The organism is Pontibacterium granulatum (genome assembly GCF_029961155.1).
GTDB classification, from domain to species: Bacteria; Pseudomonadota; Gammaproteobacteria; order Pseudomonadales; family Balneatricaceae; genus Pontibacterium; species Pontibacterium granulatum.
In genome coordinates, this window is sequence record NZ_JASBRH010000016.1 from 1 (window position 1) to 55,810 (window position 55,810).

General features: G+C 53.0%; 58 protein-coding genes and 1 other RNA gene (1 of these 59 cut by a window edge). 27 read left to right on the forward strand and 32 right to left on the reverse strand.

Going from position 1 to position 55,810, the window contains the following annotated elements:
• Nucleotides 1-89: 89 nt before the first annotated feature.
• The 5 genes from QKW35_RS14540 to QKW35_RS14560 all read right to left on the reverse strand — a co-directional run bounded on the left by QKW35_RS14540 (nt 90) and on the right by QKW35_RS14560 (nt 3,313).
• Entirely contained in the window at nt 90-494 is a 405-nt protein-coding gene (locus QKW35_RS14540) for a hypothetical protein (RefSeq protein WP_282354179.1), read from the reverse strand.
• A 114-nt stretch (nt 495-608) separates the two neighbouring features.
• Nucleotides 609-1,706: a helix-turn-helix domain-containing protein gene (locus tag QKW35_RS14545; protein ID WP_282354180.1), complete on the reverse strand. Its 1,098-nt coding sequence runs from the start codon at nt 1,704-1,706 to the stop codon at nt 609-611.
• Entirely contained in the window at nt 1,699-2,370 is a 672-nt protein-coding gene (locus tag QKW35_RS14550; protein ID WP_282354181.1) for a hypothetical protein, read from the reverse strand. Before QKW35_RS14550 ends, QKW35_RS14545 begins: the two co-directional genes overlap by 8 nt.
• A gap of 80 nt (nt 2,371-2,450) precedes the next feature.
• A complete protein-coding gene (locus QKW35_RS14555; protein WP_282354183.1) occupies nt 2,451-2,873 on the reverse strand; it encodes a Mor transcription activator family protein in 423 nt (140 codons plus the stop codon).
• A 2-nt stretch (nt 2,874-2,875) separates the two neighbouring features.
• Nucleotides 2,876-3,313, reverse strand: coding sequence for a gp16 family protein (locus tag QKW35_RS14560; protein ID WP_282354185.1), 438 nt, complete (start codon nt 3,311-3,313; stop codon nt 2,876-2,878).
• Between the two features lie 154 nt (nt 3,314-3,467).
• Here QKW35_RS14560 and QKW35_RS14565 point away from each other — a divergent pair, with 154 nt between their 5' ends.
• Nucleotides 3,468-3,710 carry a hypothetical protein gene (locus QKW35_RS14565; protein WP_282354187.1) on the forward strand — a complete coding sequence of 81 codons (243 nt, stop codon included), beginning with the start codon at nt 3,468-3,470 and terminating at the stop codon, nt 3,708-3,710.
• A 91-nt stretch (nt 3,711-3,801) separates the two neighbouring features.
• Here QKW35_RS14565 and QKW35_RS14570 read toward each other — a convergent pair.
• The 10 genes from QKW35_RS14570 to QKW35_RS14615 form a co-directional block, all read right to left on the reverse strand.
• Nucleotides 3,802-3,864: hammerhead ribozyme type II (locus QKW35_RS14570), an RNA gene on the reverse strand.
• Nucleotides 3,864-4,490, reverse strand: coding sequence for a DUF3164 family protein (locus QKW35_RS14575; RefSeq protein ID WP_282354189.1), 627 nt, complete (start codon nt 4,488-4,490; stop codon nt 3,864-3,866). Before QKW35_RS14575 ends, QKW35_RS14570 begins: the two co-directional genes overlap by 1 nt.
• Nucleotides 4,487-4,747 carry a hypothetical protein gene (locus QKW35_RS14580; protein ID WP_282354190.1) on the reverse strand — a complete coding sequence of 87 codons (261 nt, stop codon included), beginning with the start codon at nt 4,745-4,747 and terminating at the stop codon, nt 4,487-4,489. The genes QKW35_RS14575 and QKW35_RS14580 overlap by 4 nt, the downstream gene beginning before the upstream one ends.
• Nucleotides 4,744-5,007: a hypothetical protein gene (locus QKW35_RS14585; RefSeq protein WP_282354193.1), complete on the reverse strand. Its 264-nt coding sequence runs from the start codon at nt 5,005-5,007 to the stop codon at nt 4,744-4,746. Before QKW35_RS14585 ends, QKW35_RS14580 begins: the two co-directional genes overlap by 4 nt.
• Nucleotides 5,000-5,359, reverse strand: coding sequence for a hypothetical protein (locus QKW35_RS14590; protein ID WP_282354196.1), 360 nt, complete (start codon nt 5,357-5,359; stop codon nt 5,000-5,002). Before QKW35_RS14590 ends, QKW35_RS14585 begins: the two co-directional genes overlap by 8 nt.
• Nucleotides 5,356-5,976 (reverse strand): hypothetical protein, encoded by a 621-nt coding sequence (locus QKW35_RS14595; protein ID WP_282354197.1) that lies wholly within the window; start codon nt 5,974-5,976, stop codon nt 5,356-5,358. The genes QKW35_RS14590 and QKW35_RS14595 overlap by 4 nt, the downstream gene beginning before the upstream one ends.
• Before the next feature lie 10 nt (nt 5,977-5,986).
• Complete coding sequence (locus tag QKW35_RS14600) at nt 5,987-6,724, reverse strand: ATP-binding protein (RefSeq protein WP_282354198.1); 738 nt, start codon at nt 6,722-6,724, stop codon at nt 5,987-5,989.
• Between the two features lie 39 nt (nt 6,725-6,763).
• On the reverse strand, nt 6,764-8,854 hold the full coding sequence (locus QKW35_RS14605) for a Mu transposase C-terminal domain-containing protein (RefSeq protein WP_282354199.1): 2,091 nt from the start codon (nt 8,852-8,854) through the stop codon (nt 6,764-6,766).
• A 10-nt stretch (nt 8,855-8,864) separates the two neighbouring features.
• Entirely contained in the window at nt 8,865-9,329 is a 465-nt protein-coding gene (locus QKW35_RS14610) for a MerR family transcriptional regulator (protein ID WP_282354200.1), read from the reverse strand.
• 113 nt (nt 9,330-9,442) lie between these two features.
• Nucleotides 9,443-9,721 carry a helix-turn-helix domain-containing protein gene (locus QKW35_RS14615; protein WP_282354203.1) on the reverse strand — a complete coding sequence of 93 codons (279 nt, stop codon included), beginning with the start codon at nt 9,719-9,721 and terminating at the stop codon, nt 9,443-9,445.
• Nucleotides 9,722-9,905: 184 nt separating this feature from the next.
• Here QKW35_RS14615 and QKW35_RS14620 point away from each other — a divergent pair, with 184 nt between their 5' ends.
• Nucleotides 9,906-10,601, forward strand: a complete 696-nt coding sequence (locus tag QKW35_RS14620) for a S24 family peptidase (RefSeq protein ID WP_282354204.1) — start codon at nt 9,906-9,908, stop codon at nt 10,599-10,601.
• An 18-nt stretch (nt 10,602-10,619) separates the two neighbouring features.
• Nucleotides 10,620-11,015, forward strand: a complete 396-nt coding sequence (locus tag QKW35_RS14625) for a hypothetical protein (protein ID WP_282354205.1) — start codon at nt 10,620-10,622, stop codon at nt 11,013-11,015.
• A gap of 285 nt (nt 11,016-11,300) precedes the next feature.
• Here QKW35_RS14625 and QKW35_RS14630 read toward each other — a convergent pair whose 3' ends face one another.
• A complete protein-coding gene (locus tag QKW35_RS14630; protein WP_282354206.1) occupies nt 11,301-12,167 on the reverse strand; it encodes a fumarylacetoacetate hydrolase family protein in 867 nt (288 codons plus the stop codon).
• Nucleotides 12,168-12,325: 158 nt separating this feature from the next.
• Entirely contained in the window at nt 12,326-12,919 is a 594-nt protein-coding gene (locus QKW35_RS14635) for a TetR/AcrR family transcriptional regulator (protein WP_282354207.1), read from the reverse strand.
• 115 nt (nt 12,920-13,034) lie between these two features.
• On the opposite strand from QKW35_RS14635, the gene QKW35_RS14640 reads away from it, so the two are divergent.
• Nucleotides 13,035-13,967, forward strand: coding sequence for a hypothetical protein (locus QKW35_RS14640; protein WP_282354208.1), 933 nt, complete (start codon nt 13,035-13,037; stop codon nt 13,965-13,967).
• A 29-nt stretch (nt 13,968-13,996) separates the two neighbouring features.
• On the opposite strand, the gene QKW35_RS14645 is transcribed toward QKW35_RS14640, so the two are convergent.
• From QKW35_RS14645 to olsF, 3 genes are all read right to left on the reverse strand, one after another.
• Nucleotides 13,997-14,734, reverse strand: a complete 738-nt coding sequence (locus QKW35_RS14645) for a DnaJ domain-containing protein (protein ID WP_282354211.1) — start codon at nt 14,732-14,734, stop codon at nt 13,997-13,999.
• Between the two features lie 97 nt (nt 14,735-14,831).
• A complete protein-coding gene (locus QKW35_RS14650; RefSeq protein WP_282354213.1) occupies nt 14,832-15,545 on the reverse strand; it encodes a vWA domain-containing protein in 714 nt (237 codons plus the stop codon).
• A 150-nt stretch (nt 15,546-15,695) separates the two neighbouring features.
• Entirely contained in the window at nt 15,696-17,405 is a 1,710-nt protein-coding gene (gene olsF, locus QKW35_RS14655) for a bifunctional ornithine lipid synthase OlsF (RefSeq protein WP_282354215.1), read from the reverse strand.
• 154 nt (nt 17,406-17,559) lie between these two features.
• Here olsF and QKW35_RS14660 point away from each other — a divergent pair, with 154 nt between their 5' ends.
• A complete protein-coding gene (locus QKW35_RS14660; RefSeq protein WP_282354217.1) occupies nt 17,560-17,865 on the forward strand; it encodes an antibiotic biosynthesis monooxygenase family protein in 306 nt (101 codons plus the stop codon).
• Between the two features lie 42 nt (nt 17,866-17,907).
• Here QKW35_RS14660 and QKW35_RS14665 read toward each other — a convergent pair whose 3' ends face one another.
• Nucleotides 17,908-18,906, reverse strand: coding sequence for a hypothetical protein (locus tag QKW35_RS14665; protein WP_282354220.1), 999 nt, complete (start codon nt 18,904-18,906; stop codon nt 17,908-17,910).
• Between the two features lie 226 nt (nt 18,907-19,132).
• On the opposite strand from QKW35_RS14665, the gene dinB reads away from it, so the two are divergent.
• The 3 genes from dinB to QKW35_RS14680 all read left to right on the forward strand — a co-directional run bounded on the left by dinB (nt 19,133) and on the right by QKW35_RS14680 (nt 22,405).
• The gene (dinB, locus tag QKW35_RS14670; RefSeq protein ID WP_282354222.1) at nt 19,133-20,191 is read left to right on the forward strand and encodes a DNA polymerase IV; all 1,059 of its coding nucleotides are present in this window, start codon (nt 19,133-19,135) and stop codon (nt 20,189-20,191) included.
• 27 nt (nt 20,192-20,218) lie between these two features.
• Nucleotides 20,219-20,770: a nucleoside deaminase gene (locus QKW35_RS14675; protein ID WP_282354223.1), complete on the forward strand. Its 552-nt coding sequence runs from the start codon at nt 20,219-20,221 to the stop codon at nt 20,768-20,770.
• 78 nt (nt 20,771-20,848) lie between these two features.
• On the forward strand, nt 20,849-22,405 hold the full coding sequence (locus QKW35_RS14680) for a SulP family inorganic anion transporter (RefSeq protein WP_282354224.1): 1,557 nt from the start codon (nt 20,849-20,851) through the stop codon (nt 22,403-22,405).
• A 77-nt stretch (nt 22,406-22,482) separates the two neighbouring features.
• Here the strand turns inward: QKW35_RS14680 and QKW35_RS14685 are convergent, their stop codons facing one another.
• From QKW35_RS14685 to QKW35_RS14710, 6 genes are all read right to left on the reverse strand, one after another.
• Nucleotides 22,483-22,788 (reverse strand): DUF6482 family protein, encoded by a 306-nt coding sequence (locus QKW35_RS14685; RefSeq protein ID WP_282354226.1) that lies wholly within the window; start codon nt 22,786-22,788, stop codon nt 22,483-22,485.
• Nucleotides 22,789-22,800: 12 nt separating this feature from the next.
• Nucleotides 22,801-23,355: a DUF3833 domain-containing protein gene (locus QKW35_RS14690; RefSeq protein WP_282354229.1), complete on the reverse strand. Its 555-nt coding sequence runs from the start codon at nt 23,353-23,355 to the stop codon at nt 22,801-22,803.
• 164 nt (nt 23,356-23,519) lie between these two features.
• A complete protein-coding gene (locus QKW35_RS14695) occupies nt 23,520-23,852 on the reverse strand; it encodes a HopJ type III effector protein (RefSeq protein ID WP_282354231.1) in 333 nt (110 codons plus the stop codon).
• On the reverse strand, nt 23,849-24,790 hold the full coding sequence (locus tag QKW35_RS14700) for a ketopantoate reductase family protein (protein WP_282354234.1): 942 nt from the start codon (nt 24,788-24,790) through the stop codon (nt 23,849-23,851). Before QKW35_RS14700 ends, QKW35_RS14695 begins: the two co-directional genes overlap by 4 nt.
• A gap of 286 nt (nt 24,791-25,076) precedes the next feature.
• Nucleotides 25,077-26,060 carry an aldo/keto reductase gene (locus QKW35_RS14705; RefSeq protein WP_282354237.1) on the reverse strand — a complete coding sequence of 328 codons (984 nt, stop codon included), beginning with the start codon at nt 26,058-26,060 and terminating at the stop codon, nt 25,077-25,079.
• A gap of 21 nt (nt 26,061-26,081) precedes the next feature.
• Complete coding sequence (locus tag QKW35_RS14710) at nt 26,082-26,486, reverse strand: SMI1/KNR4 family protein (RefSeq protein ID WP_282354240.1); 405 nt, start codon at nt 26,484-26,486, stop codon at nt 26,082-26,084.
• A gap of 655 nt (nt 26,487-27,141) precedes the next feature.
• Between QKW35_RS14710 and atpD the strand changes: the two genes are divergently transcribed.
• The 10 genes from atpD (at nt 27,142) to QKW35_RS14760 (ending at nt 35,380) form a co-directional block, all read left to right on the forward strand.
• Complete coding sequence (gene atpD / locus QKW35_RS14715) at nt 27,142-28,551, forward strand: F0F1 ATP synthase subunit beta (RefSeq protein WP_282354241.1); 1,410 nt, start codon at nt 27,142-27,144, stop codon at nt 28,549-28,551.
• A complete protein-coding gene (locus QKW35_RS14720) occupies nt 28,548-28,958 on the forward strand; it encodes a F0F1 ATP synthase subunit delta/epsilon (protein ID WP_282354243.1) in 411 nt (136 codons plus the stop codon). The genes atpD and QKW35_RS14720 overlap by 4 nt, the downstream gene beginning before the upstream one ends.
• An 8-nt stretch (nt 28,959-28,966) precedes the next feature.
• The gene (locus QKW35_RS14725; RefSeq protein WP_282354245.1) at nt 28,967-29,251 is read left to right on the forward strand and encodes an AtpZ/AtpI family protein; all 285 of its coding nucleotides are present in this window, start codon (nt 28,967-28,969) and stop codon (nt 29,249-29,251) included.
• Entirely contained in the window at nt 29,244-29,945 is a 702-nt protein-coding gene (locus QKW35_RS14730; protein WP_282354248.1) for a F0F1 ATP synthase subunit A, read from the forward strand. The genes QKW35_RS14725 and QKW35_RS14730 overlap by 8 nt, the downstream gene beginning before the upstream one ends.
• The gene (locus tag QKW35_RS14735) at nt 29,938-30,204 is read left to right on the forward strand and encodes an ATP synthase subunit c family protein (RefSeq protein ID WP_282354250.1); all 267 of its coding nucleotides are present in this window, start codon (nt 29,938-29,940) and stop codon (nt 30,202-30,204) included. The genes QKW35_RS14730 and QKW35_RS14735 overlap by 8 nt, the downstream gene beginning before the upstream one ends.
• A 37-nt stretch (nt 30,205-30,241) precedes the next feature.
• On the forward strand, nt 30,242-30,991 hold the full coding sequence (locus QKW35_RS14740; RefSeq protein ID WP_282354252.1) for a F0F1 ATP synthase subunit delta: 750 nt from the start codon (nt 30,242-30,244) through the stop codon (nt 30,989-30,991).
• The gene (locus tag QKW35_RS14745) at nt 30,978-32,471 is read left to right on the forward strand and encodes a F0F1 ATP synthase subunit alpha (protein ID WP_282354253.1); all 1,494 of its coding nucleotides are present in this window, start codon (nt 30,978-30,980) and stop codon (nt 32,469-32,471) included. The genes QKW35_RS14740 and QKW35_RS14745 overlap by 14 nt, the downstream gene beginning before the upstream one ends.
• Before the next feature lies 1 nt (nt 32,472).
• Nucleotides 32,473-33,342, forward strand: coding sequence for a F0F1 ATP synthase subunit gamma (locus tag QKW35_RS14750; RefSeq protein WP_282354254.1), 870 nt, complete (start codon nt 32,473-32,475; stop codon nt 33,340-33,342).
• A gap of 416 nt (nt 33,343-33,758) precedes the next feature.
• Nucleotides 33,759-33,938, forward strand: a complete 180-nt coding sequence (locus QKW35_RS14755) for a hypothetical protein (RefSeq protein ID WP_282354256.1) — start codon at nt 33,759-33,761, stop codon at nt 33,936-33,938.
• A 137-nt stretch (nt 33,939-34,075) separates the two neighbouring features.
• A complete protein-coding gene (locus tag QKW35_RS14760; protein ID WP_282354257.1) occupies nt 34,076-35,380 on the forward strand; it encodes a DUF945 family protein in 1,305 nt (434 codons plus the stop codon).
• Between the two features lie 49 nt (nt 35,381-35,429).
• On the opposite strand, the gene QKW35_RS14765 is transcribed toward QKW35_RS14760, so the two are convergent.
• Nucleotides 35,430-36,371, reverse strand: coding sequence for a LysR family transcriptional regulator (locus QKW35_RS14765; protein WP_282354259.1), 942 nt, complete (start codon nt 36,369-36,371; stop codon nt 35,430-35,432).
• 111 nt (nt 36,372-36,482) lie between these two features.
• On the opposite strand from QKW35_RS14765, the gene QKW35_RS14770 reads away from it, so the two are divergent.
• From QKW35_RS14770 to QKW35_RS14785, 4 genes are all read left to right on the forward strand, one after another.
• Nucleotides 36,483-36,686, forward strand: coding sequence for a hypothetical protein (locus QKW35_RS14770; protein ID WP_282354261.1), 204 nt, complete (start codon nt 36,483-36,485; stop codon nt 36,684-36,686).
• Nucleotides 36,686-37,615 (forward strand): sodium-dependent bicarbonate transport family permease, encoded by a 930-nt coding sequence (locus QKW35_RS14775; protein ID WP_282354262.1) that lies wholly within the window; start codon nt 36,686-36,688, stop codon nt 37,613-37,615. Before QKW35_RS14770 ends, QKW35_RS14775 begins: the two co-directional genes overlap by 1 nt.
• Before the next feature lie 133 nt (nt 37,616-37,748).
• On the forward strand, nt 37,749-38,687 hold the full coding sequence (locus QKW35_RS14780; RefSeq protein ID WP_282354264.1) for an AEC family transporter: 939 nt from the start codon (nt 37,749-37,751) through the stop codon (nt 38,685-38,687).
• 38 nt (nt 38,688-38,725) lie between these two features.
• The gene (locus tag QKW35_RS14785; RefSeq protein WP_282354266.1) at nt 38,726-38,977 is read left to right on the forward strand and encodes a hypothetical protein; all 252 of its coding nucleotides are present in this window, start codon (nt 38,726-38,728) and stop codon (nt 38,975-38,977) included.
• 11 nt (nt 38,978-38,988) lie between these two features.
• Here QKW35_RS14785 and QKW35_RS14790 read toward each other — a convergent pair whose 3' ends face one another.
• Nucleotides 38,989-39,450, reverse strand: coding sequence for a DUF1499 domain-containing protein (locus QKW35_RS14790; protein ID WP_282354268.1), 462 nt, complete (start codon nt 39,448-39,450; stop codon nt 38,989-38,991).
• A 130-nt stretch (nt 39,451-39,580) separates the two neighbouring features.
• Complete coding sequence (gene metG, locus QKW35_RS14795; protein ID WP_282354269.1) at nt 39,581-41,650, reverse strand: methionine--tRNA ligase; 2,070 nt, start codon at nt 41,648-41,650, stop codon at nt 39,581-39,583.
• Nucleotides 41,651-41,994: 344 nt separating this feature from the next.
• Here metG and trmA point away from each other — a divergent pair, with 344 nt between their 5' ends.
• Nucleotides 41,995-43,083: a tRNA (uridine(54)-C5)-methyltransferase TrmA gene (trmA, locus tag QKW35_RS14800; protein ID WP_282354271.1), complete on the forward strand. Its 1,089-nt coding sequence runs from the start codon at nt 41,995-41,997 to the stop codon at nt 43,081-43,083.
• Here trmA and QKW35_RS14805 read toward each other — a convergent pair.
• Nucleotides 43,080-45,485: an EAL domain-containing protein gene (locus tag QKW35_RS14805; RefSeq protein ID WP_282354273.1), complete on the reverse strand. Its 2,406-nt coding sequence runs from the start codon at nt 45,483-45,485 to the stop codon at nt 43,080-43,082. The genes trmA and QKW35_RS14805 overlap by 4 nt on opposite strands.
• A gap of 14 nt (nt 45,486-45,499) precedes the next feature.
• Nucleotides 45,500-46,669: an ABC transporter substrate-binding protein gene (locus tag QKW35_RS14810; RefSeq protein WP_282354275.1), complete on the reverse strand. Its 1,170-nt coding sequence runs from the start codon at nt 46,667-46,669 to the stop codon at nt 45,500-45,502.
• 256 nt (nt 46,670-46,925) lie between these two features.
• Between QKW35_RS14810 and QKW35_RS14815 the strand changes: the two genes are divergently transcribed.
• The 4 genes from QKW35_RS14815 to QKW35_RS14830 form a co-directional block, all read left to right on the forward strand.
• Nucleotides 46,926-47,549, forward strand: a complete 624-nt coding sequence (locus tag QKW35_RS14815; RefSeq protein ID WP_282354277.1) for a TetR/AcrR family transcriptional regulator — start codon at nt 46,926-46,928, stop codon at nt 47,547-47,549.
• On the forward strand, nt 47,546-50,992 hold the full coding sequence (locus QKW35_RS14820; protein WP_282354278.1) for an acyl-[ACP]--phospholipid O-acyltransferase: 3,447 nt from the start codon (nt 47,546-47,548) through the stop codon (nt 50,990-50,992). The genes QKW35_RS14815 and QKW35_RS14820 overlap by 4 nt, the downstream gene beginning before the upstream one ends.
• Nucleotides 50,993-51,728: 736 nt before the next feature.
• On the forward strand, nt 51,729-55,205 hold the full coding sequence (locus QKW35_RS14825; protein WP_282354280.1) for an indolepyruvate ferredoxin oxidoreductase family protein: 3,477 nt from the start codon (nt 51,729-51,731) through the stop codon (nt 55,203-55,205).
• A gap of 44 nt (nt 55,206-55,249) precedes the next feature.
• Nucleotides 55,250-55,810, forward strand: the 5' portion of a protein-coding gene (locus QKW35_RS14830) for a Leu/Phe/Val dehydrogenase (RefSeq protein WP_282354325.1). 492 nt of this gene lie beyond the right edge of the window; the window shows 561 of its 1,053 coding nt (coding positions 1-561); it begins with the start codon at nt 55,250-55,252; its stop codon lies off the right edge, out of view.

Consider the following 55,810-nt stretch of genomic DNA (forward strand, 5'->3'; position numbering starts at 1 on the left):
ATCACCAAAGGCCTCATCAGCACAACAAGGGATTGGCTCCTGCGCGAGCCGAAGAACAGCTTAATTTACTGTCCGGAATTAGTTGACCACTACAGCTGTAATACGGATATTACTTCGCCATCCATACTCAGTTTCACCTTGGCCATCCCGGAAACACGTTTACGAAACATATTGTTGGCCGTGTAAATGGTTGTTACGACTAGGTGGTCACCGTTATCAACATAGGTGGTGATGTCGTGCTTGTAGCTGTCGGGTTCGTGAAGCTTTGACTGGATCAGCAGGTTGATGTGTGGGTTCGAACCATCTTTATCGCTAAACAGGTTATCAATCGCTTGTGCACGTGCAGTTGGCGTAAGTGGTGATTGATCCGTGGGAATGGCGGCAAAGATCAGTAATACAGCGGCGATACCGACTAACCAGCGGTTCCATGATGGCCATGACCTCCATTTGCGCAGGAGGAATGGTGCTTGAGGGTATTGGGTTTCGATAGGCATTTGTAACATTCCTTGTTGATCTGACGATCACAGTACGGCGCTATCTGTGTTGTGGGGATTATACCTCTATGTTGAGGAACGAAAAGCCCCTATCGTTTGATAGGGGCCTTGGCTTTATTTCACTAGCCTTAGCTTAGGTGGTGACCTTTCTGGCTTGGAATTTGGAGTACTGTTATTAGTCGCTAGGTGAGCGGTAAAGAGCAATACATCCAGCTCTTGCCTTGGTATGGACAGTTCTCTTGCTACGTCGCTTGTAGATGTGCCGCTTTTATTCATTGCTGATACTACTTTTGTCAGCAATAGAGATTGCTCACGGGTTACTGAATCAGGTTCAGTTTTGTAGTATCCACGTCGTCCAAGATCAACACTTAGACTTCGATAATGCCACTCAGAAATAATATCTAAATCGTATAGTCGTCGAGTGAGTGCAGCGACAGAAACGGTCCAATTTTTCTTGAGTTGAATCAGTTCTTCAATAGTTGGGAAGCTTCTACCATGTGAACGTACGCTGCCTTCCGGCATCAGAAAAGCGGAAGCAAATTGATCTGCTTCCTTCTCTGCTTCTCGCCCTGTCGGTGTTTCTCCGTGGTTGTGAAGCAGAAGGTGTCCAAGCTCATGTGCTGCATCAAAGCGACTACGTTCTGCCGATTTCATGGTATTAAGAAATACAAAGGGAACGTCATTCTTCCAAAAGGAAAATGCATCAACAGACATATTTTGTTCCGCTAGAGCAAATACACGTACACCGTTTGCTTCTAACAGGTGGATAACGTTTCGAATGGATAGCTCACCTAATCCCCAATGCTGTCTAATTGCTGATGCAGCAGCGCTTGGACTGAGATCCCGAAGATCTAAAAGATTTGCTTTAGGTAGGGTGAAGTTATTATCGAGCCAGCCGTTGAAAAGCATAGCGAGTCGCCCCGCACTAATTGCTGATGCTTTCTCGGCGGCTTTCATTTTAGAGAGGGATCTAAAGCTAACGATAGAGGCATCTAGATCTTCTATGTCGTCTTCGTAGAAAAATTGCTTTGGAAACGACAAGGCTAATGCAAGCTTTGAAATTGTATCTTCAGAAGGTTTCTTATGATGCCCGTTTTCGTAATTGGACAACATCCTTGTTGTAATCCCAGTTAACTCTGATAAGGCTTTCAGAGTTAGGGCTTTTCGCTCTCTAGCGAGTTTTAGTCTATTGGGATTGAGAGAATTATTCATTTTGTGCTCGGAATACTACGTCGATTTCCACTTCTTCTGAGTAGTTAGGTGACTTGTCTATGGCTTTGACGCTTGGCTCTGAATCAAGCGTCAGAGGAGAAAGCAGAATTCGCTTTGACCAATCAGAGATGCGATCTTTGTCATTCATACCGGTTGGCAATGATAGTTCGCATCGTACTTCTCGCATCTTTTTGTCGAAGTAGTAAAGAAGCCACCAAACTTCGTACTCGTTGGTACTGGTTTCCTCCTGTTGAGCCTGCATTTCAGGTTCAACAAAAGGAAGGTGGTGATTATATTCGACTCTACGTTTTGTTTCTGTACCTTTCTCGTTTCTGGAACTTGGGTTCTGAAGCGTACCGGTGTGCTTATCTCCACCTGATACCACAATTGCGGTTTTACCATCAGGTGAAATTGTTAACTCCAAGTTCTTTTCGTTCTTTGCTTTCCATTCTCTTGGTTTCAGACCATCCCTAACGGACCTGACTGCTTCAAGGTATGCGAACTGCCCACCTGCATTCGCAGGGTGGTGTGGGGTTGCTTCGTTCCGTTTGGCTTGTCCTCTCCAAACTGACTGTTCCAATACCTCACGGTCTAATCCTAAGGCTTCCAAAGCTTCGTCAGCAGCTTCTGGAGACTTACAAATAATGTTGTGTATAGGTAGCATCTTAAAGTTCTCTCCAAACCGGTATTTCCTATTATGCTCCCTCATTTGAGTTTTAAAATCAAGAAATGGGGCGTGCCGCTCTATAACAAACTTGGCTGTACTCTTTTCATATGAATGGTTCGCTGTTCTTTTATGATCCGATACACATGTTGTGTGCTGAGTTTGTATCGGGTCGCCAGTTCATCTGGCACGATCCCACGGTCGTGCCAGTCGTTGAATAGCTCTATATCCCTAACGGCCTGCTTAAAGCGATCACCTTTTGGAATGTACACGTGGCGGCCGCCGCAGTAGATGGCCTGTTCGGCCAGTAGGGTATGGGCGATCTTTTTGGCTTCTTTCTCTTCATAACCCATGCGCTGCATACTTGCCTGGTAGAGATCGATCAGGGCGGCGAGATCTTTGGGCCATTTCTTGCGCACGTCATCTGGGATTTCATCCAGGTGGTTGAGCAGCTCGTCGGTGAAGCTGCTATCGCCTAGCCAGTCTTTCTGCTCTTCTGCCATGTTTACGCTTTCCGTTTTGCGTTGTATTCAAGGGCGGCGATCAGCTTGCGCAGCTGATCCGGTTCCAGCCAATCCACTTTCTCTACCTGGAACATGCGCTTTGCCATCGCATGGGCGTAGTTCCAGTGCAGGTTGCCATCAGCTAGTAAAGCCTCAACTTTGCCCATCATCGCTGTGCGGTTGGTGGTTGGGTTAGGGCGCTTACCATAGCGGCGAGTTTTGGTTTTAAAGCCTTTGCTTTTGAGGTGATCCAGCACCTGCTGTAACTGGGGCAGGGCAAGCTTACTGCAACTATTTTGGCCGGTGATGCTTGTAAGCATCTGACGATAGGTTGTCTCGTCCAGTGCCAGTTGTGACTTGGCAATATGGATGAGTTGGATGGCGGTTTTGCGCTTAGATTGTTGCTGTTCAACTGGACCTTGCTGCGTATATTTATTCATGAACAGTTGTTCCTTTCCTTTCAAAAATGTAAAACCGTAATTGCTGAACTGTCCATGAGGGCTGGAGTCATCCTCCCAAAGGCAATACTCGGTAATGGTGTTGCCTTTGGGAGATGGCTCCGGCCACGTTTAAACCCTTATGGAGAAAACACTCATGAAAATTAACGGTCCAGCTTATAAGTCCACAACATGGTTTGCCGACGGAAAAGTGATTCAGCGAGAATTCCTAATGGGCTCACTGGAAACATCTTTTGCAACGGCCATAGCAACCTGGTTGTCGAACTTTGTGCCTTCGCTTGTAAATATTCCCGGCAACGATCTTTCGACGCTGGGTGAGCCGGTGATAATCGCAAAGAACGAGCTACCGCCAGCGCCGTGGCACAGTACGAAATGCTAGCTTTCGAACTGAATACGCAGGTGGAGTTATCTGCTTGGTTGTTAACCATGGAGTCGGGGAGGGTGACCTCCCCAGCTTTTAAACTCCTTTTCTTCGGCTGCTCTTCAGTACCTGACCACCACATCAGATAGACGCCCTCGCGGGCGTTTCGCATTAAATCGCCGCCAGATCTAACGGGATCGGCTCCCATCGCTCGCTTTGTCCCACTCTTTCGTAGAACCGCACATAGGTCTTTGAGCCTGTGACCTGAATGCTGTCTGCAATAGCATCCATCGCTTTGCGCCAGTCTTCGTCGTCGATCTTGTGACGGCGCAGACTGAGTACGCGACCGGTGTTGATCTGACCCTCTTTGTCGACCTGGAAGGCGTCATCAACCAACACTTTGAGTTCCAGAGCGCTGCCTTCCGACCAGCGGTGGATGCAGTTGTCGATCAGGGCTTTGGCGGCCTGTAGGCGTTCATCGAAGGTGATGTGTTCCTGGATGGCACGCTGGATTTTGAGGCGACCGTCGAAGCTGATGAGGGTGACGTTGCCTTTCTTGCCACCCAGGGCGATTTCGTAACGTTCGGCGGCGAGGTCGACAAACGCACCGATGTCTCCCAAGACGGCCAGCTTGAAGTCGCGCATCTGCTGCTGGAGCTGCTTCGCTTTGCCGGTGAGTTCGCTGACCAGATCGTTGCGGGTGAGGTCGATCTCGTCGATGGTGTCGATAGGCACCAGACGGCCTTTGGCGTCTTTCATGTAGCCTTCGGGAATGTGTTGTTGTACTGCGCGGTTCATGCCGCTTCTCCTTTGACGTAGGGCGTCATATCAGTCAGTTGTTGCCAGTCACCCTGGATTGCCTGCACCTTGTCGGTGAGGATGGCGCGGGTGGTCGCGCCGTTGTCGTAGCGCTCTAGGGCTGCGTTGAGGTGGTCTTCGTTGACGATCAGGGCGCGGGCAGGGTGGGTGGTGTTGGCTTCGGAGCCGATACCCCAGAACACCAGCTGCTTGCGCCGTTTGCTCTCTGGCAGGTTGATGATGTGGTAGTGGATCATGGGCGTTCCTCCCAGCTGACTTTGCATTCTGCGATCAGGGCTTCGTGCTGGACGGTGCGAATACCGTCATTAGTGACGAAGCGTGTGATGCCGGGTTTGAGTTGCAGGCAGCCGCGCCCGTCGTTCACGCTGATGTGGGGGCGGCTGTCGTCGATGTTGATGGCGGTGACGGTGAGGCCCAGGGCGTGCAGGGCGTTCACGGCCAGGTTCGCTTTGGCGAGGTTTTCTTTGATGCTCATGTTCTGCACGGAGTCAGTCATTGTGGGTCTCCCGGTGTGGGTTGTTGGGGCAACCTGGGCAGGTGCGACAGAGCCGCACGCGGGTTGGGTTGCTGCCGATGAATCCTTTCTTGCGTTCTGTTTGGCACTGGGCGTTAGAGATCTCACCCAGCACGGGGCAGCTAACGCCGCCGAACGTGGCTTCTACCTTGGCCTGCATCTTCTGGGTGCTGGGGCTGGGGTATTTATTGGCGAGCAGCAGGCTGACGCTGGTGCGCGATATTTTGAGGCGCTTGGCGACGGCGGCACGGCTGGTTTCGCCGACGGCACGGGCGAGCTGTTCGATCCACTGGGGCGGCTGTTGGCCCCAGTTGCTGATGTCTGCCGGGGTCATGAGAGTTCCTCCGGGTCGTCGGTGTGCATCACCTTGTTGAGGTTGGGGTCGTAGACGGTTTTCACGCGCTGGATTTGTGGGGCGCGGGGGCCGGTGTCCATGCAGAGTTTGAGCTGCACTTTTTCCAGGCGGTGGGCGTTGCCTGCGACTACGACCTGCAGGTAGCCCGCTTTCTTCAGAGAGGCCAGGTAGCGTTTGACGTAAGTGAGGGCAACGTCGTGCCCGGCTGCCGCGACGTGGCCGACGATTTGGGCCGCATCGAGGGCGCTGAGAATGCGTAGGGTGCGCCATATCGCTTCGCTGATCAGGCCCTGGGTTTCGGGTTCGCCTTTGCGGTTGAGACGCGGGGCTTCGACGCCGGTGTCTTTTATGTGGCGACACAGGCTTTTGCCGTGGCTCTTTTTCTCTACGACTTCGACATACTCCCCGGCGATCAGGCGTTGCAGGTAGGTTTTGGCCGTGTGGGTATCGACGTTGGCGGAGCGGGCAATGGCCGTTAGATCAAATGGGTTGCCGTGCCGGTTGCGGATCGCTTCCCATAGGCGTTGCCGGGCATTTTTGCCGCCAATCATTTCCAGCTGGGCCGGTTTGCGTGCGTTGTGTGTTGCGGTGTTCATGTCGGTTTCCTTACAGACGACGTTTCGGCGCTTCGCCGGTGTAGAGTTCGGTGGTGCCCCAGGTGTGGCGGTCGACGATCTCCCAGCCGTTGGTGAGGGCGGTTTCCTGGATCAGCTCGAGGTTGACGACGACACGGCGGACGCTGCCGCCGGAGAGCTGCACCAGGTGTTCCAGCAGGTCGTCATCGATCTGGATGGCGCTGGCATAGATCGGGGTGAGCTTGCGGGCGTCGGCCAGGCTGACCGGTTGGGCGGGCACCCAGGTGAGGATGCGGCCGTGGAAGCGTTCCCACTTTTTGAGTTTGTTGGGCAGCAGCTCTTCACCGATCAGCAGGATAGGGGCCTGGCTGGATTCGTAGAGGTCGCGGATCAGCTCGACGGCGTTCTTGTCGACCAGGTGGTCCATCTCGTCGACGATCAGCGGGCGGCCGCTAACGGCAAGTTCCTGGGCGGCTTGCTCCAGCATGTCGGCGATGGTCGGCAGGGGCTTGATGCCCATTTCGAGCAGGATCGCTTTCAGGGTGTGTTTTTTGGTCCACACACTTTTGGCCTGCACGTAGTAGGCACGGCGGCGATTAGCGACGTGGGTGGCGGCGACGGATTTGCCGAAGCCGCTTGGCCCGTAAAGGCAGACCATGCCGGGCAGGCTGTGGGTGCGCTCGATGGCGCGTTCCAGGGCGACGTCGCAAAGGCCGATGTTGGCGATGTCTGCGATGCTGCAATTGACGTTAAGGGTTGCTGTTGTCATGCTTGATTCTCCAATTGTCCAATCCAATGGGCACCGGGGTCAGAGGGTGCGAGCCTCTGACCCCATCTCCTGTTCGCGCCGTGCCCAGGCGCTGTATTCCTTTGTTTCCCCGTCACGGCTGAACCAGAAACGGTGTTCTTCCGGTACCGGCGTGCCGCTTTGGTAGGCCAGATACAGGGTGATGCGTTCGTCGGCGGTCATGCTGGCCGGTGTGCGCGGGCCGGTTTCTTCAACGACGGTGATCTCTTCCGGTTGGATGCCCATGCGGTTGCTGAGCAGGTCGGGGGTGAGGGCGCCGATCCCTGGGATGTAGGTGGTTTGTTCCTGCTCCAGGGCGGGGCGGCCGTTGAGTTCTTCCAGGATCTCCTCACGGTGGGCGTCGTTGCGGCGCAGGCGCGCTTTGGCGCGACCTTCACGGGCGTTTTCGATCACGCTCTTCGGCATGTAGTCCACACGGTTGGCGTTCCATTCGGCTTTGCAAATCTGGCGGCCGTGTTCGGTTTCGTATACCCAGATGTAGGTCGGGTCGTTGATGTCGTAGGCGACGTGGACCTCTTCGCCGTGCCATTCGGTGAGGGCGTGGCTGAAGTAGATGTTGTTGATGAATTTGATTTCGCCCCGGCTCACTTTGCGGGTGGTGCGTGGGCGGAAGACCTGGACAGCTTCGTCTGCGGTGAGCAGGGTGGGCGTCCAGCCTTTGTTCTGGTGCTGCTGCCAGAGTTCGTCGGGTGCCAGGTGGCGGCGCTTGCCCTGGATGTCGGTGGTTTTGGGTAGGCTGCTGTGTGGCCGCTGGTTGTACCACTGAATGCGCTGGTTGACGTAGTCCATGAAGGTTTGCCAGCCGAGCAGGGGCAGTGTGCCGCCGTGTTTAATGGCCTGGCGGCTGAGTTTGAACTGGATTTGACGGGCTTCCTGGTCCATATCGGCACCGATAAAGCCGGGCAGTTCTTTTGCGCCATCGACCCAGAGGGTTTGGTGGACGCGTTCGATCACGCCACGCGCCTGCGAGCTGTAGGGCAGGGAGTGGGTCATGGTGCTGCCGAGGCGGGCAAGTACGCCGGTGGCTTGGTCTTTCAGCAGGGCGTTTTCATAACCGCCGCCGTTATCCACGTAGATCAGGGCGGGCACAGCGTGGGTGCAGGCGCTGATGAGGGCGTCGAGTACGGCGATGCTGCTTTCGGCCAGATCAACCGATACGCCAACCACGCGACGGGTGGCGATGTCGATAAAGGTGGTGACTTCGGGGCGGAACGGGCGGCCGTGAAGCGGGTGCTGTACTTCGCCGTCGAAGGTGTGGCCGTCGGCGCTGTAGATGTCTGCCGGTAGAAGATCGCTGAAGTCTCGGCGTACGAAGGGCAGCATGTTTTTGAGTTCGCGTGCGCCCATGCGGCCTTTCTGTTTGGCGATGTTGCCCATTTTGGTGATGAAGCGACGTACCTGGTGGATGCTGGGCAGTTCCGCTGTTTTGCCTTCCAGATCGTATTGGTTGGTGAGCTGGCGGTAGGCGTGCTCAACCGATGGCTTTTCAGGGCGCTGCCAGCACATGAGGAAGTCGTTGGCCCAGGTCGGTACTTTCAGTGGGCGTTTGGCCTTCGGTGCCAGGGCTTTGGTATCGGTGCCTAGCCAGCGCTTAAGGCTGCGGTTGCTTGGGTACAGGCTGTTCGAACGGCCGCGTGGGTCTTTTGCCAGTCGCAGGGCGGCATCCAGTACTGGGTTGATCTCTTTGAGCTGGCCGGTGACTGCCTGGGTGAGCAGGGTGGTGAGGGCTGCTTCCTGAGTAATGCCGCTCTGTTTCAGTCCTTCCACGGCGTTGATGACGGTTACGCGGGCATCGGCGACGGTGCGCTGGCGTTCGGTGAGGTTGGCCTGGGTGTTGGCGCTGCTCTTAATAGTGACGGCGTTCTGCTCCAGCAGGCGCGGCAGCATGGCTTCGGCTTGGCGGGCTTCCAGTTCTTTGCGGGCCGGGCGGGGCAGGTTGCTGATGTGGTATTCGTATCCGCCGCCTTTGCCCATGCGCTGCTGGGCTTCCCAGCTTTCCCGTTTGGCGAGTTTGATGATGCCTGCCACGGTGGCTGGCATGCCGGTGAGTTGTGCGTCGGCCAGCTCTCGGGTTGTGTACCATTCTTTCATCGTACTGTTCCTAGAGTAGTTCCGGTTGCTGGTGTTTCTGGATGTTGCCGCGCTGGTGGGCGAGGTCTTCCATGAGTCCGGTAAGGGCGTTGAGTGTTTCGTCGGTGCTCTGGTCGCCGTCGTAGAAGCTGATCAGCATGCCGATCACGCTGTGGGCCGCGACGCTGAGTTCGTTCAGCTCTTTGTGTTCTGAACGTTTGCCGGACGGGATCTCTACCAGCAGCTTGTTGGCACTGGTGGCCAGGTATTGGGTGACGAATTCGGCTCCGCAGGCGTGCTCGAAAGGGCGGATCATGACCGCTGGCATACGACCGCTCTCCAACCACTTGTAGAGGGTGGAGTGGTTGGGCAGTCCCATGAGTTCGGCGATCTGCTGAACGCTTTTGTTGCGCTTGTCGCGGGCGTGCTGGATGCAAAGCTCCAGGCCGTTTGTGATGCTGGTCGCCCTGACGTTCTTCCAATTGCGGCGTGCCATTTCCTTAGTGTCCTTTTCGGGTCTTCTAAACAAAAACCTGGTTTACCCCTATGCCTGCGTTCTGGGCTTGGTTACGCTTATTCCCAGAAGTGAGAGGTAAGGAGGAGAGCCATTCAGGCAACACGCGCATTTGTGCCAATAAATTCGCCATTTTCTGTGTTAGGCTTGGCGTAACGGGTTGGCCAGATCACTTGAGGTTCCACATTTAGGAATTCAGCGATGATGCGCTCCATTTTTGGGTAGGGCCGATGGAAGACGTTGTAAGCCGTTGCGGGCTTGCAGCCGTTCTGTCGTCCTAGTTCGGCCAGTGTCGAGCCGCGTTTCCTGATCTCAGACATGATGTCCTGGCGGTGCCAGTCCTTGGCTTTTGAGCTGGCTTTGGCTTTGCTCATTTTTTTGGCTCCCAAATGAATAGTTTTCTTAAGCTGTTTGGCTAACAGATATGGGTTAACGATATTCAAATTTGGGAGTTATGTAAACCCATATTTGGGAGTTTATAGAATCAAATTTGTGATTCGTCTCTATCAAATTTGGGAAAAATCAAAGAAAACAACTACTTAAAATGGTTTTTCGCGAATGAATGATTCTCTGAACGGGGTTCAAAGTTTCGAAGAGGAGTTAGGGCAAAGGATTGAACTCGCCGCTGAGCGTGTTGGCGGTAAAAAAACGTTATCCAGGGAAGCAGGAATTCCCGAATCTGGGATTTACCGTTATATCAAAGGTGAGAGTGCGATCCCGGCAAAGGCGCTTGTGAAGATCGCTGAGGTGGCTGGGCTATCTATCCAGTGGCTTGCAACCGGGGAAGGGCAGGTTGACGCCAGCGGTAACCAGGTGGCACAAGAGTCCGAGCTGGAAAGCGAGTTTGCGCTGGTACCGGGTTATAACATTCAGGTCGCTGCGGGCGCAGGTGCCTTTCCTGAGAATGAAGAACCTTCGCGCAAGCTGGCGTTCCGCCACAAGTGGTTGAAGTACCGCAATCTGAAAGAGGCCGATCTGGTCCTGGTCTTTGCCAAAGGCGACTCTATGGAGCCTACGATCAGCGATAACAACACGCTACTTATCGACACCAGCAAACAAGATCTGACCGACGGCAACATCTACGTGATCCGCGTAAACAGCCACTTGGTCGTCAAGCGCGTACAAACCCTGCTGAACCGCGACATCATGCTGCTCAGCGATAACAAGGAATACCACCCAGAGACAATCAAGCCCGACCAACTGCAAGATCTGCAGGTGATCGGTAAAGTTGTCTGGATCGGAAAAGACGTTTAAAAACGAAGGAATTGTTAAATGTTATCGGCACTACCTACAGCGCTAAGTGATTTTTATAGGGTCTGCTTCTTTATCGGGATCGTATTCCTGTTTGGTGGGAGCTTGGGGCTAAGTAAAATTATTGATGACAAACGTAGCGAGAGGCATTGGTATGCTGAGAAGGTAGTGTCGGTTTCGTCCGAAGAGGAGCATCAAGTATACAAGACGATATATGAGGCGAATATGTCTGAGCTGCTACAAGCAGAGGTCTTGCTCTTGGTGCCGGGTGGTATGGGAACGCTTTTCACGACACTTGGTGTGCTTTATTGGATTTTTAGGTTGCAGCCGTTGGAGCGTAAGACTAGAGAACTGAGGTACTTACAGGTAGAAGCTGAGTTGATAGAAAGGAAACAAAAAAAGCGCGAACTGGAATGAGGCTGGTTTTGGCTGTGACAAAAACTTCGTGAAATGTAGTAACCTCATCAGAGCTAGATCGCTCAATGCCCCCTCTATATTTTTCAGTCAACTTTGTCTGAAGTCCACGGGAATCGCCGATCCCGTTATTTACCAGTGATTCCCACTATATCCCGGTTAAGTGCCATTAACTCCACTAGATCACATTAAACGTTGGAGGTGGGAGAGCTTGTTGTCTGAAGCGCGTGAGACAACTGGTGTATTACCCGCCTGCATCCCCAGGCGGGTAATAGATAAAGGCAGGGCTTAAAAGCGAACGGTGTCCTCCGGCTCTTCAACCACCGGATTGCTGAGTTGACCAATCCCTTCAATCTCAATGGTGACGGTGTCGCCAGGTTTCATGTAGCCACGTGGTTTCATCTTCACGCCCACGCCGGAGCAGGTGCCGGTGGCGATTACATCACCCGGTTTCAGGGTGCAGACAGTAGAGAGGGTTTCGACCAGTTTGTAGCAATCGAAGATCAGGTGCTCAGTGTTGGAGTGCTGACGAAGTTCGTCGTTCACCCAGGTTTTCAGCTCCAGATTATGTGGATCGATGGCGTCGGCGGTTACAATCCAAGGCCCCATCGGGCCGTGGGTGTCGAATGACTTACCCAGCGTCCAGGTAGGCGCTTTGATCTGCCAGTCGCGCACGGACACATCGTTGACGATGGTGTAACCGGCGATCACCTTGTGGGCCTGGTCGTAGGGCACATGTCGGCACGCTTTACCGATGACCATTGCCAGTTCACCTTCGTAGTCCAGCTTTTCAGAGACACGTGGGCGGTGAATGGCATCGTCAGGGCCGATCACACAGCTGATCTGTTTGTTGAAGATGGTTGGAAACTCCGGCGTATCCAGGCCGGTTTCTTCGATATGGTCGGCATAGTTCAGACCGACGCCGAGAAACTTTTCCGGTTGAGCAACAGGGGCCAGCAACTGTACGTCAGCCAGTGGAATACCCTGGCCTTTCTCCGCGAGTACCTGCAGGTTGTGGCTCAGGTCTTCCAGAGCTGGGAGCAGCACCAGCATATCTGTGGGCAGGGCTGGATCCTGAGATGTTGGGTAGACCTGTTCGTTGGCAATAACACCGATCTGGACTTTGTCCTGATGGCGGAAGCGGGCGAGCTTCATAGAGACTCCTTGCGCGTTCTTTTTCCCCATTATGGCGCGAAAAAAGGGCACTGAGAATGCACACAAAGGACAGGTAAAAAGGACGTGCCAAAAAAGCGGGGGATTTTAAAAGGCCCATGTCTGTCCATGAGCCTTTAGCATGACTAGGCGGTTTGCGATCAGTGCTTGACGATCGGTAGCGCGTTTAGTGTGTTGTTGATAATGGCAGTGTATGTTGTTGTATCCGGACGGGTGCTGCTCATGACGCGCATCCCCCAGATATTGGCCATCAGGAATTTCGCCAGCTCTGCCGGTGACGCTTGGGCCGTCAGCTCGCCTTTTTCCTGCGCACGCGTCAGCGTTTGGGCAAACATCGACTCAATCTGTTCCAGATAGTTGGTGATCTTCTCCCTGATCTCATCATCTTCCGTGGCCAATTCCAGCATGGTGTTCACCATCAGGCAGCCGCGACCGATCTCGTCCATCGCAATATCCTGGCTGAAACGCTTGAAGAATTCCTGAATTGCAGCAATCGGGCTATCGTTATTGAGCAAACAGGTTGATACGCGGGTCAGGCTGTTTTGGGCGTAGGTGTCAATCACCTCCATAAACAGTCCGCGTTTGCTCTGAAAGGCGCCGTACAGAGAGCCGGGCTTCAGGTTGGTTGCTTTAACCAGATCGGTTACAGACGTTCCGGTGAATCCGGTACGCCAGAACACTTCCATTGCTTTTTCTAACACATCTTGACGAACAAATTCGGCAGGTCTCGCCATCGTCTTTCCCTCCTTGATTGATTTGCCTATTATTCCCACACTTTGTAGAACGATCAATAAAACGCTGTACGGCTTTTGTTGAATACTTGATCTAAATAAAGGTTTTGGTAACTCCGTGCTCAGGATTCTTGTAGTAACGATACTGATTGTGGCAACTGCGGGTTGCGCCGAAACATCGCAGAAGACCGCGCTAGCTGAATTTCAACGCGGTATTGTGGTGCGTAGCGGTGACCAGTTCGTATTACGTCCCTGTTACGTTTCCAACGAGCTGGTATTACAGGATGACAGCGGTGCGTTAGGGCGCTGGTTCAAGCAAGCGCCGGTTGAGTTTGAGCAGGTATATGCCGAGATGATGCTGACGGCTGATACGTTGCATCCGGGCAGTTCACGGATTGATGAGCTGCTGTTGGTCGGATCTCAACCACGGGGATGTGAATTCGAACTGCATGGTAACCACTATCGTGCGGCCGGCGAAAACCCGTTATGGATTGCCGATATCCGAGATGAAGGGATTCGGGTGCATGTGCGTGGTTCTTTACGGCAGCTGCTGTTTCCGCCGGTGGAACCGGACGTGAACGGACGTACACTCACCTGGCGCAGCACGCTGGAGGTTCAGGAAGGCTACTCCGTTAACCTAAAGATGATACGTGAAGCTTGCTATGACCGCTTTGGGACTCTGTATCCCTACAGTGCGAGTATTTCTGTATACGGTATGACGTTTGAGGGTTGTGGCCGTCGAGGGGATTTGGCACGTAGCAGTATCGCAGCTACGTATATCTACAGTGATGGTGTGTTGTCGCTGATGGCGGTGTTGGAACCGGACGGCAACCTGGCCTTTACCGATCTGCGCCAGGGGGAAACCAGCAGTGTGGCGACCTATCTCAAAGGCCGCTGGCGGTTACTTGAAACTGGCCGGTTGCAGCTTGAACTGGAGCGGGAATCAGGTACACGGCAGGTGCTGTTCCTCGAGCGGATGAACGATGGGGCCTTGCGTCTTAAGTTCGGTCACAAGGCATATCGTGAGGGGCTTTTACTGCGTCGTCAGTAATGTGCCGATTGTCTGGATCTAATCATGACTTACTCGCCGTTTAACAGCAGATCCTTGGCCTGGTTGATCTTGGCCGCCAGATAATCGCTGCCACCCCGATCCGGGTGTACTTTCTGCATCAGTCGGCGGTGCGCTTCAATAATGCTCTTCTCATCGGCATCTGGTTTAAGGCCCAGAATGTTATAGGCTTCGTCGCGACTCATAGGGCCGCTGTCGCTGGCATGGTTTTGATGGTGCTGATGGCCGGGATCGTCTTCCCGCCAGCTGTCACCAAAACGTTTATCCAGGTAGGCCTCCAGCAGTCGTGCGGATTCAGCATCGTGCTGACGGCAATATGTGAGCAGTTGAATAAACTCCTGCTCACTCAGATTTCCCAACTCCCGGCCCTGCAGAGGGCCGTTCAATACCGTGCCATACATCACACCGGAGTCGTGATCCAAGGTCATCTTGATGATCGCCGTCTGAACTTCGGAGTGATTGCCGTTGCTGTGTTGTCCGGCCTGGCGCTGATCATAAAGGTGTTTCAAAAATGGCAGGAAACGGATGATCAGAGGTAGGAGTTTGCGCATAAATGGCAGTACAGCGGCGATCAGTACGCCGAGCCAGTGCAATTTGCCAGTCACGGCCAGATACACCAGTGCCATGATCACCAGCGTGGTCACCACTTTGATCACCGCAGCCCTCTGCTGTTTTACCGGCTGAGACTTAACCCACAGCATGCCAACCACGGCAACAATGCCCAGTAGAACCAGACCCAATGGATGCACAACTTACTCCCTATAAATGCAGAACAGATCTTACAGGTTAGTATATCGTTTTTTACGGGAGTTCAGATCAATTGGGTTTTGCCAAAGGCTATGTAGTTCAGCGGCCTTTGAGTTGATGGGTGAGTTGCAACACCTCGCCGCTTTTGTCTTTGGCAAAGTTTTCCAGTGCCTTAGGGCCACCGGCTGCGTACACCGCTACAGCCGCAAGTAGCTGCCGAAGAATCTGTGCGCTACCGGCGTTAAAGCTGCAGTAGGCACCGCCGGATAGGCGGGCGATCTCCTTAAAGGCGCGTTTAGCGACCAATTCGTTACCTTCCTGAAAGATAAAGACCGGGGTACTCAACAAGCCCAGCTCACCGGCCAGGCGTGCGAGCTTGTCTGCGGGTTCCTCTAGACAATCACCGATAAAGATCACCGCCTGAATCTTGCGGGTGCGGGTTTCCAGCAAGGCGTGATTGAGCACCCGTAACAACTGGGTTTGTCCGGCAACACAGCTGACCCGGTTCATCCGGTCGAGCAGTGCACGGGTGTTGTTAAACCAGCCGGTGTGCTCAAACAGTCCGTATCCCTGGTAGTAGCAAAGCTGGACCTGCAGGCCACCAATCTTACCCGCTTCCAGGAACATCTCACTTTGCAGGTGACAGGCTTGATCCCAGGTGCGTTGCCGACTGGCGGTGGCATCCAATGCAAACAACAGGCGGCCTTCGGTACCCGTGTTGAGCGTGGCGGGGGCTTTGGATACCTGATCCAGAAATGCATCCAGCTCCTGTTTGGATGACACTTTTACCGGGTGTTTATCGTTGCTGCTCATCTGTAGGTCCCTCGTTCATCTAATGAGTATAGCGAGAGGGATAAGCAAGCGGTATCGGTTGATAACGGGAGATCAAGAAGTGAAGAAAAGTGCCGGGCCGCCTGTGATACATCCTTGTACGGCCCGGCAAGGGGTTACCTTTTACCGCGTTCACTCACCCATGTACCGAGCACGCTTTTTGGGTTTTACGTATTCCAGGTCAACCAGTACCAAGCCATCTACGCAGTAGTTGAAGTCGGCATCCACACCGAAGTCCAGGAAGCGTACGCCGCCGTCTTCACACAATTCGCTGTACTGTTTGTACAGAGTGGGTACGCTCACACCGAGGAACTCCAACTGTTCTTTCATCAGACGGAAGTCCGCCTTGTAGTCGTCGCCGTTAAACATGCGCTCCATGTTCTGTACGGTGGCGTCGTCAAACTGGTACGGAGAGAAGGAACGTCCCAGATATTCGTTGTCGCGGAAGTAGTGGCTGTAGAACCAGATCAGCATGTCCTTGGCTGCTTTCGGGTAGGAATTGCTGAGGCTAACAGGGCCAAACATGTAGCGAACATCAGGGTTTTTGCGAAGATATGCGCCAATACCGTACCAAAGGTAGTCCAGACTGCGTTTACCCCAGTACTTCGGCTGTACGAAACTGCGACCCAGCTCGATACCTTTATCGAAGTAAGGCTCCATCTGCTCGGTGTAGTTGAACAGCGTGGCGCTGTAGAGGCCCTGTTCTTCTTTTTCGCGCAGCTTGAACGCTTCTGCCAGGCGGTAAGCGCCAGCGATCTCAAGTTCTTCCTCATCCCATAGGATCAGGTGGCGGTAGTAGTTGTCGTATTTATCCAGGTCTTTCTTCTCGCCCGTCCCTTCACCGACACAGCGGAAGGCAATTTCACGCAGACGGCCTACTTCATTGATGACGGCGGAATCGGTGCGGTAGTCGAATAAGTAGATTTTTTTTCCATCGGAGGTTTCCCCCAGCAGCTCAGACTCTTTCAGTTCCTGCTTGATGATCTGGCGGTCTTCCGGGTGAGCGATGGTTTTTTCCGTGATGAAGAGTGGCTTGCGCCCCTTGGCGATACGGTACAGGTGCTTCTTCAGCAGCTTGCACTTTTCCTGGGTGGAAACCGGTACCGCATCCAACTGGCTGAACGGGATTGGTTCACCCACCTTCATCGGAATGGAGACGGACTTTTTGTTGAACATCTCTCGCGCCAGCAACAGCGTAGAGAGGTTTCGGTTGATGTAAGACGCACCGTAAAACAGCGAGGAGTTCTTGCCGCCAATAAAGGTCGGAAGAATCGGTGCGTTGGCCTTGCGGGCAAAACGGATAAAACCGCTGTTCCACTTGCCGTCTTTAATGCCGGTTACACCGGCACGTGATACTTCACCCGCCGGGAATACAATCACCGCCTCTTCGTTCTGCAGTGCTTCCACGATACGGGCGATATCGCGTTTGCGGGTGCTCTTGCCCATGTTGTCCACAGGCAAAAAGAGTGATTTCAGCGGATCGAAGTTCATGAGCAGATCGTTGGCAACGATCTTTACGTCACGGCGCACTTCGCCTATAGCCTTTAACAGAGCCAGGCCATCGAGGGCGCCCAGAGGGTGGTTGGCAACAATCAGTACGCGACCGCTGGAAGGGATGTTCATGCGGTCTTTGTTACTCATGGTGTAGCTGAAGTTGAAGTACTCCAGTACGCGGTCAATAAATTCGAAGCCGGTCGCATCTTCGTTTTGCACCAGAAAAGAGTTGATCTCGTCTTCGCGGATCAGGCGGCGCAGCATAAACAGAGTCGAGCGTTTTACCGGTGCAGGCTTCTGCACAAACGCTGGGTATTTATTGGTCAGAGCTTTTTCAACGTTGATCACGTTGTACACCTTCGTTTGTTCGTTTCGTGTGAAAAATATATGGAAGATTTGTGACTGACCGTTGACGCAAATCTTACGCTTTGATGACGGTTGGCGGGGCGGCTGAAAACGGGTTTAATCAAGGAAACGATTTTTAAGAGCAGGAGCAGGACCGATGCAATTTGTGGTGGCAAACCGAATCTACGTGGCTGACGGCTGGCAGGAGACCTTTGAGGAGCGCTTCCGAAAGCGTGCGGGTGAGATCGATAAGCAGCCGGGATTTGTGCGTATGGAAGTCCTGCGCCCGGCGAAAGAGGGGATGCCTTACATCGTGCAAACACACTGGGCGGATAAAGCCAGTTTTGATGGCTGGGTGGGCAGTGAAGACTTCAAACGGTCCCACTCCAATCCCCTACCAAAAGAGGCCTTCAGCCAGAAGGGCGGACTGGAGATGCATGAGGTGATTATCTCTACTGACTAATTAGAGTTGCGTTGCGGATAAATACCCAGGCGCAACCCATGCTTATTTGGAAAATAAGATCTCGATTCGGGCCGTGAGCGATAATTTGGGTTCGAAGTCCTCATCGCGCGGCCAGTTGACGGCGGGGACGATATCCAGATACAACTTGTCTTTGTAGAGTGGTTGTCGGTAGCGCAGGTTGAAGTAGTGTTCGGTAGATCGGACAGAGGGTTTGGTTTCGCCCAGAAAACCAAGCTCATAGGTAAGGGTTGAGCGCTCTTCTAGATATTGCTGCAGTGTAAACACCTGAGCCAGGTCTGTATTGTGCGTATCGTCTTGCCACTGTGCTTCTGACTTAACTTGAAACTGAAAAGAGTCTCCTGCCGGCCGCGAAAACATCAACTGAACGCGTGTCCCGAAACCATCGGAATGGAAGTAGTAGATCGATTGCTGGAATTGGCCGTTCCAGAGGGAATTCATCTCCAGCATCCTTCGGGCTTTCAAACGGGCGAATGGATCCAGGGGAGCCCGCAGTCTTAGGCCCAGCTCAGGACGGAGATACCAGTTTTCCAAGTCTCGTTCCCGGCTAATTCCCCCGTAGAAACTATCATCATCACTGGTTGGGCTGATCTCATCTTCTCGGTTGGTGCTCTCCAGCGTTTCCCGCTCATCTAGCTGGTTTTCTATAAACAGGTTCCAACGCTGTTTTATGGAGGGTAGATCAAGACGTACTTTCAAATCTCCATCTTCACTCACACCATCACTTTCATCCCAGCGCGCACCCAGGCGTAACCGTAGGTAGCTGTTGTGTTCCAACCGCTCGTAGTTGTCGCCAGCGATGTAACGGTCAATTGAAGAAACCATATCGTGAAACGAGTTAGACCAACTGTCGTGTTGTTCGATCCACCAGTCATATCTACTTGGAGAAGTATCAGTAGTTTGAGATGGGGAGATGGGAGGGGCTTCAGGCTGTTCTCCATAGGCATGGGGAGTTATGGCGACGATTAAACAGGCCAGGCTGGCTAAGAAGGTTTTCCTGAAACTGATCCATCGCTGGTTCATTGGTGGGGCATCCTAACTTCACATCATCGTGCCGAATGAACGGTCCTTTCAGGTCAGTGTAGTACAGTTGGTTTTTGATAATGTTGAGTGAGTACTATTTGTCTGTATGTTTATACAGTATTATTGGGTCCTATGATCCGATCTGTTCATATACTGATCGTTAATCCATTGTTCTTGGTCGGAAAGCTAGAACTTTGTTTATTCCTAAGTTGTGGAACTGAGGGGCATGGGCCAGCGAAAAATCATCCACTGCGATTGTGACTGCTTCTACGCCGCCGTTGAGATGCGGGACAATCCTGCCTTGGTGGAAATCCCGTTGGCGATAGGCGGCAGTTCAGATCGTCGTGGCGTGATATCCACCTGTAACTACCTGGCCCGTGAGTTTGGTGTGCGTTCGGCAATGGCTACCGCACGGGCCATCAAACTTTGTCCCAACCTGACCGTGATGCCGGGCAATATGGAGAAGTACCGGCAGGTTTCCCAGCAGATCATGGCGATATACCGGGATTATACCGACCTGATCGAGCCTCTTTCCCTCGATGAAGCTTACCTTGATGTTACCGATTGCGATCATTGCAAGGGCAGCGCCACGCTGATTGCCCAGGAGATCCGTGAGCGGATCAAAAAGGAGGTAGGCATCACCGTGTCCGCCGGTGTGGCGCCGTCCAAGTTTCTGGCCAAGATCGCGAGTGACTGGGATAAGCCGGATGGACTGTATGTGATCCGGCCGCAGGATGTGGAATCGTTTGTTGAGGTTTTGCCAGTCGAGAAGATTTTTGGTGTAGGCGAGAAAACCGCAGCCCGGTTGCATAAACTGGGTATTAAAAATTGCGGTGACCTGCGTGGATACACACTGGCGCAGTTGGTGGATCACTTTGGCAGCTTCGGCAAGCGGCTGTATGAATTGTCTCGGGGGATCGATGATCGGCCAGTGAAAGTGAGCCGGGAACGCAAGTCGATCAGTGTGGAGCACACCTACCCGGAAGATTTGCCAGATCTTAATAGTTGCCTGCAACAACTGCCGATGTTGATGGAGAGCCTGGCGAGGCGTTTTGAGAAACACCGGGATAAACGCACGGTAACCGGGGCGGTGGTGAAGGTGAAGTTCGCCGACTTCACCCAGACCACGGCCGAACATGCGGCTGAACAGCCTGATGTGGAGATGTTTGCCGCGCTATTAAGGGAAGCCTGGGAGCGGGGGCACAAGCCGGTGCGCCTGCTTGGTGTAGGGTACCGGTTGGGTCAGTACCAGCCCAAACAGGGGGAGCAGCTCAGGTTATTGTGATTTTCATGATGGAAAGGAGTTGGGCGGATGAATGTCGAACAACTAGAGCGGGAATACGAAGACCTGCCAATGTTTCTGACGCATCGTGATGAACAGATAGGGCGGCGCTGCTGTTTTCTTGCGTTGGAAGCGCTGCGCAACGACTGTTATGGCATTGGCGCGGTGCTGATCGATGGCAATGGCGATATTCTGGCTGAAGGCTACAACCGGGTATTTGAAGAAAACTACCGCGCGGCGGCTCATGCGGAGATGGAGTTGCTGGACGAGTTTGAACAACGTTTTCCCGACTATGGTGACCGCAGTGGCCTGACCATGATCGTGTCGCTGGAGCCTTGCCCTATGTGTTTTACCCGTATCTTGGCCAGTGGCATCGGGCGGGTGCGCTACCTGGCAGCGGATGCGGATGGCGGGATGATTCATAAGGTCAGACACCTACCTGCGGCGTGGAAAAATCTGGCCAGTGTGGGGGATTATCGTGTTGCCGATGCGAGTCATGCCTTGCGCGATTTTGCCGCGAAACTCGCCGAATCGGGCCTATCTGATAAAAGAAAACGACTAATTTCACAAATCCGCGGCTGATATGCTGCGACTGCAAATGCGTTCTGATATACTCGCGCACTTTTTCCAACCTGCTTAAAATTTGCGCAGAGAGTCTCGATGTTTCAACTGATTGCTTCACGCACACAAAGCATAAAAGCCGACGTGCTTTCCGGTCTGACTGTGGCGCTGGCGCTGGTTCCTGAGGCGGTTGCATTCGCCTTTGTTGCCGGTGTTGAGCCGCTGGTCGGACTTTACGCTGCCTTCATGATTGGCCTGATTACCGCTGCTATCGGTGGTCGTCCAGGCATGATCTCCGGTGCAACCGGTGCCCTGGCGGTGGTTATGGTGAGTCTGGTTGCCCTGCACGGGGTGGAATACCTGTTCGCGACGGTTGTCCTGATGGGTATTTTCCAGATTCTCGCCGGGGTGTTCCGACTGGGTAAATTTATCCGTCTGGTACCGCACCCGGTAATGCTTGGCTTTGTGAACGGTCTGGCGATCGTAATCTTCCTGGCACAGATGAAACAGTTCCAGTTTATGGACGAGAGCACCGGCGAGTTGGCATGGCTGCAGGGCTATCAGATGTACCTGATGCTGGGCCTGGTGGCACTGACCATGGCGATCATCCACTTCCTGCCTAAATTGACCAAAGCGCTGCCCTCTTCTTTGGTGGCGATTGTTGTAGTCGCGGGTCTGGTAATCGGTCTGGATCTGGATGCGCGAAACGTGCAGGACGTGCTGCGCGATATGACTGGTGATCCACTGGCAACTATCGCTGGTGGTCTACCGCAGTTCCACATTCCAATGGTGCCGATCAATCTGGAAACCCTGCAGATCATCGTGCCGTACGCGCTGATTCTGGCGGCGATCGGTCTGATCGAGTCTCTGTTGACCCTGACGCTGATCGACGAGATCACCGAAACCCGTGGTCGTGGTAACAAGGAGTGCATCGGCCAGGGTGTTGCCAACGTTGCGACCGGTTTCTTTGGTGGTATGGGCGGTTGTGCGATGATCGGGCAGAGTATGATCAACATCAACTCCGGTGGTCGTGGCCGTTTGTCGGGTATCTCTGCAGCGCTGTTCCTGCTGACCTTTATCCTGGTTGGTTCTGCGATGATCGAGATGATCCCGGTCGCTGCATTGGTGGGTGTAATGTTCATGGTGGTATTGGGCACCTTTGAATGGGCGAGCTTCCGTCTACTGGGCCGCATCCCGCTGTCTGACACTCTGGTCGGTATCTCTGTTGCGGTGGTAACCGTCCTGACCGATCTGGCGATTGCCGTCATCGTGGGTGTGATCATGTCTGCGCTGGTATTCGCCTGGAAACACGCGAAGAACATGCACTTTGAAGTGAAACAAGAGGGCGATGTGAAGGTCTATCTGCCACACGGTCCATTGTTCTTCGGTTCTATTCAGACGTTCCGTGACCAATTTGATCCACACAATGATCCGAAGGAAGTGATTGTTGATTTCGCGAACTCCCGCGTAATGGATCACTCTGGCCTTGAAGCGATCGATTCTCTGGCGGATCGGTACCTGAAAGCGGGTAAAGAGCTGCACTTCCGTCACTTGAGTCCGGAGTGTCGTGACCTGCTGCGCAAGGCAGGCAACCTGGTCGAAGTGAACGTGATCGAAGATCCGAAATACAAGGTGGCATCCGATACCCTGGCGTAAGCGGAGCTGACGACTAAAAAAGCCACTGTCGGTAACGCCAGTGGCTTTTTTGTGTCTGGAGGATTGTGATCCGCGTTTTAATAACCCGCGCGGGTGGGCGATAGCATCACTTCAAGGGTGTTATCCGACTGCTTAGATGGATGCCCTATCATTTCATCGTAGGCACTTTGCTGCCTGAGCACCATTGATTCAACGCGATAGGATTCGAACAGTTCTTTGACCTTTTCGATACAGGTCGTGCGATACGGCGTATGCTCATCGGTATAAACCAGATGTTCTCCCAGTTCATCTTCGATAATGATCTGATAAAGCATCGGAGCGAGAGCGAGCACAATCACCTTATGAATGGGCTGAGCCGGATTGAGGTCGGATACGCGGATCATGCCTGACTCCCATTAGGTATTGGGTTTATTGAAAAATAGGGTCACGGTACCTAGATGAAGCCCCCACTTGGTGACTTTGGCTTTGTTGACCAACACACCGTCGGGCAGCAAAAACATCCAGTCGTTGAAGTGAACCCGCCAGACTGCATCTCCAACGGGCAGATCCAGATTGTATTCCCAATTGAGGGCATTACCGACGATTTGGCCCGACGCGATACCTACTACATCATCTGCTTTGCCTTCATAGTAGCCGTTGCCTTTGGGCGCAATGCGCCAAACACGACGATCTTTTTCGCCGTCGTTGTACTCAAAGTGTTCATCAAGAGTAAGTACACCGTCTTCCACCGTTCCGGTGATCTCAACCTTGAAAGAGCGTTTTAGGTTGCCGAAGCGATCCTCAAAAATACCCCACGCCGTTGTGTCACCCAGGAAGTACTCCTCCAGCACCAGGGTGGGTGTCTGATCCTTAAAATCTTCAATTTTCATGCTGCTGCAGCCTGTCAGAACAAATAGAAAGGAGAAAAGGGCCGTAAGCCTGAAAGCTGTGGGTGTTGCGTTGCTGAACATGAAGCGGTTCCCGTGTGCCCGTCATTTGCAGATTTATACGAAACTGGGCGGGAAAAGATCAGTAGAAATGAAGCTGGGAATATCAGGTTTTGCCAGTATCAGATAAGAAGTGGGGGAGGAGAGGGCTTACCGATCGGAACGCAGTCGGTAAGCCATGCCAGGGATTAGGCCAATGCTTGACCGTCGAAGCTGATGCCGTCCCATCCATTAACCATAAAGGAGCGGATGTTGCCGTGGTCGCTGCCTTCAGGGGTGTTCAGTACGTCCTGGTAAAAACGACCGAAACACGCCAGGGTCTGGTCTTTGTCCAGGTTGTTCAGCTTGGCAAAGGCGAAGATCTTGCAGCTGCCTTCGTTCTGACCTGCGTCGTTACGTACATCGCCGTTGTTAAATCCGGTAGCCGTGTAGCTGTAGTTATCTGCGATCACCTGCATGGTGTCTTCGAAATCCAGAGTACTGTCGTTGCCGATGCGGCTGACAAAGTCGTTCAGTGTCATGTGTTGATGTCCTGTTTTAACAAGGCCTGTATCAGTTCGGTTGTTGGCGCCTCTTTGCCAAGTGCCGCGCAACGACGCAATACTGCACCACAGATCTCCTCCAGTTCAAGGGGGCGCCCCTTTTCTTTATCGACCAGCATCGAGGTTTTGATTGCGTCAAAGTTGCAGATCAGGTTGAACATCTCATCCACATCCGCCTTAGACAGGTTAATACCGTCTGCTTCGGCCGCCAGCGCAGTCTCCTCCATCATCCGATAGACCGCCTTACCGTAGGCCGGGTGTTGGGTGAGCGCACGGGTATCGAGCATCGTGAGCGCTGATAACGGATTAACACCATTGTTGATCAGCAGCTTGCGCCACAGCTGGTACTGAATATCGTCGCTCAATGTGGTTGGAATACCGGCTGCGATAAAGGCATCGACCAGCGGTTGCAAACGGTGTTGCAGCTCTGATGTGTTGCTGACATTGGGCCATGCACCCATCACCACCTGAGCAGGGCCTTTAGCATCGATGACGCCCGGTTCGATAATATGACCACCAATGCGTACTGCTAATCCTCCAACCGTGCGGTTGTCGCCGATCTGGACTGCGATCTGGGGTTCGTTGTCGACGCCATTCTGGAGCGATAGAACCGGTGTATCAGCGCTAGCCAACCAATCGCCCAGCTCTGTCAGTAAGGCAGGGGTGGCACCGCTCTTGAGCGAGATGATGACCAGGTCAAACTGATTGGCGCTTTGGGATTTGATTAAAGTTGCATGGTCGAGTGCGGTCACCGGTTGGTGAAACTGAAATTCCGGGTGCTGGACCTTAAGACCGTTCTTTTGCAGTGCCTGGAGATGTTTGCCGCGGGCTGTCAGAGTCAGCTCGTGTCCGGCTGTTTGCAGGCGAGCTGCGTAATAGGCGCCAATCCCGCCCGCACCGATCATCAGAAAACGCATGGATACTCCTTCGGCTTTTGATAGTGAATCGATTATTTCCCTTTGGTGTTTGAAGTACCAGTTTATTGGCGCATCAATCTGTTGCAAAAAGTTTGCTTTGGTGGCGGCCATAAACGGACGCGAGGTGTGTGATAAATAGCGACTGGAGCGGGATGTGGTGACGTGAAAAATACGTGTGATCAGCATCGCTGGCTGTTTCACGAGCACAACGCGTATAGCCTGGAAGGGCAGCGCGAGCAACTGTCGCAGGCGCTGCTCGCATCCTATTAATAAGGCAATTTAGTCCTCAGTTTTCGCTATCGACTTCGCGCATGGCTGCCGGTGGGTAACGCGCGCCTTTGATCAGGCTTGGATTGATCGTCGCTTCAATCTGTTCCATCTCTTCAGCCGACAGCTTAATTTCACTGGCCGAAGCATTCTCTTCCAGATGCGCAGTGTCGCGTGTCCCGGGAATCGGGATATGGCCGCTGCCTTTGTTCAGTAACCAGGCCAGCGAGAGTTGAGCCGGGCTGTAACCCAGCTCTTCGGCCAGCACAGAGAAATTGCGCACCACATTCAGGTTGTGAGCGAAATTCTCGGGCTGAAAGCGAGGCATACCACTGCGCAGATCGCTATCCGATAACGCTGTCCGCAACGTTAAGGTGCCCGTTAGCATCCCGCGACCAACGGGACTGAACGGTACGAAGGTAATACCCAGTTCCTGACAGGTCGCCAGCACCTCCCGCTCAGCGCCACGGCTCCATAACGAGTACTCCGATTGCACAGCGTCGACCGGGTGCACCGCATGTGCACGTCGGATGGTGTCGGCGGAAACTTCCGATAGACCGATGGCCCGGATTTTACCTTGTGCTTTGAGGTCGGCGAGGGCGTCCATGCTTTCCTCAATCTCGGTACTGGGATCTTTGCGGTGCAGGTAGTAGAGATCGATCACATCGGTCTGTAGACGCAACAGGCTGGTGTCGCACATTCGGTGAATGTTCTCCCGGCTGCCATCGATAATCCGTTTGCCTGTGGCGTCACCATCCAGCGCGCACTTAGAGGCGAGGGTGAGTTGGTCGCGATAGGGTTTGAGTACCCGTCCAAGCAGTGTTTCGTTGTTACCGATGCCATATACTGCAGCGGTATCAAACAGGTCGTAACCCAGTTCCAAAGCGCGTAACAGGAGTCTCTCCGCTTGCTCAGGTTCGCAGTGGCCATAACCATGGGAGAGGTTCATGCAGCCCAGGCCGATCGCAGAGACCGAAAAAGGGCCAAGTTGCCGTTTGTGCATCGTGCTTCCTTTCCGGTGGACTTAGCTTTCCAGCCACACATCTCTGGCCCAATGCCAGATTGAGCTCCACTCTTCGGTTGCCGCATCTTCCTCAATCGACCACAGCAATACTTCGCCCTCCTGGGTGATCACATAGTATTGATCGCCATCCACGCAGATAGGGACGTACTCGCGGGGCACGCCGTCAGCCCATGCGTTTGCTGCAACTTCTGGCAGGTAGGTGTGGGATTGAGGATCGGCAGCGGTGACCGGCTCGACGCTACCGTAAATCACATCACCGGTTTTCAGCATAAATTCGCGCATCTCAAAGGGGATTGAGATCAGGATCTCCTCCTCAACTTCAACCAACTGGTCTTCGGTGGGTAGTTCCAGAGGCACAACGACCCGAGCGTTGCTCTCACGCAATTTTTGCAATACGTCTTCCATTGATGGCGTCCTACGCAGGTTTTATAGGGTTATGGGAAGGATATTAGAACAAATTTTACTGTAGCGCAGAGGCAAATTGTTGATGAGAACGTCGGATCATTCCTCAGACACGCAGAGACACTCAACGGTAGAGGTTTCGTGGCCCCCGGTGCTTTACCCGCATTGGCTCTGTTTGGTCGTTCAAACTATTACGTACGTTCAGCGAAGAGCATGGCAGCCGAGTAGGCAGCGCTGCATGACTGGTTCCGATCGTCGAACTTTACTCTAAGCATCAGTCGGCTGCATTTGCCACAGGTCTGTTTCGGGTCTTGTAATACCAAGTGGCAGGACGAGGTCTTAAGTTGGTAGGGATCTCTTGCAAAGAAGTAACCGTCTTACCCTTTGCTTTGGGCGGAGTTACACGATCTATACTTAAGCTTGAAAACGAGCCGTCATCCCTTTAAGAGTGAATGGATCGATGATTGAGAACAGTAGATTATATCTATTGCATCAGGCTTTTGAGTTAATTAATAGGATTTTAGATTGGAGAAATATTGTAGGCCTCCTGATTAAAAGGAAGTGGTTTTTAAAATGGTCGTTTGTTGTTGTTAAAAATTAATGTTGTGGTGCTTTGTGGTTTTTAAGTAAATGAATAATTTCACGTTGAAGGGGTGTCATGTCAAAAGGGCTTACGCTTGCTGAAGAACAAAAGCAAACCTCTACACCTGTTGGGATTATTGCTGAAGTGCATGGTCCGGTAGTGGTGATTGTCTGCAAAAAACTGCCACCGTTACACCAGGCTTTGCTTGCATTGTGTGACCACGAAGTATACTTGTTTGAAGTACATCAACATATCGACGAACAACACGTGCGCGCTATTACCCTGCACCGTACTGCAGGTCTTCACAGGGGGATGGCCATCTACGATACCGGTGCGCCACTGCATATTCCGATTACGCCATCCTGCTTAGGGCGCTTGCTGAATACCTTCGGCGAGCCGCTGGACGGTGGTCCAGCGTTACAAACAAAGGATTATCGTAATATTCACAATCGACCTGTACCTATTCATGAGTCTGTGGGAATTGGCGACTTATTGGAAACGGGTATCAAAGTTATTGATTTACTGTGTCCCTTTATCAAGGGAGGGAAAATAGGACTATTCGGCGGTGCCGGTGTTGGTAAAACAGTATTAATAATGGAGTTTATGCATGCTGTCGCTACACTCCATGAAGGCGCGTCGGTTTTCGCTGGGGTAGGGGAACGAATGCGCGAAGGTCATGAATTGTGGCAATCCCTGCGAGAGGCAGGGGTATTACCCGAAGCGTTGATGATATTTGGTCAAATGAATGAATCACCCGGCGTAAGGTTTCGAATTGGCCTGTCGGCTTTGACGTACGCGGAGTATTTGCGCGACAGCTTGCAAAAAGATGTGTTGTTTGTGATGGATAATGTTTTTCGTTTCGTGCAGGCCGGTAGCGAGATCTCTAGCCTATTGGGGCGCATGCCCGCCACCGTCGGTTACCAGCCCACTCTCATCACCGAAGTGGCTGAGATGCAGGACCGTATTCTATCTACCCGACAAGGGACCATGACATCGGTTCAGGCGGTCTATGTCCCGGCCGACGACATGACCGATCCTGCTGTGAATGCCGTACTTTCGCATCTGGATACAAGCATCATTCTCTCACGCGCCCAAGCGAGCAAGGGGATCTATCCGGCGATTGATCCATTGCAGTCAGGTAGCAAACTGTTCGACCGGCATGCCTTGGGTGAATATCACTACTCCATTGCGGAGGGCGTGCGCGAACACTTGGCTCGTTATCATGAGCTGGAGGACATTATCACGATGCTAGGAGTCGAAGAACTGTCGCCTAAAGATAGACAAATTGTTATGCGGGCTCGTAAGTTGCAGCGTTACTTCAGCCAGCCGTTTTATACCGCTGCCTCGCATACCGGGATTGCGGGCATCTCAGTACCATTGGCACAAACACTGGCTGACTGTGAGGCATTTCTGACAGGCCGCTACGACAACGTACCCGAAGAGCGGTGTTACATGCGTGGTGGCATGGACGAATTAGCGCAATGAAGAGTTTTACGCTGCGCCTTCAGGATGCGACCCAGTCGCTTGAGATGAAGGGTATTACTTCATTTGTAGGCGAAGACGCGAGCGGTAGCTTTGGCATACTGGCTGGCCACGCAAGAATGATGACCTCTCTCGTGATCGGGATGGCTCGCTTTTACACTGGGAAACAGTGGCAATTTATAGCTGTTCCCGGCGCGCTGCTCTATTTTAATAACAATATACTGACACTAAGCACCAGGCGTTACCTGGTAGATGACAACTACGAACGTATCAGTGATGCACTGCAGCAGCAAATTTTGGTTGAAGAAGAGAAACTGCGGAGCATGAAAAACAGCCTTTACCATATGGAAGAAGAGATGCTGAAGCGACTGTGGGCGACGGGGAGGTCAAGCTCAAAGAACATAGAGTAAGGAGCCCAATGGAAAAGAATGATAAAGCGTTACAGAAGCGGGTGAAGCGTCAAGCAGGGCGAATGAAGCAGGCAGAAAACGATCGTCCCACCCTCATGGGCCAAACTGTATATTTGGGAACGCTGGGGCTTGTGTTTGTATTACCCGTCATCGGTGGTGCCTATCTTGGGCGCTGGTTCGACAGTCTGGCAGCCGGCTACTCTGTACGTTGGACTCTGAGTCTCATCTTTTTAGGCTTAGTGATCGGAGCAATCAACGTTTATCTTTTGATCAGAGAACATGATCATGAATGACGTAGAGTTGTTTGCCGCACCCGTATTTGAATTGGGGCCAGTGGCGATTACCAGTACAGTTATAACCACCTGGGGAATCATGATTCTCACCTGGTTGTGTGCCGCATTGTTCAGTTATCGCATACGACTTTCTCCGGGAGCCGCACAAACGGCCCTTGAAGGCATTGTATCTGCCATGGAAACGGCTATCGCAAATGTAGCGCCGCAGCATACCCAGAAATTGCTCCCCTTTATTGGCTCTCTCTGGATATTTCTGGTACTCGCTAACCTCAGCGGCCTAATTCCCGGCGTGCATTCGCCAACTCGGGATATATCCGCTACTGCCGCCCTGGCGATTCTGGTCTTTTTTTCTACTCATTGGTTTGGCATTCGTGAGCAAGGGCTAAAAAATTATCTACGCCACTATTTACGCCCCAGTCCTATTTTGTTGCCCTTCCATATTATTAGCGAATTAACACGCACTGTGGCGTTGGCGGTTCGGTTATTCGGTAACATGATGAGCTTGGAAATGGCTGCAATGTTGATTCTGCTTGTGGCCGGCTTTTTGGTGCCTGTGCCCATCTTAATGCTTCATATCATCGAGGCTCTGGTTCAGGCCTATATCTTTGGCATGTTGGCGCTGATCTATGTTGCCGGTGGTCTACAATCACAAACATTAAGGCAGCGAAAAAAACAAGGAGATTCCCATGCCTGATCTTTCTTCTTTTACTCTTGCTTCGACAGTAGCTGCGATACTCGGTATTTCATTTGGCGTTATGTTACCTGCGGTGGCGATGGGGTGGGCCATCAAAAGTGCTCTTGATGCTTTGGCTCGTCAACCTGAGGCTGAACGGGCTATCACGCGTACCCTGTTTATTGGTTTGGCAATGATCGAATCATTGGCCATTTATGTATTAGTTATCGTCTTGATTGTGCTATTCAGAAACCCTTTGCTCGAATATCTGGTGAAATAAATTATGGGTCAATAATAAACAAGAAAGGAATGCCGTCTTGGAACTGAACTGGTCCACATTCGTGCTGGAAATTGTCAACTTTCTGGTTTTGATCTGGATATTGCAGCGCTTTATATATAAGCCGGTCCTTAAGATTATTACGCAGAGACGCGCCGAAATAGAAAAGCAGAGTGCCGATGCGCAGTGTTTACACGAGGACGCCACCAATCTGAAAAAACAGTATCAGAACCGGCTGAATGATTGGGATCAGGAGAGGCAATTAGCACGGGATAATCTTAATAAGGAGATAGAGAACGAGCGGATTCGCCAACTTGATGAACTGCAGAGGGAGCGGGTTCAGGAGCGGGAAAAAATCAAGACAGCGGAGGAGCGACGTTATATTGAAACCGTTCGTGAGATTGAACACCAAGCTTTGCGGCAAGGAGCCCAATTTGCTGCGCGCCTGCTAAATATAGCGAGCGGGCCTGAGCTGGAAACGCGATTGATCTCTCTGCTTATTGAAGAGCTAAACGCATTGGCCCCACATAAGGTTTCGTTGCTTCAGGAACACTGGGGGGAAGCTCCAGGATCCATAACTGTATGCAGTGTTTATCCGATATCAGAGGGGCAAAAAAAACTATTGGAAACCGCCTTGGCAAAGACTATTGGGCAAACACTCCCCGTGAATTATACACAGGAGCCTGAGTTGGTCGCTGGGTTGCGTATTACTATCGGCGCTTGGGTACTACAAACTAATGTTCGTGATGAGCTGAAAGGATTCGAGGAATTTGCCCGTGTCGCTCGATGATTTTAGCGGCAACCCAGAGGGGGCGGTGGCCAAGCAGGCAGACTGGCTGAAGCGTTATCAACCAAGCCTGCATATTGTTGAGCGAGGCAGTGTAGTCTCCGTCGGAGATGGTATTGTCTGGATCCGCGGTCTGCCCTCCGCCGCGATGGATGATATCTTGACCCTCGACGATGGCAGCAGTGCCATGGTATTCGACCTCACGGAAGACTTGGTTGGTGCTGTTTTGCTGCATGAGACTGATGCGTTGACTGCAGGTACTGCGGTACACATGACAGGGCGAACCTTAAGTTTACCGGTCGGTGACGCTTTGCTAGGGAGAGTGATCGACCCTTTAGGCGAGCCTTTAGACGGCACCAGCCCACCCCATCCCAGCGCCTGGCAATGTCTGGAAGGGCCTGCGCCAGGTATAACCGCCCGAGACTTCGTCAATCAACCGCTATACACAGGTATCAAGATTATCGATACGCTGGTGCCCATCGGCAAAGGCCAGCGACAACTATTGATCGGAGATGACGGCCTGGGTCGAAGCGCTCTGGCGTTAGATGCCGTTATCAATCAACGTGGAAAAGGTATTTACTGTGTTTATGTCCTCATTGGCCAAAAACGTTCCACTGTCGTCAATACCATCGAAACTCTGCGCAATTACGATGCGCTGGATTACACCACAGTTGTAGTCGCTGAAGCGAGCAGTCTCCCAGGCTTACAATATTTGGCTCCATTTGCAGGGTGTGCGGTGGCTGAATTCTGGATGCAACAGGGGCTGGATACCTTGGTGGTCTATGACGACCTGTCGACTCATGCCAAAACCTACCGGGAGCTTTCGTTGTTATTGCGCCGCCCTCCCGGTCGTGAGGCTTATCCCGGGGATATTTTCTCGGTACATGCCCGTTTATTGGAGCGTTCCACCTGTCTTAATGCAGTTTACGGTGGCGGTAGCATGACGGCGTTGCCCATTGTTGAAACCCAACAAGGAGAAATCTCCTCTTACATCCCGACCAATTTGATCTCTATCACCGACGGCCAGCTTTATCTTGAGCGTGAACTGTTTTCAGCCGGTTTTCGACCCGCCATTGATATTGCTCGCTCCGTTTCTCGAATCGGAGGGCAGGCTCAGCATCCCCGGATTAAGGAAGAAGCTGGACGTATGAAGCTGGATTATCTCCAGTTTATGGAGTTGGAGGCCTTCACCCGCTTTGGTGCACGCTTGGAGGCTTCAATGGAGGACGCTATCAACCGTGGTAGGGTGTTACGGGAAATCTTGAAACAGGATCGACTTGAGCCGTTGTCAGAGCAGTTTCAGGTCGCTTGGTTGTTAGCTTTTAATGATGGATTGTTTAGCGGAGTAGAGCTTGAGCAGGTGCATCAAAGGCTCGAAGTCTTGAGGCATAAACTGCATGATTCGACCCTATCTCTGGATTCACCGCGTGAACAATGGCGTGACATGTTGCGGCAGTGGTTAGATCTGAGTGAGGGGGAGTGACATGAGCAAGCGGCATGATCTCGACCATCATCGTTACAGTCTTGGTGAGATCCGAGAGATCATGAACGCTATGAAAACCCTGGCCTACATGGAAACGCGAAAGCTGTCCCGCTTTATTCAGGCTCAGAAGGCAGTGGTTGCTAATATTGAGTCCGCAGCAGTTGATTTTATGTCCTTTCATGGCGATACCTTGCCAGAGGTTCAGACAGAGATAACAGTGTATTTGTTAATCGGCACCGAGCGTGGTTTTTGTGGCGATATCAATCAGGCGCTAGCAAGTCAATTTGAGAGGGTTGAAACACATGCCGTTTATGGTGCTTCGGCAAGTCTGATTGTTATCGGTCGTAAACTACATCAATTATTTGAAAACGATAAACGTGTGGCTGCATATATCTCTGGTGCCAATATCGCTGAAGAGGTGTCCGCTGTATTAGAGGAAGTGGCGCAAGAATTATCAATATTGCAGCGAAAACATGGCACGCTCACTCTATACAGTATCTATCACTCTGGAGAAGATGGCATAAAAATGAACATGCTGTTGCCTCCATTTAAGTCGTTAAATCATCAACAGGTTAGATATTCAGATCCGCCGCTTCTAAATATACCACCGGCTGAATTTTTTCTTGAATTAACAGATGCTTACGTGTTTGCAGCGTTAAATGAAATGCTCTATACATCTTTGATAATTGAAAACCGTCACCGGATGACGCATTTGGAGGGGGCGGTTCAGCACCTTGATGAAGAGGTCATTGAGCTGATGCGCAAATCCAACGTCCTGCGGCAAGAGGAAATCACTGAGGAAATTGAAGTGATTCTGCTTAGCACAGATAGCCCTAACATCAGGGAAAAAACTAAAAAGACCTATAGATAGCAGTGCCTTTTTGAAGGTCAAATCCATTGTGAAAAGCGGTGGTTGGTCTTCTAACTGGCTAGAAGCGCCATTGGGTGGCGGATCACCAACTCTTTTGCCCATTCGTTTCGGTTGTCCCATGCGGTTTTAGCGCCCGCCCTTCGGGGCATTCAGAGCAATTCAATCTCCGCGTTAGCGCTTTTCGCCAGGCAACCAGCATGGCTGTAACCGCTGCCTCAATCTTGAATTGCTCTGATTGCCAGAGGCGTTTCGGACTTGTTCGCAGGTTCCCTAAGCTCCTTTTTGGAAGCACAGCAATTCCTTTCGTTTCTGAGTACGAAAATTTTTTATTGATCTAGGACAACTTTTGTAAATTTTGTGGTAAAGTCACGCGCGAAAATTTTCACAAACTCGCGGTTTGATAAGGAATATTATAAATGAACGTTGATCAGCACCTGAAAGTTGCACAGTGGCACCTGGAACAGGCTCGTCTGCACGCTACTAACGGCGACCACAAATGCGGCTGCCCAGTAAACGACCACGACGCTAAAGCGATCGCTGCTGTTGAAGCTGGCATGATGAAGATCGAAGAAGAACTGACTTGCTCCGTAAAATAAGTTAGTTGCTTCCGAAAAAAGCCGCGCCATAGAGTGCGGCTTTTTTGTGCCTGAAAGAAACTCATGGTCCCGAAGCAGTCGTCAGTATTTGTGCTAGACTGCGCTGCAATATTAATGGAGTGATCAGGAGATTATGGATGAACAAACTCGTCCTTCCCGTGGTATTCGTTGGCGCGGCTGCAATAGCGGCAGGCGGTATCAAATATACCGGTGATCAGGCACATGCGTCTGTTGTGCAGGTGGTTGAGCAGATCAATACAGCGCCGCAGTACGAAGGCATGATGAAAGCAGAGCTGCAGTCCTCGCCAGGTTATATGGCGAGCAGCTACCAGATCGACCTGATCTTCGAAGATCCAAATATCGTAGAGGTTTTGCAGATCGAACGTATCCCGTTTGTGATGAATACCAAGAACGGCTTTCTGACCGCAAACTACGATCTCCGTCTGGCCCCAGGTGAGTTGCTGGATGCCCTAAAAGCCACACAGGCCAATCCTTCCCAGCCACCTGTGCTGCTCCTGGCTGATGCCAGCTTTAATCCGGTATCACAAGAACTGGTCGTTGATCAGATCTTTAAGTCCGACACCTTTGCTGTAAAGGAAGAGAACAACGAGTTCCGTATTGGCGCTTTTGAAAGCGAAGGTACAATTGTTGGCAATGAGATGTCCGGTACAGGCTCCATCGGCGATACCGTCATCATTGAAAACGGTGAGCAGCTGGTGAAAATGAGCGGTATGACACTGGCGCATCGCGCTACTTTGGTGCCAGGAAGCAGTTACTTTGATGGTCTGCTGTCCAGCTTCAAGATGGATGCCACAATTGGCGAGATGTGGGTGAACAACCACGCCGCGAATAAGGTTGTAACCCTGAACGACATCGGTATAGCGATGGCTCAGGCAGAAAAGGCTGACCGTACCTTGCTGGATTTTGTCTACAGTATGGGTGCAGTGGCTGTTGAGTCTGACTATGAAGAACCGGTAAACCTGAACAGCGCAAAACTGGATATGACCTTCGACTTTGATAAAGAGGCATTCCAGACCTTTTCCAAGCAGGTAAACGAACTGCCGCAGGCACAGCGCCAGAACCCGTTTGTCATGATGGGGCTGTTTAGTGGCCTGACAAACAAAGGTATTAACCTGAACCTGAGTACGTTTGACGTGCAAACCGATAAAGGCATCCTGAAAGCCGATGGCGATATGCAGATGGCAGGCTTCGATATGATGCAGGGCATGCAGAATCCGAACGCATTGCTGCAGAAGCTGGATGGCAATTTCCAGTTCAGTGTGGACGAATCCCTGCTGCAGGCGTTGCCGGATCAGAACCCGTACCGTGAGCTGGACGGTCTGGCGGCGCAGGGTCTGATGAAGAAAGAGGGCGGCAAGATCAGTACTGAGGTGTCTGTTAACAAAGGTAAGATCGTGGTTAACGGCATACCGATGACCTAAACATGATCCTGTTCGAATAGTTAAAGGCAGCCCCGATCGGCTGCCTTTTTTATGCCTGGCTGTTCAGCTCTTCCAGCAAACTGTCCCGTCCGGTGTCGCTGACGTAATCCAGAAAAGTCTGGGCGACAACGGACAGGCTCTTGGACTTCAGATGCACAAGATACCAAGTGGGTGTAATCGGCAGCTGTTGCACATTCAGTTCAGCCAAACCAGTGCGGCCACCGAAGGAGAGGGTATGGCTGGAGAGGATTGATACCCCTAGTCCCGACATAACCGCGTGTTTGATCGCTTCGTTACTCTCGATTGTCATGCGTACGTTGAGTTTGATCTCACGGTTGGCCATATGCTGTTCGATGGCGTGACGGGTGCCCGATCCGTTTTCCCGCATCAGGAAAGGCTCTTCGGCAAAGGTTTCCAGTGGAATTGTTGTAGCATTTGCCAACGGATGATCTTCAGGCGCAATCGCGACCAAAGGGTTGGGCAGGAAGTCATAGGTTTGCAGCGCGTGGTCCTTGGGGGGATGACTGAATACGTACAGGTCGTCTTCGCCGGTCTCCATACGATCGATAATTTGCTGTCGGTTGCCCACCTTAAAGTCGATATCGATCTCGGGATACAACTTACAGAAATCACCCAGTAGGTGGGGGATAAAGTACTTGGTGGTTGTCACCACCGCCAGCTTCAACGTACCCGCTTTCATACCCTTGAGTTGAGACAGGGTCATATCCAGGCGATCAAAGCTCTGCAGCACCTCGCGGGCGGTAGAGACAACGGCAAGTCCTGCTTCGGTGAAAATCAGCTTGCGGCCGACTTGATCGTAGAGCCTGGCATCCACTGAGCTTGCCAGCTTTTTCAGCTGCATGGAAACGGTAGGTTGGGTCAGATGCAGCTGCTCGGCAGCGGCGGTGACGGAGCCCTGTTGGTAGACCGCCAGCAGGATCTCCAGCTGTCTGATCGTACCAATATGCGCGTGTAGGCGTGATTGATTCATGTATAGATGCATGTCTATTTTAAAAATAAATAATATCGATTTTTGTCTATTCTTAAAATCCTTCAGAATGCTTTCCCGTCGAGTGAATCTTTACAGGAGAGAATAAATCAGATGAAAAAGCGGGCGTTTGCGTTTGAGATGGCGGTGTCCTTTGTGCTGATGGCATTGGGCTTGGTGCTGGTTCAGCTGGGGCTGCCAGGATACGGACTGGTTGTTGTTGCAGCGATCCTGATGGGTCTGTCCTTTGTAACCCGTAAGTGGGTGGCACAGACTGCAAACGTTAAGGTGGCTGCTCCTAAACGGGGTAACCACTGATGCAACTGGATGTAGTGGTTGGTTTCTTCCTGCTGGGTATGGTGGCTCAACTACTGAAGGCGCCAATTAAAATGCCGAAGGGATTGTATGAATCCCTGACCCTGTTCCTGTTGATCGCGATTGGCCTGAAAGGTGGTGTGGCATTGAACAGCCACGCTTCCGGTGATCTATTAATCCAGGCTGCGGCAATCATTGGTTTTGGATTGGTGCTGCCCCTGATCGCCTTTCCGATCCTCTATAAAATGGGGGGCCTGTCCCGTATCGATTCGGCATCAGTAGCCGCCCATTATGGCTCGGTAAGCGTGGCAACCTTTGCCGTAGCGATGACGGTCGTGGAAGCCAACGGCATCGAATATGAACCGTACTTCCCGCTCTTCGTGGCGCTGCTGGAGGTGCCGGCAATTGCAGTGGGTCTTTGGTTAGCGCGAGACCGTAATCAGGAACTGGATCTTAAAAAGGCTGCCCATGAGATCTTCCTGAACCAGGGCGTGCTGTTGCTGGTGGGTGGGCTGTTGATCGGTTGGTGGGCCGGCGCCCGCACCGATTCGCTGATGCCGTTCTTTAGCTCTCTGTTCCACGGTGTGCTGGCGCTGTTCCTGCTGGAGATGGGGCGTATCGCATCGTCGCAGTTGGGCGTGTTGCGTAACTTCGGCTCATTTATCGCCAGCTTTGGCGTGCTGATGCCGTTAGTGGGTGCAGGCTTGGGTGCATTGTTGGCGCATGCTTTAGAGCTGTCCACCGGCGGTGTCATCCTGTTGGCTACCCTGGGAAGTAGTGCATCCTACATCGCTGTACCGGCGGCGATGGTGGTCGCGCTGCCAAAAGCCAACCAGAGCCTGTCGATCACCGCATCCCTGGCGATCACCTTCCCGTTTAATGTGTTGGTGGGGATTCCGCTTTATAGTGTGCTGGTGGGACACTGGTCGTAGACCTAAGTGAAACAGCGCGTAGAGATGCGCAACAGTGATGTGCGTTTTCCGAGATAGTCTGACCGGTTTCCAGTAGATAGAATTTCATCTTTTGTGAAAGGACTCCCGCTAGGGTCGGGAGTCGGAGAGAAAGATGCAACTGCTGCTGGAAACCGTGATCCCTGTCTTCGCCCTGATGGCGATAGGGTGGGGGTGTCGCAAGTCGGGGATGCTGGATGCGGGGGCCGCCAAGGCGCTTAACCAGTACGTATTCTACATCGCTATCCCGCCCCTTTTGTTCCTTTCGACTGCCCGGGTCTCGCTGGCCGAAATCATAAACTGGCCGTTTCTAGGTGCCTACTTCGCAGGCACCGCTGCTGTAATTCTGGTGGCGCTGGCGGGCGCGCGCTGGCTCCATCTAAAAGGCGCGTTGGACAGGGCCGTGGTGGCGCTGATCGCAAGCTGGGGCAATACGGTTTACATGGGCGTGCCGCTCTTTTACTTCCTGTTTGGTGATGACGGTACCCTGCCGGTGGTGATCGTGACACTCAGTACCAACATGGCGATGATCTTTGTGCTGGCCCTCTGTGCACACCTGGATGCAGAAGGGCAGGAGCGCGGTTCCATGCTGGCGATGTTCAACAATGTGTTTCTGAAGAACCCCGTTATGCTGGCGCCCATTCTGGGTATGTTGGTCTCCTATTTCTCAGTTGCTGTTCCAACACCACTGGAAAACCTGTTGAACATGATCGCCCCTTCGGCGGCGCCGGTTGCACTGTTTGCGATGGGATTGTCGCTGTATGGCCTGTCGTTTAAAGGGAACATGGTGCAGCTGAGCTGGATGACTGCGATGAAGCTGCTGGTACAACCGCTGGCGACGTTGTTGGTGGTGCTGGTGATTGGTATGAATCCGTTCTGGGCAGCATCGGCGGTACTGTTGGCTGCACTTCCGGCAGGTTCCATGGTGTATGTGTTGGCACAACAATACGATACCCGTGTCGAGCTCGCTTCAAGTACCGTGCTCGCCACCACGATGTTGTCTTTGCTTAGCCTGGCATTGCTATTACCATGGATAAAAAGCTGGGTGGGCTAAAAGCCTGGCTGATTATCTAAGCAAATTAAGTGGTCCTGATGCTGGAAGAGTACAAAGTTCTTTGGGTGTTGCTGTTTGTGGCTCTGGTGTTTACGCCGGTCACACTCAATGCCATTCGCCGTTACCGTGAAACCCCGCCGCCGATGGCGAAAAATGATCGCAAGCTTTACCGGTTGTGGCGTTCCGATCCGGATGCATACGAACGCCAGTACGGCGCAATGGATCGAGAATATATTGCGGCCCAGGAGCGCAAAGCCGCCGCGCGCAAGGAAAACAAAGACTCTGACTGAGGCGTCAACCGCTACAACTTCTGTAGGCGCGTGCGCAGTTGCAGGGCGCGCGCTTTGTTCACTCCCATATCGCTGTAGCCAATACGTGATGCCGAGCGGATATGAATCTGTTTGGATGTCTCATCAATTCGCACTTCCAGATCATCTACAAAGCCAAAGGTACCCGATCGGTAGGTAGCAGCGAAGTAGTTGTCTTTCTCCCGCACCATGCTGCCGCCTGTCGCATCAATCGACTTGCGAATCAAACTGCGGACAACCTTGATATTGGCACTGCCGTATTCAATCGGCTTGATGTAGTGCTCAACGTCTTCGGGGTACTCGGTGCAGATGCAGTTGGGTGATTGAGGGCAGGCGCTGAGTTTGCCTTCAATCAAGCCCGGTGCGCTGCCTGATTTGGATAGCTGTCCCATCATAAAAAGCGCTAGCAGGATGCCGGCAGCCCCAAGTGCAATCAGGATGAGAATGTATTTCATAGGCGAGTCCGGTTTATTGAGGGTGTTTTCATCATAGCAGCTTGTATCAACGGGGCTTTTTCCGACCGCACAGCCACAAAAAAGCCCGGCGTTGATACCGGGCTTTTTACGGGATTCTGATCAGGTCAGATTACATGATACGCATGCCAGGCTTGGCGCCTTCATGCGGCTCAAGAATCCACAGGTCTTTACCGCCAGGACCGGCAGCCAGAACCATACCTTCGGACATGCCGAACTTCATCTTGCGCGGTGCCAGGTTAGCCACCATTACGGTCAGCTTGCCTTCCAGATCTTCCGGAGAGTAAGCCGACTTGATACCCGCGAAGACGTTGCGGGTTTCGCCGCCCAGATCCAGGGTCAGCTGTAGCAGTTTCTTCGCGCCATCCACGTGTTCCGCTTTTGCGATACGGGCAACACGCAGGTCCACCTTGGCGAAATCGTCGAAAGTGATGGTATCGGCGATTGGGTCTTTATCCAGCTCGCGAATCTCATCTTTGTTGTCGACTTCGGTCTGGGCTTTCTGTTTGTGACCCGCGGTGGATGCCGCCAGGGCAGCCAGTGTTGCTTTGCTGTCTTCGATCATCGCGTTCACTTTGTCCTCTTCGATGCGCTGCATCAGAGGTTTGAACTTGTTGATCTTGTGAGACAGCAGAGGCTGTTTAACCGAATCCCAGGACAGATCTTCGATGTTCAGGAACGCTTTCACGTCTTCTGCAACCTGTGGCAGTACCGGTGCCAGGTAGGTCACGATGACACGGAACAGGTTGATGCCCATAGAGCAGCAATCCTGTACTTCCTGCACTTTGCCTTCCTGTTTCGCCAGAACCCATGGCTCAGCCGCATCGATGTACTGGTTAGCCTTGTCGGCAATCGCCATGATTTCACGCATCGCGCGGGAGAATTCACGGTTCTCGAACGCCTCTGCAATGGAGTCGCCTGCGGCAACCGCTTCTTCGTACAGGGCAGGGACTGCCAGTTCTGCAGCCAGCTCACCGTCAAACTTCTTCTTGATGAAACCTGCACAGCGGGATGCGATGTTTACAACCTTGTTGACCAGGTCTGCGTTAACGCGCATACGGAAGTCTTCCAGGTTCAGGTCGATATCGTCGATGCCGGAACCCAGCTTCGCTGCGAAGTAGTAACGCAGGTACTCTGGACGCAGGTGGTTCAGGTAGGTTTCCGCCATGATAAAGGTGCCGCGGGACTTGGACATCTTCTGACCGTCGACAGTCAGGAAACCGTGGCAGAACACTTTATTCGGCTTACGGAAACCTGCGCCTTCCAGCATTGCTGGCCAGAACAGGGTGTGGAAGTAGGCGATATCTTTACCGATGAAGTGGTACAACTCGGTGTCGGAAGATTCGTTCCAGTACTCGTCAAAGTCTACGCCGTTCTTGTCACACCAATTCTTGAAGCTGGCCATGTAGCCGATTGGTGCGTCCAGCCATACGTAGAAGTATTTGCCCGGCGCATCCGGAATCTCGAAACCCCAGTACGGTGCGTCACGGGAGATATCCCAATTCTGCAGTCCGGATTCGAACCACTCGTTGAGCTTGTGGATCATCTGATCCTGCACACACTCGTTCACCCAGCCGCGCAGGAAGCGCTCGAAGTCGCCCAGTTTAAAGAAGTAGTGCTCGGACTCTTTTTCGATCGGCTTGGCACCGGATACAGCGGAGTAAGCGTTTTTCAGTTCTACCGGGCTGTAGGTTGCACCACATTTCTCACAGGAGTCACCATACTGGTCTTCCGCGCCACATTTCGGGCAGTCACCCTTAACGAAACGGTCCGGCAGGAACATCTCTTTCTCAGGGTCGAACGCCTGGGTGATAGTTTTCTGGGCGATGTGGCCCTTGTCACGCAGACGGGTGTAGATCAGCGACGCGAAGTGCTGGTTCTCAGAAGAGTGCGTGGAGTAGTAGTTGTCGAAGCCCACCATGAAACCGCTGAAGTCGCGCTGGTGTTCAACACTCACCTGATCGATCAGTGCCTGTGGCTCGATCCCCATCTGATCTGCCTTCAGCATGATTGGTGTGCCGTGCGCGTCGTCTGCGCAAACGTAGGTGCAGCTGTGGCCACGCTGTTTCTGGAAACGAACCCAGATATCGGTCTGAATGTACTCTACCAGGTGACCCAGATGGATCGGGCCGTTGGCGTAGGGCAGAGCGCTTGTAACGAGAATTTTACGCTGGTCAGTCATGATGGGAAGTCAAACCTGAATAATATATGTACGCATTAAGGAGGCTGCATAAAAACTATTGCGACTTGGCTATAGGGCGTTAAAAAGCCACTCAACATGCTCACTTACTCAGAGTAAGCTCCGCTGTTTCGTGTCTTTTTGCCTTCTCTAGCCTGCGCTCATTACGTTTTTAATCATCCTCTGAAACGCGCAATTTTACGCTGTTTACAACGGTTTATGAACAGATAGCCGGCCTCGAAACGAAATATATAAGGGATTTTCATCTTCTCCCCGCTATTCCATAACCCGCGTGGCTGGTAGAATCGCGCGTCTTTGAGCAACATGCGTAATCAGGTGAGGTAGAGATGGCGATTCCCAAGGTGGAACCGGAAAAGTACGACGAACTGCTGGCAGAGAAAAAAGCCTGGGTTGAGAACGAGTTCTCGGCGTTTGAGCTGCCAGAGATCGAAGTGTTTGAGTCGCCTAAGGAGCACTACCGCCTGCGTGCCGAGTTCCGTACCTGGCACGACGGTGATGACCTGGATTACATCATGTTCGAACCGGGTAGCAAGCATCAGCACACCAAGCTGACCAGCTGCCCGATGGTATCGGAAACCATCCACAACCTGATGTTCACCCTGCTGGACGAGATCCGCGGCATCGAAGCGTTGCGCCGTCGCCTGTTCCAGGTGGATTTCCTCAGTACCCTGAGCGGTGAAGTGCTGGTAAGCCTGCTGTACCACCGTCCGATCGACGAGGTGTGGGAAGCGGAAGCGCGCAAATTGCGTGAGAAATTCGGCATTAACATTGTGGGCCGTTCCCGTAAGAAGAAAGTGGTGCTGGACCAGGACTTCGTCATCGAGAAGATGGACATCAACGGTCGCGAGTACATCTACAAGCAGGTGGAAAACGCCTTCAGCCAGCCAAACGGTGAAGTGTGCCGATCCATGATTAAGTGGGCGCTGGATGCCAGTCAGGATGCCGGTGGTGATATGGTAGAGCTGTACTGCGGTAACGGTAACTTTACACTGCCGTTGGCGCAGAACTTCCGTCGTGTGGTGGCAACCGAGATCTCAAAAACCTCCGTTTACGCGGCTCAGTACAACATCGAAGCGAACAACATCGATAACGTAGATGTGGTGCGCATCAGCTCCGAGGAGTTCTCGCAGGTACTGAGTGGTCAGGTGCAGAAGCGTCGCACCAAGGATCTGGACCTGGAGAGCTGCGACTTCACCACCGTACTGGTCGATCCGCCGCGCGCCGGCTTGGATGATGACACCGTGAAGCAGGTGCAGGAGTACAACAACATCATCTACATCTCCTGTAACCCGGAAACCCTGAACGACAACCTGAAAGTGATCACCGAAACCCACAAGCTTGAGCGTTTCGCGATCTTCGATCAGTTCCCGTATACCCACCACCTGGAGTGTGGTGTCTACCTGACACGTCGCTAAGCCAGCGCTTCCGTCAGAAGGACCCGTTCCGGCGAGGCGCATTTGGCCTCTATCTCGTCTGAAAGGACTTCCCAATCCGATTCGAGGGCGTCAGCCCTCATCGGTTTGGCAAAGTAGTATCCTTGTGCACAACGTCCACCTCGCGCCCGAATAAACTCCATCTGTTCGCGTGTTTCGATTCCCTCCGTGATCACCTTCAGGCTCATGCTGTGGCTCATCTGGATGATCGCTTCCACCAGACCGCTGTACTTGCCGTCTTCCTGGTTGGTGCAGTTGATGATGAAGGAGCGGTCGATCTTCAGTACATCCAGTGGGAACTTCATCAGATAACTCAAAGCGGAATAGCCGGTACCAAAGTCATCGATCGCAATCCGGCAGCCGAGTTTGTCGAGCTGGGAGATCACTGTCAGGTTGTTTTGGTTATCGTGCAGTAGCAGACTTTCAGTAATCTCGATCAGCAGGCTATCAGGCGGCAACCGATGCTGCGCAAGTGATTGCTCCAGGGTTTCTACCAGATGTTCCGACTGGAATTGACGGGTAGACACGTTAACCGAGAGATAGAAATCGTCGTTCAGGTGTTTGCGCCAATGTGCCAGTTGGGCACAGGCCTGCTCAATGCACCAAGCCCCAATGGGGGTAATTAATCCCGTCTCTTCAGCGATCGGAATGAAGTGGAACGGTGATATGAACCGGTCGCTGTCTTTCAGCCGCAGTAGGGCTTCGGCACCGGTAATCGTGCCGTTTTTCATATTCACGATCGGCTGGTAGTGAAGCTCAAGCAAATTATCGCGAATCGCCCGGCGCAACAGGGCTTCGGTGTGAGCCCTTTCCTGCGCATTCTTCACATGTTCCGGGGAATAAAAGGCGATACGGCTGCGCCCTTCGTCTTTTGCGCTGTACATCGCGATGTCGGCATTCTGCAGCAGGGTGGCAGGTGTGTCTGCGTCGACCGGATAGCATGCAACGCCGATGGAGGCAGACGCATACACCTTGCAGTTGGGTAGCTTAAAGGCGTCCTCCAGAGCCTGCAGGATTCGCTGGGCTGTCGCAGTGGCATCCTCCGGTGAAGAGATCTGTTCCAGAATGACGGCAAACTCATCACCGCCCAGACGGGCAACTCTTTCGGTGCCTTGCAGTTCCTGCTGGATACGTTGCGCCGCGGCTCGGATCAGCTCGTCACCAACGTGATGGCCAAATGTGTCGTTGACGGATTTAAAGCGGTCCAGGTCGATAAACAGCAGTGCGAAGGGTTGCTGCGAAAGCTGGCGCTCATTCACCAGAGATTCCAGATATGCCTGAAACTGATTGCGGTTTGGCAGGCCCGACAGCATATCGGTATTGGCTTGAAGGTCCAGTTCGCGGTGAGCTTGCTTGAGGCTGGTCACATCGGACATGACAGCCAACGCACCTGGGAAGGTATCGCTGGCAGAGAGCGTCGCGTCGATCAGCATGTCATGTAACGTACCTGCAGCGTCCAGGATCACCAGCGGAAACTTGGATACCAAACCGTATTTCCACAGCATGTTGATCAGTCGTTTTACTGTTTCGGGTGATTCGGCATCCCGTGTCAAAGCCGTCAGTGGTTGGTTGATGATCTGTTCGCGGTGGTAGCCGAGTGCTTTGAGAAAATAATCGCTCGCGTCACAAATAACGCCTTTTTCATCAAAACTGAATAGCAGCGAGGGTGTGGAGTGATAAAGGTTTTTCAGGTGGTCTTCGCTGCTTTTCAGGCGTGAGTGATGTTGCTCGATGCGGCCCTGCATCTCGTTAAAGGCGCGGGTGATTTCACCCAGTTCATCGTCCGGGTAGTGGTTTACACGGGCAAATTTCTGCTCTGCCTGGCTGTGTTTGATTGCACTGAGCAGCGACTGGATCGGCCCACCCAGGAGTCTTTCGTAGACCATATAAATCGCCAGAGACATGGTGACTACAATCAGCAGCAATGAGAGCAGCGATTCGTATAGATCGCGCTGTTCTGCTTGCTTGAGGCTCAGGTTGCCGACTTTTACACGCAAGGTGCCGGCACGTTGCGTGATATGAGCATTTTGGTAGATCAGCGGTTCTTCAAGCGAGAAAGCGACCTCGACATTATCTTTCAGGGGCGAGTTCGCCTGATGCACGATATTGTTGCCTTCGTCCCAGATCGTAACCTGCAATACGTCCGGGTCTAGCATGATGGTGTGGGTGATACTTTCGAGTGCGTTGGTGTTGAAGTTCCAGAGTGGATCAACAAGAACGGTCGAGTATTGGGTCAGGCTTTCACGTTTCTGTTCAAGGTTGAGGTTGAACTGTTCCTTAGCGTTGTGTGCAGAGAAGCTGAATGATAGACCCAGCGCTAACAGTACTGAAGGCAGCAGGACCAGCAGCAGTTTTACGCGAAGCGATTGAAACCGGTTATGCATCAAATATCTGACCGTCAGTGATTGATGGAGTTAAACACATGTTTCAATGAGAAATCATAGTCATGTTTTTTCCAGCTGTCGCCGAGTAAGAAACGATTAAAATCGATCTTTCCCCAGTTCTCATCACCTAACCGGTTTAGGTACTGGTCGACATTTGTGGCATCAATGCTCTGCATTTGGAAACGCACAGGGCCGATCGGCTGGTCGTCGCCTTGTTGTAGGCGTGTGTGATAATCCTTTAGTAACACCATCGACCAGGCGCCTGCCAGGAAGTGGCCGCCATCGGAGAGCAGCAGTTCGCCAGACCGAACCAGCTGCAGTGCTTCAACAGACCAGTTGAGGCCAACCATACATACGTCTTTTCCGGCTTGCAGGCCATTCTCCTGCAAAGCGTCCCGGGCTCCAAAGGCGATAGGATCATTTGCAGACCAGATGGCGGTGGGTGTGACCTGGTTACGCTCGGCCCACTGCAGATAGCTGTGGGTCAGGGCTTTGGCCTCGGCTCGGTTCCAGTTGGCATACAGGAAGCGATCGAGTTTGATTTCGTTTTTATGGTGACTCACGACGGAAAGCGCTCCACCGTTTCGATCGATGGAGGCGGGTGTGAGTTTGTCACCACCAATCGCCAGGAAGTGGTAGGGCGATTGTACGTTCGATTGTTCGGCACAGCGATGTAACGCCTGCATCATGCGCTTACCAGCACCAAAGTTATCCGGTGTAATGGCTCCCAGGAGGTTTTTATGAATACCACCAGGAAGACCAACCCGGGTTCGTTGCTCCGGCAGGAAATCATTCAGCAGCATCAGGGTACGGATCTGTTTATGACTGGCGGCCAAAAGTATCTTTTCCGCGGCTTGTTCTTCATTCACCAATATCAGGTACTCGGGCGGCGTGTCGCGTTGTGTGACCGCGACGCCTTGTTCCGCCATACGCACACGGTTGCGCTGCGCGTATATAACTTCCAGCTCAATGCCAAAATCTGTGGCAGCGGCGCGCATGGTCTCGGTGACCATATCCCAGAAGCGTTCACCTTCTTTGCCGGGGTTAATGAAAGTGACACTCATCGCCCAAGTGGTGGATGAGAACAGAAGTGCAATAAACGAGGCGAGATACCTAATCGAACTTGTCATTTTTATTGTTCCGTTCGAAGACTGCAGGAGTGTGTATTTTGCCCCGATTTTCATGGTGTCTTCAAACCCAATCTGCGCACTGGTCTTACCACTTTAGAATGATATTTCACTCCAATATTCCCAGCGTGCATAAGGAGGTATTAATTGGTTATCAAACAACCCGCTTCGGATTTCTTTTTGACGCACTATTTACAAACTGAACACTGTTCACTATTCTTGCTTGTAAGTTAATTGAACAGTGTTCATTAGGTTGATTTAGGAATATCTCGTTCAATTCGGTGTTTAAGCTTTTCATTAAAGGTAGGTAACCATGGCAAGACGCAGCGATCACACCCGCGAAGAGTTGCAGGAGATGGCGCTCAGCGCTGCGGAAACTCTGCTGGACGAGCAGGGTGGGGCGGCACTGAGTACCCGCAAGGTGGCTTCAGCAATCGGTTATTCTGTGGGTTCTTTATATCTGGTATTTAAAAATCTGGATGATCTCTGTTGGCAGATTAATGCCCGCACGCTGGATGGTCTGACACAGACGCTGGAACAGCAATCTACCGATCAGCCACCCCGTGATCGCCTCAAAGCTTATGCCAATGCCTACCTCGACTACGCCCGCGAGTGGTCCCACCGCTGGGCGCTGTTGTTTGATCACAGCACCGATGAGGGGGACGCGCCAGAATGGTTGCAGGAGAAGATCGCAGCGCTGTTCGGCCTGGTTGAAATTGACCTGGCTGAGCTGTACCCGAATGAAAAACCGGAAGATATTACGCTGGCGGCCCGCACACTTTGGGGTGGCGTACACGGCATTACCCAATTGAAGATGCGCGACAAGCTGTTCTTTGGCGGCGATTCTGCAGCCCAGCGGATGACCGATAGCCTGATAGATCGTTATCTGGATGGCTGGTCTCATGCCGAAGACAATGCAAAAGGAGATGCAGAATGATTGGTTTGCTAAAGCAAAAGGGATTCATTGCCTTTATTTTGATGGCGTTTCTCAATGCGTTCGTGGATCTTGGCCACAAGATCGTGATCCAGAACACCCTGTTTAAAGCCTATGACGGTGACGTACAGATCCTGCTAACCGCTGTGGTGAACGGTTTGATTCTGTTGCCGTTCTTTATGCTTTTCACCCCCTGCGGTTACGTTGCGGATAAGTATTCCAAAAACGAGGTGATGCGGAAGTCCGCCTGGGCGGCGGTGGCTATTACCTTGCTGATTACCTTCTGTTACTACCAGGGCCTGTTTATCGTTGCCTTCGGCCTCACCTTTATCCTGGCGGTGCAGAGTGCGTTCTACTCACCAGCGAAGTATGGCTATATCAAGGAGCTGTTGGGCGCGGATAACCTGAGTGAAGGTAACGGTTGGGTACAGGCGACGACCATGATCGCCATTCTAAGCGGTATTGTGGTGTTTTCCCTGATGTTTGAAATCCGCCTGGAAGGGGCGGAGCAGATGAGCCCGGAAGAGAGCTTATTGCGCGTGGCGCCATTGGGTTGGGTGCTGGTAGCCGGTGCCGTGCTGGAACTGATGATGGCGTACCGTCTGCCATGTACCCAGGATACCAACACCGAATCCCGCTTTGACTGGGGTGAATACGCCAAGGGTAAAACCCTGAAAACCAACTTGGGGATGATCCTGGGGCACCGTCCGATTTTCCTGGCGATCGTCGGACTTTCCCTGTTCTGGTCGATCAGCCAGGTGATGCTGGCGGTGTTCCCGGCGTTTGCTGAAGAGCACCTGGATCAGCACAACACCTTTGTGATTCAGGGGGTGATGGCGCTGGCGGGTATCGGCATTATGATCGGTTCGATCATCGCAGGGCGTTTGTCGCACAAATACATCAACGTCGGCCTGATTCCGTTGGGTGCAGCGGGTGTTGCGGCGGGCCTGATACTACTGCCACAGATGCCAAACATGTGGCTGCTGGGGGCTGTGTTCCTGATGATCGGCATGTTTGGTGCCATGCTGAACGTACCGCTGAATGCACTGATCCAGTTTAACGCCGGTGAGAACGAAAACGGCCGTGTACTGGCAGGTAGCAACTTTATCCAGAACCTGATGATGTTTGGTTTTCTGGTGATCACCGTGTTGAGCGCTTACCAAGGAGTGGATGGTGTTTACCTGTTATGGACGCTGGCGGTTGTGGCAATTGCGGGTACTGTATTGGCGATCACCACCGTGCCGGAAGCCTTCCTGCGCCTGATCGTTCTGGGCCTGCTCAAGCGCAAGTACAAGCTGCAGGTGCTGGGTTTTGAGAACTTGGCAGAAGACGGTAAAGGCATGTTGCTGCTGGGCAACCACATCAGCTGGCTGGACTGGGCGATCATCCAGATGGCCTGTCCGCGTCATATCCACTTCGTGATGGATCGTGGCATCTACGAACGCTGGTACCTGAAGTGGTTCCTGGATATCTACGGTGTGATCCCGATCTCCGGTGGTAAGAGCCGTACCGCACTGAAGAAAGTCACCGAGCTGCTGAATGAAGGCAAAGTGGTGTGTCTGTTTCCGGAGGGTTCGATCAGCCATACCGGCCAGATTGCGGAGTTCAAGCGTGGATTCGAGCGTGCCTGTGAAGGTGCCGATGGCGTGATCGTACCGTTCTACCTGCGTGGCTTGTGGGGCAGCAAATTCTCCCGCTCCACCGAACGTATGAAAGACCTGCGTAACAGCGGTATTCAGCGGGATGTAATCGTGGCATTTGGCAAGCCGATGCCGATCGACAGCAACGCCGAAACCGTGAAAAAGCGCGTGGCCGAGATGTCGATCAGCGCTTGGGCGGAGCACACCAAAGGGATGGAAACGCTACCGCAGGCGTTTATCCGGACTGCGAAGCAGGAGCCAACGGAGTGGGCGATCACCGAGGTGAAAGATACACCGCTGACGCACGCGCGGCTGCTGACCGGCTGTGCCATTTTTGCCCGTCGCATCAAAAAGACGGCCGGCAAAAATATCGGCCTGCTGGTACCCACCACCAATGCCGGTGCGATTGCCAACATGGCCTCCCTGATGGCGGGTAAGACCGTGGTGAACATCAACTTTACCGCACCGATTGAATCGATGCTGTCGGCGCTGGAGCAGTCTGAAGTTGAAACCATCGTTACCGCACACACGTTTGTGGCCAAGCTGAAAACCCGTGGCATCGACGTGGCACCGCTGTTCGAAGGCCGTAATGTGCTGTACATGGAAGATATCAAGGCGGGTGTGAGCAAAGCGGAAGGTTTGCGTACGCTGCTGATGGTAAAACTGCTGCCCACCTTTATGTTGCAGTGGATGCTCTGTAAACGTGCGAACCTGGAGGATACTGCAGCGATCTTGTTCTCATCGGGTAGCGAAGGTGCACCAAAAGGTGTGATGCTCAGTCACCGCAATATCATGGGTAACCTGCGCCAGACCTCCGATGTGCTGAACGTGCGTGATTACGACAAGATCATGGCGACTTTGCCACTGTTCCACGCATTTGGCCTCACGGTTACCTGCTTTATGCCGTTGATCGAAGGTATTCCAGTGATTTGCCACCCAGATCCAACCGATGCGCCGAATATCGGTAAAGGTGTGGCTCGTTTTCGCGCGACGATCATGTGTGCGACCTCTACATTCCTGCGCATCTACACCCGCAACAGCAAGCTGCATCCGATGATGCTGGATTCCCTGCGTGTGGTGGTGGCCGGTGCCGAGAAACTGGATCCGAAAGTGCGTGAAGCCTTCGAAGCCCGTTTCCGTGTGCCGATCCAGGAAGGTTACGGTTGTACCGAGACCACTCCGGTGGCCGGTGTGAATCTGCCGGATCATCTGGTGATAGGCGAGTGGCATGTTCAGGTCGGTACCAAGCCGGGTACCGTGGGATTGGCGTTGCCGGGATCCACCTTCCGTATCGTTGATCCGGATACGCTGGAAGAGCTGCCAACCGGTGAAGACGGGCTGATACTGATCGGCGGTACGCAGATCATGAAAGGGTATCTGAATAATCCTGAGAAAACCGCCGAGACGATTGTCGAGCTGGATGGTATACGTTGGTACAAGTCCGGTGACAAAGGCCACCTGGATGAAGATGGCTTCCTGACCATCGTTGATCGGTACTCCCGCTTTGCTAAGTTGGGTGGCGAGATGGTCAGCCTGAGCGCTGTGGAAGGAGAGGTGCGTCGTATTCTTAACCAACCGGAGCTGCCTTTGGTGGCGGTCAACATGCCGGATGCCAAGAAGGGCGAGAAGGTTGTTCTATTGGTGGAAAGCGAGGCATGTGAAGACCTGCGTGATCAGCTGATCAAAGGTGGCATGCCCGGCCTCATGCTGCCTGCGGCGGTGTATGCGGTGGAAACCGTGCCGGTGCTGGGGAGCGGTAAGACCAACTTCAGCGCCGCACGTGAGATGGCCGAGGCATTGGTATAACCCGATCAATCGTAGCAGCCCGCTCCGAGGGCGACCATTCTACGCGACGAGGTATGTCGCGGTCGGAGCCCGCTGCTACAAGATTTGACACTCCGTAGCAGCCCGCTCTGAGGGCGACCGATCCAATGCCAAGAGAGGTGGCGGGAAATTTCACCGAAACCTTCAAAAAATTATATAAATTATCGATCTGCTTGTTCGTAAAAACTGTTGGTTTGTGCGCTGCCCAAATCAACAGTCCCTCCTAGGTAATATCCCTTATATTTCAAAATATTACGCTTAGCATGGGGCTCGGCTGTAAAACTGTATCGCGTTATTCAGCTCAAACACCGATCACAAAATTGAAATTATCAGGTCACTTTTGTGCAATTTGTAGCCTTGACTTGATTTGCCCCCACCGATACTGTTGATCGCCGAACCGCCCCAAAAAGGCGTTCGCAAGAATTACTGACCGGCAGCAAACCTGCCGGACACAATAAAAACAATATGCGACCAACGCTGTGATCCAGCTGAGGTTTGAAGGTAATTTGTTATGATGAAATCTCTATTCGCTGTTTGCGCGCATCCTGCGTGTATCTTAGCACAACAACCGGTAATCACCGGAATTTCTCCACACTCCCAGACTGAACTCACGGCGCGACAGTAACCCGTCCGTATTTCCGTTCATTCAAATTCTTCACTGATTTGTCCTGAATCCAGGCGGCATTCGTGCACCTGATCGGGGCTGGGAGCGATACGCATGCAAGAAGCAATAACCCTCCAGGATAAGTGGGAAAAAACGTCGGGTCGGGTCTACATCACCGGCAGCCAGGCGTTGGCACGTTTACCCATGTTGCAGGCCGAGCGTGACCGTGCGGCCGGTTTGAACACCGCCGGATTTATCTCCGGTTACCGTGGTTCTCCACTGGGCAATTTCGATAAGACCCTGTGGCAGATCCGCGACTACCTCAAGAAACACAACATCACTTTTCAGCCGGGTGTGAATGAAGATCTGGGCGCAACCGCCGTCTGGGGTTCACAGCAGGTAAACATCTTTGAAGGCGCAAAATACGACGGCGTCTTTGGCCTTTGGTACGGTAAAGGGCCGGGTGTCGACCGCACCGGCGACGTACTCAAGCACGCTAATGCCTTTGGCACCACACCACACGGTGGTGTACTCGCCGTAGCGGGTGATGACCACGCCTCCAAATCCTCCACCTTGCCACACCAGAGTGACTTCGCATTTATGGATGCGATGATCCCGGTATTGTACCCATCAGGCATACAGGAGATGCTGGATTACGGCCTGTACGGCTGGGCAATGTCCCGCTACAGCGGTTGCTGGGTGGGCTTCAAGGCGCTGGCTGAGGTGATGGATTCTGCGATCTCTGCCAACCTGGATCAGGACCGCCTGGCGATCAAGATTCCAACCGATTTCGAGCTGCCGGAAGACGGCGTTAACGCTCGCTGGCCGGATAAACCGATGCAGCAGGAAGAGCGTCTGCAGAAGTACAAGATCCGCGCCGCACAGGCGTTCTGCCGTGCTAACCGTCTGGACCGTGTAATCATCGAACCGGAACAGCCACGTTTTGGCATTGTGACCACCGGGAAATCCTACCTGGATGTACTGCAGGCCTTGGAAGATCTGGGCATCAGCCATGAGCTGGCTGCATCCCTGGGTATCCGTCTCTACAAAGTCGCTATGCCATGGCCGCTGGAGCCGGAAGGTATCCGTGAATTCGCCCGGGGCCTCGATGAGGTGCTGGTGATCGAAGAGAAACGTGGCCTGATCGAAGACCAGCTGAAAGAGCAGCTGTTCAGCTGGCAGGATGACAAGCGCCCCCGCGTGGTCGGCAAACGCGATGAAAACCAAAGCGAACTGGTGACCTCTCTGGGTGAATTGACCCCAGCGATGATCGCCCGTGCAATTGCATCCCGTATCAAAGCGTTCTACAGCAGCGAGCAGATGGCACTTCGCCTGAGTTTCCTGGATGACAAAGAGGCAGAGCTGGCGCAGCCGCGTGCACTGTTGGAACGTACTCCGCACTTCTGCTCCGGTTGTCCGCACAACACCTCCACCACACTGCCAGACGGTAGCCGTGCGCTGGGTGGTATCGGTTGTCACTACATGGCGACCTGGATGGACCGTGGTACAGACACCTTCACCCAGATGGGCGGGGAGGGCGCAACCTGGATCGGTCAAGCGCCCTTTACCGATAATGGGCACGTGTTCCAGAACCTCGGCGACGGTACCTATTTCCACTCCGGTCTGCTGGCGATCCGCGCCTCTGTGGCGGCGGGTGTGAACATCACCTACAAGGTGCTCTACAACGATGCCGTGGCGATGACCGGCGGTCAGCCAATCGACGGTACCCTGACGGTCCAGCAGATCACCCATCAGCTGTACGGTGAAGGTATCCGCCGTATCGCACTGGTGAGTGATGAACCGGACAAATACCCAAGCCGGGCCGAATTCGCTGACGGCGTTACGTTCCACCACCGAGACGACCTGAATGCGGTCCAGATGGAGCTGCGTGAAATTCCGGGCTGTACCGTGATGATCTTCGACCAGACCTGTGCGGCTGAAAAACGCCGTCGTCGTAAGCGTGGCAGCATGGTCGATCCGGATCAGCGCGTGGTGATCAACACCGAAGTCTGCGAAGGCTGTGGTGACTGCGGTGTGCAGTCCAACTGCCTGTCCCTGCTGCCGGAAGAGACCGAACGCGGTCGCAAGCGCAGCATCGACCAGTCTGCCTGTAACAAGGACTTCAGCTGTGTACGCGGTTTCTGCCCAAGCTTTGTCACCGTGAAAGGCGGCAAGCTGCGTAAACCGGAAGCACTGGCCAAAAACGTTACCTTCCCGGAACTACCGGAACCTCAGCTGCCAACCAGCGACCAGCCGTACAACATTATGCTGACCGGCGTGGGTGGTACCGGTGTGGTAACCGTGAGCGCACTGCTGGGCATGGCTGCCCACGTTGAAGGCAAGGGCGCTGCGGTACTGGACCAGATTGGCCTGGCGCAGAAATTCGGCGCGGTGATGAGCCACATCCGCATCGCCAACTCCCAGGACCAGATCCACACCGTACGTATTCCGGCGGGTGAGTCCGACCTGATGATCGGTTTTGATCTGATGGTGGGTGCCAGTGAAGAAGCACTGGGCAAACTGGACCGTAACCGTAGTCGTGTGGTGGTGAACAACCACGAAACCATGCCAGCGGCGTTTACCCGTGATCCGGACCTGAAAGTACCCACCGCCGACATGCAGCAGGTGATCGTGGATACTGCGATCGAGGGCGGCAGTCACTGCCTGGATGCCACCAAACTGGCGACTAAGCTGCTGGGTGATGGCATGGCGGTGAACCTGTTCTGTATTGGTTACGCCTGGCAGAAAGGCCTGATTCCGCTGACCCGCGAAGCGATCGAAAAAGCGATCGAGCTGAACGGTGTGTCCGTGGAAGCCAACAAGCAGGCGTTCCTCTGGGGTCGACGTGCAGCGTTCGATCTGCCAGCCGTTGAGGCGCTGGTAACACCGGATAACGCGGTGCAGGTGGTGAAGATGCTCCCAAGTTTGGGTGACGTTACCGAACGTGAGATGCAGCACCTGCGCGAATACCAGAATGATGCGCTGGCGCAGCGTTACAAAGCGCTGGTAGACAAAGTACAGCAGGCGGAAAAAGTGGTCACTAAGGGTAACCGCCTGGCCATGGCCGTCGCCGAGAACTACAGCAAAGTACTGGCCTACAAAGACGAGTACGAAGTTGCCCGTCAGCTCACCTCCGAGAAGTTTCAGCAGCAGCTGGAAGCGCAGTTCGAAGGAGAGTTTGAGTTGGAGTTCAACCTGGCACCGCCAATGATCTCCAAGATCAACCCGGCGACCGGTCGTCCGCGTAAGCGTAAGTTCTCCAGCAAGATGCTGCCGATGCTGCAGCAGCTGGCGAAGATGCGCAACCTGCGTGGCACGCCACTGGATATCTTCGGCTACAGCGCTGACCGCCGTCTGGAACGCCGCCTGATCAGCGAATACGAAAGCGATATCAACACCATCCTCAGCAGCCTGAGTTCTGTTACCTATGACGACGCCTGTGCGCTGGCAGCGTTGCCATCCTCTATCCGCGGTTACGGCCCGGTGAAAGATGCGGCTTACGAAAAAGCTCAGCCGCAGCGTCAGGAACTGCTGAGCCGCCTGAACCAAACCTCCCACAACACCAGCAACCTGCAGGAGGTTGGGGCATGAATGCATTGATGAAAGAAGCACTGAACACTAAGGAAACATCCAACATGTCTGTTTTTAGCCACCCGGAATTTGATAACCACGAACAGCTGGCGTTTTTCTGCGACGAAGAAACCGGCCTGAAAGCGATCATCGCTGTACACAACACCAACCTCGGTCCGGCGCTGGGCGGATGCCGCATGTGGGAGTACGCCAGCGATGAGGAAGCGCTGTGTGACGTACTGCGTCTGTCCAAGGGCATGACCTACAAGTCCGCGCTGGCCAACCTGAAGCTGGGCGGTGGCAAGTCCGTGATCATCGGCGATCCTCGCAAGCACAAAACCGAGGAACTGCTGGCGGCGATGGGCCGTTTCCTGGAGCGTACCGGCGGTCAGTACATCGCGGCGGAAGACTCCGGCACCAGCGTACCGGATCTGCAGGTGATGAACCGCTTCACTGAAAACGTGGCGGGTGTAACCGAGCGTACAGGTATTGATGGTCTGCCATGTAACGGCGATCCGTCTCCGGCAACCGCGTATGGCACCTTTATCGGGTTGAAAACCGCAGTGAAACACAAGCTGGGCCGTGATGACCTGAACGGTTTGAAAGTGGCGATCCAGGGGGTGGGC

Bases quoted from the DNA above. Each gene is read 5' to 3' on its own strand.
- QKW35_RS14540 (WP_282354179.1), bottom strand. From the start codon at position 494: ATGCCTATCGAAACCCAATACCCTCAAGCACCATTCCTCCTGCGCAAA.
- QKW35_RS14725 (WP_282354245.1), top strand. From the start codon at position 28,967: ATGGAAAAGAATGATAAAGCGTTACAGAAGCGGGTGAAGCGTCAAGCA.
- QKW35_RS14710 (WP_282354240.1), bottom strand. From the start codon at position 26,486: ATGGAAGACGTATTGCAAAAATTGCGTGAGAGCAACGCTCGGGTCGTT.
- QKW35_RS14750 (WP_282354254.1), top strand. From the start codon at position 32,473: ATGAGCAAGCGGCATGATCTCGACCATCATCGTTACAGTCTTGGTGAG.
- QKW35_RS14545 (WP_282354180.1), bottom strand. From the start codon at position 1,706: ATGAATAATTCTCTCAATCCCAATAGACTAAAACTCGCTAGAGAGCGA.
- QKW35_RS14550 (WP_282354181.1), bottom strand. From the start codon at position 2,370: ATGCTACCTATACACAACATTATTTGTAAGTCTCCAGAAGCTGCTGAC.
- QKW35_RS14790 (WP_282354268.1), bottom strand. From the start codon at position 39,450: ATGAAATACATTCTCATCCTGATTGCACTTGGGGCTGCCGGCATCCTG.
- QKW35_RS14805 (WP_282354273.1), bottom strand. From the start codon at position 45,485: ATGCATAACCGGTTTCAATCGCTTCGCGTAAAACTGCTGCTGGTCCTG.
- QKW35_RS14705 (WP_282354237.1), bottom strand. From the start codon at position 26,060: ATGCACAAACGGCAACTTGGCCCTTTTTCGGTCTCTGCGATCGGCCTG.
- dinB (WP_282354222.1), top strand. From the start codon at position 19,133: ATGGGCCAGCGAAAAATCATCCACTGCGATTGTGACTGCTTCTACGCC.
- QKW35_RS14690 (WP_282354229.1), bottom strand. From the start codon at position 23,355: ATGTTCAGCAACGCAACACCCACAGCTTTCAGGCTTACGGCCCTTTTC.
- QKW35_RS14575 (WP_282354189.1), bottom strand. From the start codon at position 4,490: ATGAACCGCGCAGTACAACAACACATTCCCGAAGGCTACATGAAAGAC.
- QKW35_RS14555 (WP_282354183.1), bottom strand. From the start codon at position 2,873: ATGGCAGAAGAGCAGAAAGACTGGCTAGGCGATAGCAGCTTCACCGAC.
- QKW35_RS14630 (WP_282354206.1), bottom strand. From the start codon at position 12,167: ATGAAGCTCGCCCGCTTCCGCCATCAGGACAAAGTCCAGATCGGTGTT.
- QKW35_RS14730 (WP_282354248.1), top strand. From the start codon at position 29,244: ATGAATGACGTAGAGTTGTTTGCCGCACCCGTATTTGAATTGGGGCCA.
- QKW35_RS14635 (WP_282354207.1), bottom strand. From the start codon at position 12,919: ATGGCGAGACCTGCCGAATTTGTTCGTCAAGATGTGTTAGAAAAAGCA.
- QKW35_RS14755 (WP_282354256.1), top strand. From the start codon at position 33,759: ATGAACGTTGATCAGCACCTGAAAGTTGCACAGTGGCACCTGGAACAG.
- QKW35_RS14600 (WP_282354198.1), bottom strand. From the start codon at position 6,724: ATGACAACAGCAACCCTTAACGTCAATTGCAGCATCGCAGACATCGCC.
- QKW35_RS14565 (WP_282354187.1), top strand. From the start codon at position 3,468: ATGAAAATTAACGGTCCAGCTTATAAGTCCACAACATGGTTTGCCGAC.
- QKW35_RS14665 (WP_282354220.1), bottom strand. From the start codon at position 18,906: ATGAACCAGCGATGGATCAGTTTCAGGAAAACCTTCTTAGCCAGCCTG.
- QKW35_RS14675 (WP_282354223.1), top strand. From the start codon at position 20,219: ATGAATGTCGAACAACTAGAGCGGGAATACGAAGACCTGCCAATGTTT.
- QKW35_RS14625 (WP_282354205.1), top strand. From the start codon at position 10,620: ATGTTATCGGCACTACCTACAGCGCTAAGTGATTTTTATAGGGTCTGC.
- QKW35_RS14620 (WP_282354204.1), top strand. From the start codon at position 9,906: ATGAATGATTCTCTGAACGGGGTTCAAAGTTTCGAAGAGGAGTTAGGG.
- QKW35_RS14595 (WP_282354197.1), bottom strand. From the start codon at position 5,976: ATGAACACCGCAACACACAACGCACGCAAACCGGCCCAGCTGGAAATG.
- metG (WP_282354269.1), bottom strand. From the start codon at position 41,650: ATGACTGACCAGCGTAAAATTCTCGTTACAAGCGCTCTGCCCTACGCC.
- QKW35_RS14610 (WP_282354200.1), bottom strand. From the start codon at position 9,329: ATGGCACGCCGCAATTGGAAGAACGTCAGGGCGACCAGCATCACAAAC.
- QKW35_RS14785 (WP_282354266.1), top strand. From the start codon at position 38,726: ATGCTGGAAGAGTACAAAGTTCTTTGGGTGTTGCTGTTTGTGGCTCTG.
- QKW35_RS14695 (WP_282354231.1), bottom strand. From the start codon at position 23,852: ATGACACTGAACGACTTTGTCAGCCGCATCGGCAACGACAGTACTCTG.
- QKW35_RS14560 (WP_282354185.1), bottom strand. From the start codon at position 3,313: ATGAATAAATATACGCAGCAAGGTCCAGTTGAACAGCAACAATCTAAG.
- QKW35_RS14770 (WP_282354261.1), top strand. From the start codon at position 36,483: ATGAAAAAGCGGGCGTTTGCGTTTGAGATGGCGGTGTCCTTTGTGCTG.
- QKW35_RS14825 (WP_282354280.1), top strand. From the start codon at position 51,729: ATGCAAGAAGCAATAACCCTCCAGGATAAGTGGGAAAAAACGTCGGGT.
- trmA (WP_282354271.1), top strand. From the start codon at position 41,995: ATGGCGATTCCCAAGGTGGAACCGGAAAAGTACGACGAACTGCTGGCA.
- QKW35_RS14585 (WP_282354193.1), bottom strand. From the start codon at position 5,007: ATGACTGACTCCGTGCAGAACATGAGCATCAAAGAAAACCTCGCCAAA.
- QKW35_RS14820 (WP_282354278.1), top strand. From the start codon at position 47,546: ATGATTGGTTTGCTAAAGCAAAAGGGATTCATTGCCTTTATTTTGATG.
- QKW35_RS14780 (WP_282354264.1), top strand. From the start codon at position 37,749: ATGCAACTGCTGCTGGAAACCGTGATCCCTGTCTTCGCCCTGATGGCG.
- QKW35_RS14605 (WP_282354199.1), bottom strand. From the start codon at position 8,854: ATGAAAGAATGGTACACAACCCGAGAGCTGGCCGACGCACAACTCACC.
- QKW35_RS14680 (WP_282354224.1), top strand. From the start codon at position 20,849: ATGTTTCAACTGATTGCTTCACGCACACAAAGCATAAAAGCCGACGTG.
- QKW35_RS14810 (WP_282354275.1), bottom strand. From the start codon at position 46,669: ATGAAAATCGGGGCAAAATACACACTCCTGCAGTCTTCGAACGGAACA.
- QKW35_RS14815 (WP_282354277.1), top strand. From the start codon at position 46,926: ATGGCAAGACGCAGCGATCACACCCGCGAAGAGTTGCAGGAGATGGCG.
- QKW35_RS14760 (WP_282354257.1), top strand. From the start codon at position 34,076: ATGAACAAACTCGTCCTTCCCGTGGTATTCGTTGGCGCGGCTGCAATA.
- atpD (WP_282354241.1), top strand. From the start codon at position 27,142: ATGTCAAAAGGGCTTACGCTTGCTGAAGAACAAAAGCAAACCTCTACA.
- QKW35_RS14735 (WP_282354250.1), top strand. From the start codon at position 29,938: ATGCCTGATCTTTCTTCTTTTACTCTTGCTTCGACAGTAGCTGCGATA.
- QKW35_RS14660 (WP_282354217.1), top strand. From the start codon at position 17,560: ATGCAATTTGTGGTGGCAAACCGAATCTACGTGGCTGACGGCTGGCAG.
- QKW35_RS14775 (WP_282354262.1), top strand. From the start codon at position 36,686: ATGCAACTGGATGTAGTGGTTGGTTTCTTCCTGCTGGGTATGGTGGCT.
- QKW35_RS14685 (WP_282354226.1), bottom strand. From the start codon at position 22,788: ATGATCCGCGTATCCGACCTCAATCCGGCTCAGCCCATTCATAAGGTG.
- QKW35_RS14590 (WP_282354196.1), bottom strand. From the start codon at position 5,359: ATGACCCCGGCAGACATCAGCAACTGGGGCCAACAGCCGCCCCAGTGG.
- QKW35_RS14765 (WP_282354259.1), bottom strand. From the start codon at position 36,371: ATGAATCAATCACGCCTACACGCGCATATTGGTACGATCAGACAGCTG.
- QKW35_RS14720 (WP_282354243.1), top strand. From the start codon at position 28,548: ATGAAGAGTTTTACGCTGCGCCTTCAGGATGCGACCCAGTCGCTTGAG.
- QKW35_RS14615 (WP_282354203.1), bottom strand. From the start codon at position 9,721: ATGAGCAAAGCCAAAGCCAGCTCAAAAGCCAAGGACTGGCACCGCCAG.
- QKW35_RS14700 (WP_282354234.1), bottom strand. From the start codon at position 24,790: ATGCGTTTTCTGATGATCGGTGCGGGCGGGATTGGCGCCTATTACGCA.
- QKW35_RS14650 (WP_282354213.1), bottom strand. From the start codon at position 15,545: ATGAGCAGCAACGATAAACACCCGGTAAAAGTGTCATCCAAACAGGAG.
- QKW35_RS14580 (WP_282354190.1), bottom strand. From the start codon at position 4,747: ATGATCCACTACCACATCATCAACCTGCCAGAGAGCAAACGGCGCAAG.